The sequence below is a fragment of the Brevibacillus invocatus genome, assembly GCF_003710915.1.
GTDB lineage: Bacteria > Bacillota > Bacilli > Brevibacillales > Brevibacillaceae > Brevibacillus > Brevibacillus invocatus.
Genome location: NZ_RHHR01000002.1, coordinates 1 through 57,671, shown reverse-complemented (window position 1 = coordinate 57,671; position 57,671 = coordinate 1). Strand labels below are relative to the sequence as shown.

Sequence of the window (57,671 nt, the reverse complement as noted above, 5' to 3'; positions counted from 1 at the left end):
GATCCGTGCACAGTGCGTCAAAAAAGTCAGCGACACTGACGATCTGACATTCTAAAGGAATCTCCGGCTTCATCCGGTTCAGTGGATACCCGCTACCATCCAGGCGTTCGTGATGGAGCAGCGCACACAAAGCCATCAGCGGATCGGAGCCTTCCATCTTGCGTATGATCTGGTCACCGTAGACGGTATGCTGTTTCATCACTTCATATTCCTCGGCCTCCAGGTGGCTAGGCTTGGAAAGCAGCTCGTCAGGAATATGCAGCTTGCCGATGTCGTGCAAGAGTCCGGCATGCGACAACAAAGAGATCGTCTCTTCTGATAAGCCCATCAATTTGCCGATCAAGGCGGCGACGATGCCTACATGGACGGAGTGACGTGCCAGGTAATTCTCAGTTCCTCCCATATTGTAAACAAAGCGAAGAAAGCCCCAATTTGGAACGATATACTCAAATAGAGGGCTGAAGGCTTGACTAAACTGGCGAAGAGCAGGGATTTTGCCAATTGAGATGTGTTGAAACAATTGTTCCAGCCGCATGACAGCCAGCATGTATTGTCGCGTCCCCTCCTCTTCTGTCTGGTACAAAAGGGGAAAAGGTTTTTGTAGTTCCAAAATCTCGTTCAAATCGGCTACGAATACGGTTCGAACTTGATGAGAATGGAGCAGTCGAATGTCACTCTGATGTAGGGCGACACCTGCAGGTAATAGTAGGAGCCCATATTCATTGTATACATCTTTTGCCAGTGTTTTTCCAATGATAGAGCGGGAAGGTTTCACCTCTGTCATTGTGAGGGCCTCCTGTGCGATCGACAACCGCGGCGTATTTGAGTGTTTTCGTCCATTATATCATAGAGAATATCGTAAGTATTGGTAGGATTTTGTCGATTTTTGCATGTAAAGTAAAATGAAAGTAAAGATTATTTAAAGTTGCGAGGAGGATTTTTTACAATCGTGCCGAATACCTTTATATAGACGGAAGGAGGTTGGAACCATGAAATTCAACATTCGTGGAGAAAACATTCAGATCACCGCAGCACTTCGTGACTATGTGGAAAAGAAAGTCGGCCGTCTTACCAAATATTTTGAAGAACCGCTCCCAGCAGATGTACAAGTTACCATGCAGGTGCATCGAGGAGAAGGCACGATCGAGGTAACCATCCCACTGAACGGGGTGATTATCCGAGCAGAGGAAACGCATGAAGATATGTATGCTGCCATCGATTTGGTGGTAGAAAAGCTGGAACGTCAGATTCGCAAGCACAAAACAAAGCTGATGAGAAAGCTGAGAGTGGATAGCAACAGCCGGGCCATGCAGCGAGACGCCCAACCGGTGGCTGTCATGATGACTGATCAGGATGACGAGGACATCGATATCGATATTGTCCGAACCAAACGCTTCGACCTGAAGCCGATGGATACGCATGAGGCAGTCATGCAGATGGATATGCTGGGTCACAGCTTCTTCGTTTTCCAAAACAGCGATACCAATGACGTCAATGTCGTGTATCGTCGCAACGATGGGCGTTACGGGTTGATTGAGCCTAAATAACGCAACCTTTCAAGCGCATACTCGTATAAACTAGGGAGTTGCTATTGGCAACTCCCTTTACTTGTGTATCTGAGCAATGTTTTGATAAAATAGCTTTTTAGAGAGCATTAAAATGGTAGAAAAAAAATCGATATCCCGTTCTGTCGCGAAAACGATAGCTTTTTTTGCGAGAATGAGGATATGTGGAACCCTCCTGCACAGGCTAAGCTCAAGAGCCTGTTGGGAGCATATGGAAGGGGTGTCCTCATGTTAGGACTCGTAAAAAAATTGTTTGGCGATAGCAATGAACGCGAAGTCAAAAAGATGTTTAAGCGCGTAGAAGCCATTAACGCGCTGGAGCCGAGTATTTCTGCGCTTTCAGATGATGGCCTGCGTGCCAAGACAGAGGAGTTTAAAGCTCGTCTGGAAAAGGGCGAAAAGCTGGACAGCATTCTCAACGAAGCGTTCGCTGTAGTCCGTGAAGCATCCAAGCGCGTTTTGGGCATGCGCCACTTCGATGTACAGCTGATTGGTGGTATGGTTCTGCAGGAAGGGCGTATTGCGGAGATGAAAACCGGTGAAGGTAAAACGCTGGTTGCTACGCTCGCTACCTACCTGAACGCGCTCCAGGGCAAAGGTGTCCACATCGTGACAGTGAACGAATACTTGGCAGAGCGCGACTCCAGTATCATGGGAAAACTGTACAACTTTCTGGGCTTGTCGGTGGGGTTGAACAAAACCGGGCTGAACGCAGAAGAAAAGCGCGAGGCATACGCTTGTGATATAACCTATGGTACCAATAACGAGTTCGGCTTTGACTACCTGCGCGACAACATGGTGCTTTATAAGGAACAGATGGTGCAGCGTCCTCTTTTCTTTGCGATCATTGACGAGGTCGACAGTATCTTGATCGACGAAGCGCGTACACCACTGATCATTTCCGGATCTGCGAATCGCTCCACGGAGCTGTATTACATCTGTTCTCACTTTGTGAAGCGTTTGGAGCAGGAAAAAGACTTCACGATCGATGAAAAGCTGAAGATCGTCTCCCTGACGGATGAAGGGGTAGCCAAGATCGAAAAAGCGTTTAACATCGAGAACTTGTACGATACTGCGCATATGACGCTGAATCACCACATCACGGCTGCGTTGAAAGCTCAAGTGCTGTTCAAGCGCGACGTAGATTACGTGGTGCAAGACGGCGAAGTGGTGATTGTTGACGAGTTTACCGGTCGTTTGATGGTCGGTCGTCGTTACAGCGAAGGCTTGCACCAGGCGATCGAAGCCAAGGAAGGGCTGCGTGTGCAAAGCGAGAGCATGACGCTGGCGACGATTACCCTACAAAACTACTTCCGTATGTATCAAAAACTGGCGGGTATGACAGGTACAGCCAAGACAGAGGAAGAAGAATTCAAGAAAATCTACGGGCTGGATGTCGTCGCGATCCCAACCAACAAGCCCGTGTTGCGCAAAGACGCTTCTGACCTGGTATTCAAGACAGAAGCAGCTAAATATCGGGCTGTTGTGAATGATATCGTGGAACGCCATAAAAAAGGTCAGCCGATCCTGGTGGGTACGATCTCTATCGAAAATTCCGAGAAGCTCTCCCAAATGCTGAAGCAAAAAGGCGTTCCGCATAATGTACTGAATGCGAAGCAGCATGCGCGTGAAGCTGAGATTATCGCTCGCGCTGGTCAGTATGGTGCGGTAACGATTGCCACCAACATGGCCGGTCGCGGTACGGATATTCAGCTAGGTGAAGGTGTTGCCGATATCGGCGGCCTTCATATCATTGGTACAGAGCGTCACGAGAGTCGCCGTATTGATAACCAGCTGCGCGGTCGTGCAGGACGTCAAGGTGACCCAGGTTCTTCTCAATTCTTCCTCTCCATGCAGGATGAACTCATGCGCCGCTTTGGTGCTGACAATATCATGGGCATGATGGATCGTATGGGAATGGAAGAAGACATGCCGATCGAAAGCCGTCTGGTGACCCGTGCAGTAGAGTCTGCGCAAAAACGTGTCGAGGGCTCCAACTTCGATGCCCGTAAAGTGGTTCTGCAGTACGATGACGTCATGAACCAGCAGCGTTCCGTCATTTACAAGCAGCGCCGCGATATTCTGGAGCAGGAAAATCTGCGCGAGATAGCGCTTCAGATGTTGTTCAGAGTATTGGAGCGCAATGTGCAAGCATTCTGTCCGAAAGAAGAGGTTCCGGAGGATTGGGATCTGCAGGCATTGGCAGATGCAGCCAACAATACGTTCCTGCACGATGAAGTGATTACCGCGAAAATGCTGAAAGGCAAGGAAGCGGAAGAGATTACAGAGCTTCTGAAAAACGAAGTGCTGAAACAATACGATCAGCGCGAAGCGGAAATTGGCGACATGATGCGCGAGTTCGAGAAGGTTATTATCCTGCGTGCAGTGGACAGCAAATGGATGGACCACATCGATGCGATGGATCAGCTGCGTCAAGGGATTCACCTGCGCGCTTACGGACAAAACGATCCGCTGCGTGAATATCAGTTTGAAGGCTACGAGATGTTCCAATCGATGGTGGCTGCTGTCGATGAGGAAGTGGCGATGTACATCATGAAGGCAGAAGTAAGCCAAAACCTCGAGCGTCAAGATGTCATCGCTGGCCAGGGAATCGAAACCTCCAAACAGGAAGCCTCGGGACCTGACAGTCGTCCTACCAGCTCTACTTCTGGTGATGCTGATCCGAAGAACCGCGCCCAGCGACGTCAAATGGATCAGGAGCGTCGCCGTCAGAACAAGAAAAACCAATAATTTGACTCGATTCATGTACGAAAACCTTTCCTTAACGGCCTAGTCCAATAAGGGAAGGTTTTTTTCTTGTTGTTTCCTATCCAATAGACAGCGTTCGTCCCAATCCATTCTTTCTCACTGCAACAGGTGCGTCGATTTGTCTAACACTGCAAAATGTCATCGAACGATTCTGCTGGTAATTGCTTGAGAAAAACATAGAATCGTAAGTACAACACTTTTTCACATTACACGTGGACGGGGGACGAGAACATGAATACGACAGTCAACGTGCTAGGCATACAGGCGAAAGAAATTCTGGAGAACATTGGAGCTACCTTAAGAGCAGTGATGCGCGGTGGAAAAGAAAACAATCAAATACAAATCATTCATACAGATTACCCGGTGGACAGGGAAGAGAAGGTGCACCTGTTTACCGTGCAGGACCCCGTCTTTTATGAGGACAGGCTGACGAAGGAAATTCCTCAAGCCAATTGGTCCGGGCAAAAGCAAGTGATTTATTTCAAGGGATGGTTCGATCCCGGCACCAAGCAAGTCGGCTTCCAAGCAAAGGAGCGCAGCGCAGTGATGCTGACTAACAGGCTGAACACGCGAATGAAGTCTGCGAATGCACAGCAATCGGTGATCGCCTTTCCACAAAAAGAGAGTGGGCAAGCCCAAAAACAGCGAGGCGTACGTTCGTCGCTCTCTCCGCCGCGGGGTCTATTGTAGAAAAGGCCTGGGATCGAACCTTTCTTCTCTGGATTTGACGCGCTGTTGTGTTTGCGCATCGGTGAATTTACGATACAATAAACACAAGCTTAGAGAAGAGAAGGTGATTCGCAACATGGCATTGATTGACATTGCGGACATCAAACAAGAGATGTCTAGTATGGCTAAACGTTTAGCAGATATCAGGGGGTCTCTTTGACCTCCCTGTAAAGGAAGAGCGGATTGGTGAGCTGGAGGAGCGGATGCTGGCTCCTGACTTCTGGGATGACAACGACGCTGCACAAAAAACGATCAGCGAGCTGAATGTCATTAAAAGCCTCGTCGAGACGATGGGCAAACTGGATTCCCAATACGAAGACCTTCAGCTGATGCTGGAATTGGTCATCGAGGAAGGGGACAATTCTCTCATTCAGGACTTGTATGACAGCACGCAGGAACTGCGTAAGTCATTTGAAAGCTTTGAGCTGGAGCTGCTTCTGAGCGACGAGTATGACAAGAGCAACGCGATTTTGGAGCTGCATCCGGGAGCGGGTGGTACAGAATCGCAGGATTGGGCCTCCATGCTTTTGCGTATGTATACGCGTTGGGGAGATGCCAAAGGCTTCAAGGTAGAAACATTGGACTACCTGCCAGGAGATGAAGCGGGCGTCAAAAGCGTTACCCTATTGATCAAGGGATACAATGCTTACGGGTACCTCAAATCAGAAAAAGGGGTTCATCGTCTCGTTCGCATATCGCCTTTCGATGCTTCAGGCCGTCGCCATACGTCCTTTGTCTCCTGCAATGTGCTGCCAGAGATCGAGGACGACAATGAGGTGCAAATTCGATCGGAAGACCTCAAGGTGGATACCTACCGCTCCAGTGGTGCAGGTGGTCAGCACATCAACACGACTGACTCCGCTGTCCGGATTACTCACCTTCCGACAGGTATTGTGGTGACCTGTCAAACTGAACGTTCTCAGATCAAGAACCGTGAACGTGCCATGAAGATGTTGATGGCCCGTCTATTTGAACGCAAGCGTGAAGAGCAGGAAAAGACACTCGCTTCTATTCAAGGGGAGCAAAAGGATATCGCCTGGGGCAGCCAGATTCGCTCCTATGTCTTCCATCCATACAGTCTCGTCAAGGATCATCGGACGAACGTTGAAGTGGGCAACGTGCAGGCAGTCATGGATGGGGAGATCGATACGTTTATCGATGCCTATCTGCGCTCCCAGATTACTCGCTAATTGCGAGCTCAGCTGCTTCACCAATGGCCGGCAGTGAAATGAGCACTGTCGTTCCAGCCCCAATTGTGCTGGTGATCTCGATTGTTCCGTTGTGATCACGGATGATTTTGGAGCTGACCATAAGGCCCAGTCCCGTACCTGCTTCCTTGGTACTGAAGAACAACTCGCCCAATCGGGGGATGAGTTCCATGGGGATGCCTTCACCTTGATCACGAATAAAGATGTTTACAGCGGATTGGCTTTGCGTCACTTCGATCGTAAGTAGTCCTCCTGACGGCATGGATTCCATGCCGTTTTTTATAATGTTGATCAACACCTGTTTGATCTGAAATTCGTCTCCAATAATGACAGGGGATCGATCTGGAAAATGGGCAGCCAGCCGTATGTTGTTGACGCATCAGATTTTAGTAATTGAATGAATCCTTTGATTGCGGTCAGCGGATTGCGGATTTCATGCGCGATACCGGCTGCCAGCTCCCCTAAAACGGAGAGCTTGTCCGAATAGCGAAGCAGCTCCTCTGACCGGCGTCTTTCTGAAATGTTGCGGGCCACAATCACGGCACGTTCCATTTCACCATCTGCACCGATGACTGGTGTGCCTCTTACTTCAAACAGCAGGACACTGCCATCCGTATGCTGGTATCGATATTCGTGATTAAATGAACGTCTTGTCTCAACCATAAACGCAAAGTCGTCGATTGCCTTTTGCCGATCCTCGACATAAATCAGGGAATGGAAGCCAGGAAGGTTTTGCACTTCATCTGACGTCAGACCCAATACTGTTTCATGCGAGGGCGAAGCGTATGTAATGCCGCCATATCGGTCGAGGATGCGAATTAAATCATCCGCATTTTCTGTGATAAGTCTAAAATTTTCCTGTGATTGCCGCAGAGCGACTTCCATCTTCTTTTGCATACGGATATCCTTCACGATCACACAGGTTCTTTCGTTCTTGGAATCTCCCGTAACCGGTAGATTCGCCAGGCTGATCTCAATCAGGCGCCCCAGCTTGCTGCGAAGGGAATACTGATCTCCTAAAGGCAAAAAAAGATCGCGAAACGTCATGGTGCGCAATTCAGCTGAGCTGAACCCTGATAAAGACTCGCCCGCAGCATTGACCTCAGTAAAATGACCGTGACTGTCCATGATGAAAACCGCATCCGGATTTTGGTGGAAAAGAGCCGAATACACATGTGCCATTTTGCCCATCCCATAGACCGCCTCCCTGTCACTTTTCCTACAATCCTTCGTGAATAAAAGAAGAAAATCCTACTCATTTATTTCCATTTGTTGAAAAAATAAATATTTATTGGTTAATCTGTGTAAAGCGCAACCAGGACGTACATGGTGTCATCTTCCATGCAAATGGTATAATGCAGACAAACAGGTAGTAAAAAGGAGAGGAAAACATGTTGTATGTAGCTTTTTTGCCTATTATCGACCAGGAAAAAAATACAGAGCTGAGACCGTCTCATCTGGAGTATATCAACGACCTGTACAAGCAAGGAAAAGTCGTCATGGCAGGTCCCTTTACCGATAAAAAAGGCGGTCTGGTAATGTACAAGGCAGATACGCCTGAAGAAGCTCGCCAATTGGCAGAAGCGGACCCTGTTGTGGTGGGAGGAGCGCGTACACTGGAGCTGCGTGAATGGAATCCACTTGAATTGCCATTAAAATAGTTCTAGAGGAATGAATTGTTCACGTCAGGGTATACTTAGCGGAGAATATCGAGAAAAGGAGGAAACAGCCCATGAAACGTCTTTTACTTAGTGTGGTTGCGGCTGTACTCGTGTTCGCCCTTAGCGCTTGTGGCGGAGGTCAACAGACTCAACCCAATACCAATCAGCCTGCAACAGAAACACCTTCTACCGAAGCTCCGTCCACTGCTCCATCTGGAAGCTATGATGCGGCGACTGCAGAAGCGCTGTATAAAAACACCTGCGCAGGTTGCCATGGTCAAACACTCGAAGGAGCGGTCGGCCCGAACCTGCAAAAGGTTGGCGGCACGTTGAGTAAGGACCAGATTTTGGAAGTGTTGAAGAATGGTAAAGGCTCCATGCCGCCAGGTCTGGCTAAAGGTGACGATGCTGAAACACTGGCTGCGTGGTTGGCAGACAAGAAATAAGCTTTATCAAGTAACGAAGAAGCGCCCGAGATGGATCGGACGCTTTTTCCTTTTCTATGTGCATTCTGCTCCTCGTTTCTATGCATGATTACTTTTGGCTTTTACAAGCAATTCGCACAAAGGGTTGTTTTCGGTTCGAATTTTTATTATTATTCATGTATAAAAATACAGAGCAGGGAGAGAGGAACCATCATGATTCGGGTCGGAATTGTTGGGGCGACTGGTTACGGGGGAGCGGAACTTGTTAGGCTGCTTGCAGGACATCCTCAGGTACGTATTGCGAATTTGTATTCCAGCTCATCAGAAGGGGAGCCTCTGGACAAAATTTTTCCGCATGTATACAATCTGGGCTTGCCTGCGCTGTCGAGCATCGATGCCCATCATTTGAGCAAAGAAAATGATGTAGTGTTTTTCGCGACGCCAGCAGGTGTAAGTGCCCAGTTGTCTCCTCAAGTGGTGGAGATGGGGGGGCGGGTCATTGATCTGTCTGGGGATTTTCGGTTAGAGAGTCCAGCGGTATACCAGAACTGGTACAAAAGGGAGCCGGCTGCTGAAGATTGGATCAAGCAGGCCGCATACGGACTGACGGAATGGAACAAGGAGCTGGTGGAAGGAGCCAAACTGATTGCCAACCCAGGATGCTATCCAACCGCTACGCTGCTCGGACTGCTCCCATTGGCGAAAAGTGGCTGGGTAGATCCCCAGAGCTGGATCGTGGATGCCAAGTCCGGTGTCTCGGGAGCCGGGCGTGGGGTTTCACTGGGTGTGCATTTCAGTGAACTCAATGAAAGTATCCATGCCTACAAGGTAGGACAGCATCAGCATACGCCTGAAATTGAACAAGAATTGAAGCGCCAGAGCGGTGTGGAGACGATCGTACAATTTACTCCTCATCTGATCCCGATGACTAGAGGGATTCTGGCGACAGCGTACGGCAAATTGAGCGCACAGGTGAGTGCGGAACAAATTCAGGAATTGCTTCTCTCTACGTATGCCGGCCAGCCGTTTGTACGGGTTCGTCCAGCAGGTAGTCACCCTCGTACAAAAGAGGTGTATGGTTCCAACTATTGTGATATCGCTGTACATGTAGATGAACGTACGGGGCGTGTCATCGTGTTGTCCGTGATCGATAACGTGGTCAAGGGCGCGGCAGGGCAAGCCATTCACAACATGAACGTGATGTTTGATCTGCCAGAAACGGCGGGGTTGCCGCTTGTACCCGTATTCCCGTAGAGGAGGAGAACAATAGATGGAGGGCATTGTCGTAATCAAATGTGGCGGGAGCACAATGGATCAACTGCCAGACAGCTTTTTTCAGGCAATTGCCAAGCTGCAGGAGGAAGGAAAGAAGCTGGTGATCGTACATGGCGGCGGTCCTGCGATCAACGCCATGCTGGATCGGGTCCAAATTGTGCCGCAATTCGTGGATGGGCTGCGCGTCACGTGTGAGGATACATTGGGTGTCGTCGAAATGGTCTTGTGCGGCAGCATTAACAAGTCACTCGTGCGCAGATTGACGCAGGCAGGGGCAAAGGCGTGGGGTGTGAGCGGGATTGATGGGCAGACCCTCGTAGCACAAAAGACGAGCAAGCCGCTTGGATGGGTAGGAGAAATTCAAAAGACGAATATCGGGATTCCCCAAGCCATTCTTTCTCAGGGCTATGTACCAGTCATCGCTCCGCTGTCTGTCAGTGCGGATGGAACGGAACACTTCAACGTCAATGCAGATGTTGCCGCAGGTGCCATCGCCGCAGCTCTGGCAGCAGAGAAGCTGGTAATGGTAACCGATGTACCGGGTATTCTCCGCCCGCAGACAGATGGCAGCAAGGCTGTGGTGAAGGAGACCAGCGCCGATGACATCGCCCAGATGATTGCCGATGAAGTGATTACTGGAGGGATGATTCCGAAGGTTCAATCCGCTCTGGATGCACTCGGGCAAGGAGTCGATCAGGTCGTCATATGCAAAGGGACAGCTGAAGACCTACTGGCTGTATGCGCCAATCAAGCTGTAGGTACTACTGTTCGTATGAAAGTGAAACAAGATTAACAAGGGAGGGAAGAATGAGCATGAGCACCGTAACGGCTTCTACACATCTCATGAATAACTATGCAAGATGGCCGATCAGTCTGGTCAAAGGCCAAGGCAACCAGGTATGGGACGACAAGGGGAATCAATATCTCGATTTTACCTCTGGCATCGCAGTCACTTCCTTGGGGCATGTTCCGCCAAAGGTAACTGCAAAACTGCACGAGCAACTGGATACGCTCTGGCATTGCTCCAATCTGATGCACATCCCGCAGCAAGAAGTACTCGCGGAAAAATTAAGCCGCTTGTCCGGTCTGGACCGAGCTTTTTTCTGCAATAGTGGGGCTGAGGCAAATGAAGCACTGATCAAAATTGCCCGCAGATACGCGCAAAAAGTAAAGGGAACTGACAAGTATGAGGTCATTACGTTTGAGCAGTCCTTTCATGGACGGACTCTAGCGACGTTGACCGCAACCGGACAGGCGAAAGTAAAAGACGGTTTTTTACCTTTGCCAGAGGGCTTTGTCACGGTTCCATACAACGACTTGGCTGCCGTTCAAGGAGCTATTACCGACAAGACGTGCGCGATCATGCTTGAGCTAGTACAGGGAGAAGGCGGCGTACACCCGGCAGACGTGGAGTGGGTTCAATCCTTGCGGGAGCTGTGTGACCAGCATGGCTTGCTGCTTTTGGTCGATGAGATACAGACGGGCATAGGTCGTACGGGCACCTGGTTTGCTTTCCAGCAGTACGGTGTGAAGCCGGATGCGATCTCCTTGGCAAAAGGTTTGGGAAGTGGATTTCCGATCGGAGCGATGGTGGCTACTGCTGAAGTAGCGGAAGCTTTCTCACCGGGGACTCATGGAACGACCTTTGGCGGAAATCCATTGGCGACGACGGCTGGTATCGCTACCTTGGAGACGATGGAAGAAGAACAAATCCTGGAGAAAGTAGCAGCCATCCACAACACGCTTATGGAAGCTCTGAAAAAACTGCAGGCTGCACATCCGGAAAAGATCAGTGGAATCCGGGGAAAAGGTCTTCTGCTGGGTGTTGAATTGACCATTCCTGCAAACGATGTCATCCATGCGGCCCGCGAGAAGGGCGTCATTCTGTTGAGCGCAGGACCACAAGTATTGCGTTTGCTGCCTTCCTTCGTAACGACACAGGCTGAAGTTGAGCAGGTGATCACGGTCCTGGATGAAATCCTCGCGTAAAACATAGTGAATAGATGGAATGATTTGTCATGGGCAACGAGTGAAAGGATTCAAAAAACTCGTTGCATTTTTATTAAATGAAATGTATATTAATACACATGGTTGCATATATTCAGGTTAGCGAGTGCCCTTTGGAGAGGAGTGGCTTTCATAGATGAATAGAGAGAACACTGGACATGGAACAGGATACCTCACGCTGGAGAGTGGCGAGGTTTTTACAGGAACGTTATACGGAGCCTTGATTAGCGGATTTGGTGAAGTGGTTTTTCATACAGGAATGACAGGGTATCAGGAAGTGATGAGCGACCCTTCCTTTGCAGGGCAGATCGTCACCTTTACCTATCCTCTGATCGGCAATTACGGCATTAACGATCAGGATTTCGAGGCAGCTAAGCCTGCTCTCACAGGAATGATCATCAGTGAGCTGTGCAATGAGCCCAGCCACTATCAGTCCAGAAAAACACTGGCGGAGATTGCGGATCAATACGGATTTCCGATTCTCGCCGGAATCGATACGAGGACGATTACCAAGCGCGTACGGCAAAATGGACCGGTATTCGGCGTGATTTCCGACCGTATTTTGTCCGCGGAGGAAGTCGTTTCCCTGCGATCCAAGCATGCGAAGAAATCGCTGGTCGCTGATGTTTCCACACAGCAGATCCTACGCTACACAGGTAACGGCGAGCATGTGGTACTCGTGGATTTGGGGATGAAAACCTCGATTCTCCACGCCTTGCTCAAAATGGAGTGCAAAGTAACCGTCGTGCCTTTTGACACGCCGATCTCCCAGATCAAAGAACTGCAGCCAGATGGTCTGCTCTTTTCCAACGGCCCTGGTGACCCTGAGCATCTCCTCGCGTATTGCAGCGAATGGCGCAAACTCGTGGAACAGATTCCGACGCTTGGCATTTGCCTGGGGCATCAAGTGCTGGCCCTGATGTTTGGCGGAAAGACAGAAAAGCTGGCGTACGGTCATCGCGGCGGCAATCACCCTGTCAAGGAGCTTATGACAGGCAAGGTTTACATGACATCGCAAAATCACGGGTACGTGGTGAAGGAGGAGTCGCTGGACAAACGACAGCTGACGGTCTCCTATCGTAACGTCAATGACGGCTCGGTCGAAGGACTCTGTCATCAGAGCATGCCCGTTTTCAGTGTACAGTTCCATCCGGAAGCACATCCCGGACCTAGCGATACTTCTCACATTTTCCACCAATTCTTGCAGTCGATGCGCGTAGTAGGAGCGAACAGATATGCCTAAATTGCCACACATTCATAAAGTATTGGTTATTGGTTCTGGTCCGATTGTCATTGGTCAGGCAGCAGAATTTGACTATGCAGGCGCACAGGCTTGCCTGTCCTTGAAAGAAGCAGGCGTGGAGGTCGTCCTGGTCAATAACAACCCGGCTACGATCATGACAGATGAACAGGTAGCTGACAAAGTATACCTGGAGCCGCTGACGCTGGAATCTGTCACGGCGATCATCGCCAAGGAAAGACCAGATGGCCTTTTGCCCACATTGGGTGGCCAGACTGGTCTGAATCTGGCTGTTGCCCTGTCTGAAGCAGGTGTTTTGCAAAAGTACAACGTCGAGCTGCTGGGAACTCCGCTGGCAGCCATTCAAAACGGGGAAGACCGTGAATTGTTCAAACAGCTGATGCAGCAAATCGGTGAGCCTGTACCGGAGAGCGACACCGTGGAGTCGGTAGAGGAAGCGATTGCCTTTGCCAATTCGATTGGATATCCCGTCATTGTGCGTCCCGCCTATACATTGGGGGGAGCAGGCGGAGGGATCGCTGCAGATGAACCGACCTTGCGCAAGGTAGCAGCAGGCGGGATCGCAGCAAGCCCGATCGGCCAGGTGTTGATCGAGCGAAGCGTCAAAGGCTGGAAAGAAATCGAGTATGAAGTGATGCGTGATGCCAACGACACCTGCATTATCGTGTGCAACATGGAAAATCTCGATCCTGTAGGGATTCATACGGGAGACAGTATCGTTGTCGCGCCTTCCCAGACTTTGACGGATCGGCAGTATCAAATGCTGCGCAGTGTTTCCACCAAAGTGATCCGCTCCTTGGGCGTTGTAGGTGGATGCAACATTCAATTTGCACTCGATCCTTTGTCTGATCAGTATGTACTGATTGAAGTAAATCCAAGGGTGAGCCGTTCCAGCGCGCTCGCTTCCAAAGCTACGGGCTATCCGATCGCCCGGATCGCAGCCAAGCTCGCTTTGGGCTACGGACTGGATGAGGTTCTCAATCCGATCACGGGCTATACGTACGCCAGCTTTGAGCCGGCTCTCGACTATATCGTAGTGAAAATTCCACGCTTCCCGTTTGACAAGTTCCCGCTGGCAGATCGCAAGCTGGGAACCCAGATGAAGGCGACGGGAGAAGTGATGTCGATCGCTCGCAATCTGGAAGCAGGACTGCTCAAAGCGGTTCGCTCGCTGGAGCAGGGCTGCACGCACATCTCCAGACCAGAGCTGGAATCCTGGACGCATGAGCAATTGAGTACGGCTTTGCAGGAAGCAACCGACATTCGTCTGTTTGTTTTGGCAGAAGCGATCCGCAAGGGCTTTACCGAAGAGGAGCTGCACAGCTTGACTGGCGTCGATCCATTCTTCCTGCGCAGCATTCGCAAGATTGTGGATCTAGAAGTGGAGCTGGGGTCCCATGCTGGCAGTGAATTGCCTGCAGACCTTTTGATGACAGCGAAGAAACGCGGCTTTGCCGACGAGACGATCGCTTCCCTGATCGGCTCTACAGCTGAACAAGTAAAAGCGGAGCGCAAGCAAGCAGGCATCGCGCCAACGTATAAAATTGTAGACACCTGCGCGGCTGAATTTGACGCGCAAACCCCTTACTATTACTCCGACTGGCAAGGTGTGGACGAAGTCGAGAACCTGGCTGGCCGCAAAGTGCTGGTGCTGGGCTCTGGTCCGATCCGTATCGGTCAGGGAATTGAATTCGACTATTGCTCCGTTCACGCAGCCAAGTCTTTGCAGGAGAGCGGGATTGCAGCTGTAGTCGTCAACAACAACCCGGAGACAGTCAGTACGGACTACGAAACGGCAGATCACCTATACTTCGAGCCTCTTCACGTGGAGGATGTTCTGCACATCGCAGAGCACGAGCAGGTAGAAGGCGTCATGGTTCAGTTCGGTGGACAAACCGCCATCAACCTGGCAGCCAAGCTGGAAAAAGCAGGGCTGAAGGTGCTGGGCACATCGCTGGACGCGATCGCTCGAGCAGAGGACCGTGAACTGTTCTACGACATGCTGCGCAAGCTAAACATTCCGCACATTCCAGGAAAGGGAGTCTCTTCTCAAGAGGATGCGGCGGCAATCGCTGAAGAGATCGGCTATCCGGTATTGATGCGTCCATCGTATGTGATCGGCGGACAGGGGATGGCTGTCGTCCATGACGTGTCAGAGCTGTCAGCGACGATCAACGATTGGTTGAACCATCCGGACAGCAGCACCTTCTTCCCGTTGCTGGTTGACAAGTACGTTCCGGGGCGAGAAGCAGAAGTAGATGCTGTATGTGATGGAGAGAACGTCCTTATTCCAGGTATTTTTCAGCATGTTGAAAAAGCCGGCATTCACTCCGGGGATAGCGTAGCCCTCTTCCCTGCGCCAGAGCTTTCTGATGAAGTGAAACAAAAAATTGCGAGCTATACTGATGCGATTGCCCGTGAAATGGGTGCAATCGGTTTGATCAATATCCAGTTTGTCATCGATGGAGACACGGTGTACGTGCTGGAAGTAAACCCCCGTGCTTCACGTACGGTTCCGATCACAAGCAAAGTGACCGGAATTCCGATGGTCCAGCTGGCTGTGCGCGCGCAATTGGGAGAGAAGCTGTCAGCGATGAATTTCGGAACAGGGCTCTTGCCTGATATCCCGTTTGCAGTCGTCAAGGCTCCTGTTTTCTCGACTGTCAAGCTGAATGGCGTCGACCCGGCACTAGGTCCAGAGATGAAGTCTACAGGTGAAGTGCTTGGCTTGGGACGAACGTTTGCCGAGGCGGCAGGAAAAGCATTTGCTTTCAAGGACAACATGTACGGAGATTGGCAAGCTGGAGGCTTGGTGCTGCTCTCGTTGACAGACGGTGACAAAAAGGCGGAGCTGGTCACAAGCATTGCCCAAATGAAAGAAGATGGAGCCAAGCTGGCGACGACGCCAGGAACAGCGGAGTGGCTGTCCGCGCAGGGTGTCGATGTTGACAGCGTAGTGGAACAGGACGACCAACTGATTTCCTTGTTGCAACAGGAGAAAGCGGCTTTTGCTCTGGTTACCGCGACGAAGGGAAATCGCCAGGGGCGCAACGGATTCGCTCTGCGCAGTCGCTTGGTACAGCAAGGCGTACCGTTGTTCTCGGCAGTGGAAACCTTTGAGCTATACGTGAAATCGATTCTGAAGAAAAGAGGTGGCTCTCATGCAGCCAGTGAAGATATTGGAACACTTACCAAACTTGCCGCTCAGCAAGCATAAAGGAAAAGACCTGCTGCGCATTGACGAGTTTAACGGAACTGAGCTGATGGAGCTGCTTCAACTGGCGGCTCATATCAAGCAGCTCCAAAAGCACGGACAGCCTTTCCAGCCTTTGCAAGGGAAAACGCTGGGGATGATTTTTGACAAGGCGTCTACGCGTACGCGTGTCTCCTTTGAAGTGGGCATGTATCAGCTCGGCGGCATGGGAATGTTCCTCAGCGGAAAAGAGCTGCAGCTGGGACGGGGAGAGCCGATCAGTGATACGGCTAAGGTGCTCTCCCGCTATGTAGACGCTGTGATGATTCGCACCTTCTCCCACTCCTACGTGGAGGAGCTTGCCCAGCATGCGTCCATCCCGATTATCAACGGTCTGACGGACTTGTACCACCCTTGCCAGGCACTTGCCGACATGCTGACGATCTGGGAGCACAAAGGGAAGCTGAAAGGCATCAAGCTGGCCTACGTCGGCGATGGCAACAACGTAGCCAATTCGCTCGTGCTGGCTGCCGTTCTGCTTGGTTTGGATGTGCGGGTAGCTACACCTGCCGGCTATGAAATGGAGAGCTCCATCGTGCAAAAAGCGCAGCAATATGCGCTGGAAAGCGGCGGCAAGCTGTTGCTGACGCATGATGTGACAGAGGCAGTAGCGGGGGCAGATGCGGTGTATACCGATGTATGGACCAGCATGGGCTTTGAGGAAGAGAATGAGGTACGGATGAAGGCTTTTGCCCAGTATCAGGTGAATGAACAACTGGTGGCTCATGCCGATTCAGACTATCTCTTCCTGCACTGCTTGCCAGCTCATCGCGGCGAGGAAGTGACAGCAGGCGTCATAGATGGCCCTCGTTCTTTCATTTTCGATCAGGCAGAGAACCGTCTTCATGCCCAAAAGGCCATTCTAGCAGCTCTTGTGTGATGATCGATCTAGTGCTATAGAATCAATTTGATGATAATCACATAGAATATAAAACTATCATTGCCGAATTTTGTCACTAACGTGTAAAATATAGGTAAGAAAGCGCAAAGAAATACGGACTGTATTTGGTCGCTTGGTCCGTATGGAGCGAGTAGCGAATCCGCCCTTTCACTTTCCATGTGAGAAAGGAAAGAGGGGTAGAAGCTTTATATGGTCGCTTGGCTTCTATCTCGCACAAGTAGCGAAACCAGCTTTCTCCACAATGTAAGAAGGAGGGGGAACGAAAATGAAAAAATGGTTCGCAGCAATTATGATGGTGGTTGCTATTGTGGCAGCTACATCAGCAAACTGGCACATTGGTTAATAACTGCAATGAAGAAACACCGCTTGCTTGAAGTGGTGTTTTTTCTTAAACTTGGGGGAAAGTTACATGCTCTTGGACATCATTTGTTTTTCATTTCTCGTCGCCTTAATACGGGGAGGAAGAATAAAGGAATTTCCTAAGTTTCACAAAATCTATTTGTTGGTTGTTACCGTTGTATTGCAAGCGTTTGCTGTTTTTTTTCCGTTGCAAGGCGGCATTTTCATCTCGATAGCTTATGTTTTTATTCTGGCGTTTCTATTGTTCAATCGGGAATTCGAAGATATTAGAATCTTCTTGGTTGGATGGCTGTTAAATGCAATTGCCATTTGGACGAACGGTGGTAAAATGCCTATTGATCCAGAACAGGCGAAAAAATTGCCATATGACTTGGAGCCTGTAATCAATGGAACCAATTTCAAGCATTCCATTTTAACTGAAAGTTCAAATTTCCCATTTTTGACAGATGTGATCTATATGCCCTCGATCATTCCGCGCATTATTAGTATCGGGGACATCTTTATAATGCTCGGGGCATTTTTACTAGTACAGCGACTTATGAATAAGCCAATATCTCTAATACAACTCCGAGAAGGTAAAAGCTATGCGACAAAAAAATGACTTGAGGTTTATTATAAAGGGCATCATTGTCCAAGTGGGATTTGTGCTAGCAGCAATCAGTATTTTTTATTCATCATTATCTGAGTGGGAACCCAGAGAGCATTGGGGGGTATTATTTATATATACTCTCCTCACCGTTTTTTCATGCTTTCTTCCAGTCCGACTTTCGAATGCCGTTTTAACTGTTAACAATGCAGTGATATTCTCAGGAATACTCCTCTATGGGGTATGGGTTGGTGTTTGGACAGCAGTGATCGAGGCTCTGATCATCGCTTTTCTTGTGCGTTTTAATCTTATAAAAGCTATTGTTAATCTCGGCCAGTTATTAATGACCATATGGACAGTAGCTTTTTTAAATGAGTGGTTTCAAAGTTTGCACGTCATTTCGCCACTCATTTCAGACTTGTTGTTAGCAGTCGTTTACTGGTTTGTGAACTTGATTTTATGTGGCCTGGGTATCTCTTATTTTTATAAAATGAGTTGGATGCGTGCCGTCAAAGAGATGACCAGAGGGTTTACCTCTACGTATCTTCTACTCATGATCCTGGCTGGTGTAGGCTCAAGACTTGTTGAATCATACGGACTCGTTGCGCTTGCCCCCATGATTATTGCATTTTTTACAATTAGTTATGTATTTCTTCATTACTATGAGAATGTTCAAAAACTCCAGCAAAAAGTAGAAGAAGTGAAAAGCTTCAACCATAAATTCCTGACAACCATGGCAGCTTCCATCGACGCCCGCGACCATTATACGAGTGGCCACTCTCAGCGAGTAGCTCACTGGGGCAGAGAAATTGCCAAACAGATCGGCATGTCTCCCGAGAAGGTAGAAGAGGTTTACTTTGGCGGCATTCTGCATGACATCGGGAAGATCGGGATCGAAGACGAAATTTTGAACAAAAAGGGAAAGCTAACACCGGAGGAATACGATAAAATCAAACAGCACACGGTGATCGGATACGAGATCATTAAACAGGCTGGGATGTTCCATGAATTGCTGCCCGCAATCCGCTCCCATCATGAACGCATCGACGGCAAAGGCTACCCGGATGGTTTGGTCGGTAATGAAATTCCACTGATTGCGCGCATTCTGGCGATATCCGATGCTTTTGATGCGATGGTGGCTGATCGTCCTTACCGCAAAGGCTTGCCAGTAGAAGAAGCGTTGCAGGAAATACGCCGGGGAGCGGGAACACAATTCGATGAAGAGCTAGCCAGCTATTTCATACATGTCATCAACAAGCTTCCACGCGAGGAGCTGGAAACAATCATCAGACAAAACGATAGATCGCAAAAACCGCTACAGGATGTGTTCCGATAAGGAAACGTCCCTATGCGGTTTTTTTACTCATAAGGAAAATATTTCTGTTTTATGCAACTATCCTTCACCTTTCATACGTCTATTAGGTGAGCCTGTGTAAAGTTTGGGCAAAATGTCATTTCAAATGAGGTGTATAGAATGAGCATGTTTGAAACAGAGATATTGTCTATGACGGACATCACAGCACTGAATAAGATGAAAGAAGAGATCAAGGATACCGTAACCTCAGCGGCATTGAATTGGCAAAGTCGCATGGAAATCTATCAAAAGGTGCAAATGATCGTAAGCAGGATTGAATATTTGGAAAAACATTCGATGACTTCTTGATTGCGAGCAGCTTCTTGCCAGAAGAGTGAAAAAAAGAGATACTGGACATGTGCTTCCATATTTTTCAAGAGGTGAAAAGTCCATGATTCCTACCTATCAGGATGGAGAAATGATTCTAAAGTTGTACGATCAGTTTGAATCAGAGCGTCTGCGGACAGCGAAAAGATGGTTTACCAAAGAGTTGGGACTGCATGAAGCAATCGACCCATCGGCCTTCTGGGAGCAGTTCCCGCGTGGCAGTGAAGGATTTTCGCACTTTGTCACGTTGTACGGATTTTTCGAGATGGTCGGTGTGCTGTATAAAAACGGACTTATACATCCGGATCTATTATTTGACATGTGGTTCATAAATGGTTTTTACGATAAGATGTACCCGATTATTTCAGATTGGCGCTCGCAGGGAGATATCCACGTCGCTGAGAACTTCGAATTGCTGGCGGTCGCTGAGCTGGAGTGGATTGGCAAAAAGAAGGGTGAAGCATACATTCCTAAAGTATCTTATGCAATCAAATAAGAGGGGTAAGAAAAATGGCCGGATGAGATGAATATCTTATCCGGTTTTGTCTGCATGGAACCTCTACGTAATTTTACCTGTGAAAATGGAGAAGGAGTTCAATAAAAGTGGTTGTATTTTTATAAATAAGTTTGTATAATTACTCACATAAGAAAATCTTTCGTGTACAGGGAGAGAAGAGCGATGTCTAAAGAAAAAATTGTTTTGGCCTATTCAGGCGGTTTAGATACATCAGTAGCAATCAAATGGCTGCAAGAAACCTACAACTATGATGTTATTGCGGTTGCCCTTGATGTAGGAGAAGGAAAAGACCTTGATTTTGTACAGAAAAAGGCGCTGCAAGTTGGCGCACTGAAATCGATTGTAGTGGATGCGAAGGAAGCATTCGCGCAGGAATTCGTTCTGCCAGCCTTGCAGGCAAACGCGATGTATGAAGGCAAGTATCCACTGGTATCGGCACTGTCCCGTTACCTGATTTCCCGCGTTCTGGTTGAAATCGCTGAAAAAGAAGGCGCAGTAGCCGTTGCTCACGGTTGCACCGGAAAAGGAAATGACCAGGTTCGCTTTGACGTTTCCTTCACAGCGTTGAACCCGAACATCAAAATCGTGGCGCCGGTTCGTGAATGGGGCTGGACGCGTGACGAAGAGATCGAATATGCGAAAAAGAACAATATCCCGATCCCGATCGATCTGGACAATCCATACAGCATTGACCAAAACCTGTGGGGCAGAAGCTGCGAGTGCGGCGTTCTGGAAGATCCTTGGGCAGCTCCACCAGAGGGTGCATACGATCTGACCAAATCCATTGCAGATGCACCGGATCAAGCAGAAGAAATCGAAATCACGTTCGTAAAAGGCGTGCCAACTGCGCTGAATGGCGAAGAACTGGCACTGTCTGAACTGATCCTGAAGCTGAACAAGATCGCAGGTAACCACGGTGTTGGACGTATTGACCACGTAGAAAACCGTTTGGTCGGTATCAAATCGCGTGAGGTATACGAAACACCAGCAGCGACTACCTTGATTCTGGCGCACCGTGAGCTGGAATTCCTGACTCAGCCTCGCGAGGTAGCGCAATTCAAACCGATTATCGAACAAAAAATGTCGCAGGTGATCTACGAGGGACTCTGGTACTCTCCGATCCGCAATGCGGTTCAAGCATTCATCGAGGAAACACAAAAACACGTGACCGGCGTGGTGCGCGTGAAGCTGCACAAAGGCCATGCGATCGTGGTAGGACGCAAATCGGCGTCTTCGCTCTACAGCCACGAGCTGGCTACCTACAATGCGGGTGACCAGTTTGACCACAAAGCAGCATTGGGCTTCATCAAGCTGTGGGGTCTGCCAACCCAGGTATACGCACAAGTCAATGAAGGCGTTCTGCATGAGAACGTAAATACAGCCATCAAGATCTTGGACGAAAAGGATGCGATCAAGCAATGAAACTGTGGGGAGGACGCTTCACGAAGCCGACGAATCAGCTCGTAGAAGAGTATACAGCTTCCATCTCTTTTGACCAGCAGATGTGGCGACAGGATATCGTCGGGAGCCTGGCACATGTAGCCATGCTGGGCAAGTGCGGCATCCTGCCAATGGAGGAAGTTAGACAGATTATTGCGGGCTTGAAAAAGGTGAAGGAAAAAATCGAGCGGGGGCAGGCACAATTTCTTGTCGCACACGAAGATGTCCATATGAATATTGAGAAAATGCTGATCGAAGAAATCGGTTCGGTGGGGGGCAAGCTCCACACGGGCCGCAGCCGTAACGATCAGGTAGCGACGGATATGCACCTGTACCTCAGAGAAAAGCTCATGGAAATCATCCAGCTGGCGATGTATTTGCAGGAAGCGCTGATCGAAAAGGCAAATCAGCATCTCGATACGGTGATGCCAGGCTACACGCATCTTCAACGTGCACAGCCAGTATTGTTCGGCTATCATCTGATGGCGTACGTGTCCATGCTGCAACGCGACATCGAGCGCATGACCGAGACCTGGAAACGGGTCAACGTTTTGCCGCTTGGCGCTGGTGCGTTGGCTGGGACTACATTCCCGATCGATCGCACCTTTGTTGCAGAGCTGCTGCAGTTTGATGGCGTTTATCAAAACAGCATGGATGCGGTAAGCGACAGAGATTTTATCGTTGAATTTTTAGCCGATTCCTCTCTGATCATGACGCACCTCTCGCGTTTGTGTGAGGAACTGGTGATATGGAGCAGCCAGGAGTTTTCCTTCATTGAGCTCGATGATGAGTTCTGCACAGGCTCCAGCATCATGCCGCAGAAGAAAAATCCGGATGTGGCAGAGCTGGTGCGCGGGAAAACAGGACGGGTGTACGGCAATCTCGTGGGCTTGCTGACCGTGTTGAAAGGCCTGCCGCTTGCGTACAACAAGGATATGCAAGAAGACAAGGAAGGCATGTTCGACACAGTCGCGACACTTCATGGGGCGTTGGCGCTGTTGACTCCGATGATCAAGACCATGCAGGTTAGAGAAGAGCGCATGCGCCAAGCCGTTACGCAAGACTTCTCCAACGCGACGGATCTGGCGGACTATCTGGTGCGTAAAAACATGCCGTTCCGGGAAGCGCATGAAGTGGTAGGGAAAACGGTTCTGTACTGCATCGAGAACAAGAAATACTTGCTGGACATGTCCTTGGCAGAATTCCAGAGCTTCTCTGGTGTGATTGGCGAGGATGTGTACGAGGCACTGGCTATAGAGACAGTAGTGAATGCGCGCAACGTGCTGGGTGGCACAGCTCGCAATCAGGTGGAAGAACAAATTAAGGTATACCGCAAGCTGCTCGTCGACACGCATGCTTGGGTAGATAAAAATAGTCAAAAGGTCATGATTGAATCCTTGATCGATGTTGGCTCGCCAGCGTAAGGATACCAGTACCGGATGGGCATGAGGCCTGTCCGGTATTTTTAGTTAGAGAATAAAAACGCCTGTCTCCACATGGGAGAGAGGCGTTTTCGCAGGTTTATTACAAGGACATGCGTAAAATCTCCGCTACATCCTCGCTGCCCAATGGTTTGAAGCGTCCAATCGGACCGAATGGAGTCGCTTTTTGCGCCATAACCTCGAGTTGGTCATCGCCAATCTTGTAGTCGGCCAGACGAGTAGGGGCGCCGATTCGGGCAAAGAAAGCTGCTGTCGCTTCAATACCTGCCAAAGCCACTTCATCATCCGTCTTGCCTGCAGGATCAACATTCCACACTTCGACGGCAAAACGGACAAAGCGAGCAACATTTTCGCGGTATACATAACGCATCCATTGCGGGAAGATGATCGCCAGCCCGCCACCGTGCGGAATGTCGTAAACAGCACTTACGGCATGCTCGATGGAATGAGTCGCCCAATCCGTATCAACGCCGACAGGCAGTGTACCGTTCAAAGCCATGGTTCCGCAATACAGGATATTGGCGCGGGCATCGTAATCCTCCGGGTTCTCCAGAACGCGCTCCGCATTCTCGATGACCGTTTTCATAATGGATTCAGCAAACCGTGTTTGCAATGGAATTTCAGTGGTGTGACTGAAATACTGCTCAAACACGTGAGACATAATATCGCAAATACCGTAGATGGTTTGATCACGCGGTACGGTGAAGGTATTTTCAGGATCCAGGATCGAAAACGTCGGAAATGTACACGTCCCCCCGAATTTCTCCTGCGTTTCCCAGTTGGTAATGACGCTGCCCCGATTCATTTCTGAGCCGGTTGCTGCCAGCGTGAGTACAGTACCTAGTGGCAATGCACTCTCTGCGACTGCTTTACGAGTATAAAAGTCCCATACATCTCCTTCATACGGCACTCCGACAGCCACAGCTTTGGCGGCATCGATCACGCTGCCTCCTCCGACAGCAAGGATCCACTCTACCCCTTCCTGACGGCACAGTTCAATTCCCTTCTTCACGGTGTTGAGCCGTGGATTGGGTTCTACCCCAGACAGCTCGATCACCCGACACTCTGCAGCCTGCAGCTGGGAGACAACTTTGTCGTACAGTCCGGAGCGCTTGATGCTTCCTCCTCCATATACGAGCAGGACCGTGGAGCCCAGTTGTTTTGCCTTCGCTTCGAGAACGGACAGTTGCCCCCGCCCAAAGATCAGTTCTGTAGGGTTGCGGTAAACAAAGTTGTTCATCTGAACGTACCTCCTTCTAAAGGTTAACTTCTTTACTATTGTAACGGGTGTGTGGTTCGCAGACCAGCGTACGGTGTGTTCACAGCATACTTATCGCAGCTGTTATACCTTTTCTAGCAATGAATGAGAGCGTCTTCGACTTCGAGAAGTGAGGACGTACTATACAAAAAACATGTCGGAATGTCGGTGAAGCGTAGCCTTTTCGACAAGAAATGAGAGATTTAGAGGATACCATCCGTGAAACACGGTGTTATAATAGGTAGGATGAAGTTTCTCGCTGTTTTCCAACAAACGGCAACAGCAGATGAGAAATGGATGTGTTCTTTTGTCGATTTTGCAGACAAAGGCTAAGAACGATCAGACAACGTAGGATGTGATGGACTTGATCGAGATGTTCGATGTATGGAAAACGTATCCGAATGGCACAAATGCGCTCAAGGGCGTCAATATTCGGATTGAAAAGGGCGAATTTGTGTATGTAGTGGGGCCCAGCGGTGCGGGTAAATCCACGTTTATCAAATTGATGTATCGTGAAGAAAAGCCGACCAAGGGACAGATTTTCCTCGGAGGCTTCAATGTCAGCCGGATCAAGGAGCGTCAGATTCCTTTGGTACGGCGCAGCATCGGTGTCGTCTTCCAGGATTTCAAGCTGCTGCCGACGCTGACGGTGTTCGAAAATGTCGCATTTGCGATGGAAGTCATCGAAGCCAATCCCAAGCAGATCAAACCACGCGTGATGGATGTGCTGGGCCTAGTCAAGCTGAAGCATAAGGCGAAAATGCTTCCGAGCGAGCTTTCCGGTGGGGAGCAGCAGCGTGTGGCGCTGGCAAGGGCGTTGGTCAACAGCCCTGGCATCATCATTGCCGATGAGCCTACGGGAAACCTCGACCCGGATACCTCCTGGGAAATCATGAAGCTGTTTGATGAGATCAACCAGCGAGGCACAACTGTCGTCATGGCGACGCATAACCGGGAGATTGTCAACACCATGAGAAAGCGGGTTGTCGCGATTGAAGCGGGTACGATCGCCCGTGACGAGCAGAGAGGGGAATACGGTTATGAAGATTAGAACGCTGGGACGCCATGTCCGTGAAGGGGTAAAAAACCTCGGCCGGAACGGCTGGATGTCGTTCGCTTCTATTAGTGCCGTAGCCATTACTCTATTAATTCTTGGCGTATTTCTCATCCTGGCGATGAACGTCAACTACTTTGCACAATCGGTAGAAAAACAGGTAGAGATTCGCGTCTTCATGGACGTCCTGGCTACCGAGGCAAACGTACAGCAGGTAGAAGAAAATATCAAAGCGATCCCCAAGGTGAGTACTGTCCAGTTTATCCCCAAGGATGAAGGATTAAAGCAGTTTAAGGAAAGCTTGGGAGACAAGGCATATCTTTTCGAAGGCTTGGAGAAGGATAACCCGCTTCCGGACGCTTTCGTGGTCAAGACTGCTCAGCCACAGGATACGGCTGCCGTGGCCGCTCAGATCAAGAAGCTGGAGTATGTGAAAAACCTGACCTATGGCGAAGGTACGGTGGAAAAGCTCTTCGCAGTTACCGGGGCTGTGCGTAATGTAGGGATTGCCTTCATTATTGGACTTGGCTTCACAGCGATGTTCCTGATTGCCAATACGATCAAGCTGACGATTGTCGCCCGACGTCGGGAGATCGAGATTATGAAGCTGGTAGGGGCAACGAACTGGTTTATTCGCTGGCCATTCTTCGTAGAGGGTCTGCTCATGGGCATTGCCGGAGCGTTGATTCCGACCATCATGCTGTCAGTAGGATACTATTACCTGCTGGATGCGATTCATTCCAGCTTTGAAGCTTCACAACTGTTCAAACTGTTACCACTCTTCCCACTGGTCAACCAGGTTGCACTTGCGCTCGTAGCGATTGGTGCCTTTATCGGCATTTGGGGAAGTTTGGTGTCTGTCCGCCGCTTCTTGCGGGTGTAAAATGAGTTTGTGGGAGGAGAATCATGAAAAAGAAGATCCTACTATCCCTCTTGATAGCAGGTTTGCTGGTCGGATCTGCAAACATCCCAGTTGAAGTCAGCCATGCCGCGAGCAAACAGTCCCTGGATAAAATCAATCGGGAGCTTGCAGAGATTCGCAAAAAGAAAGAAGACCAGAGAAAGCAAATGAAGCAAACGGAGCAAAGTATTGCTCAGGTTCAGAAACAAATCAAGAATTTGAACACAGAGCTCATGCAAATTGACCTGCGACGCAATGAAGCGCAGTCAAAATTGGACAAGCTCGAAAAGCAAATGGAAGAGACGACGCTGAAAGCAGCCCAAGCACAGGACGAGCTGGATGAAGCGAAGGATCGCGTGGCAAAACGCGAAACCTTGCTGAAGACTCGTGTCAAATCCATGTACGAGCGAGGTACAGTATCGTATCTGGACGTGCTCTTGGGTTCCTCTGACTTTGGCGATTTCCTCACGCGGATGGAGGGCCTTCAGTTGATTTTGGCGCAGGATACGCGTATTCTTGAAGACAACCTGCGCGACAAAGCGACGATTGAAACGAAAAAGAAAGAGATTGACCATCAATTGACCGTATATGCGGGGATGTACGACGAAGCCGAAACATTGAAGGCTGAGCTGGACAGCCAATACAAAAAGAGCCAGGTCATCGTGGCTGAGTTGAACAAGCAGGAGCAGAAAATGGAAGCAGACCTGGCGGAGGCCGGTCAAATGCTGATGCAAATTACGAAGCAGGAATCTGCCAAGTACGCGGAGCAAGTGCGGGCGATGAGCGCAAGTAGCAGCGGGTACAAAGGCGGCAGATTGGCCCTGCCGATCACGGATGGAGCGTTCCGCTTTTCTTCCGGCTTCGGAGTTCGAAAGGACCCGTTTACTGGGAAATCAGCTGGGCATAATGGTTTAGACATGGCAGCGCCAAAAGGAACCACCATTATGGCGGCAGCCTCTGGTATCGTGACTTACGCCGGGTACTACAACGGTTTTGGGAATACGGTCATGATCAAGCACAGCGATGAAATTACAACCTTGTACGCCCACATTCGCGAGGGCGGAATCAAAGTATCGGTCGGACAAAGAGTGAATGTAGGGCAAAAAATTGCCGAGGTAGGCTCAACGGGTCGTTCGACTGGGAATCACCTGCACTTTACCGTCTACAAAAATGACGTAGCTGTTAATCCACTGCCTTACTTAAAGTAGTTCCGGTCCGATCCACACAAATATTGCTACCTGAAAACGCATAGACTAACAGGAATCTTTTCGCCGGTAGCAAAAAGGATGGTGACGTGAAAGTGAGATGGAAAGGACGTACCGTACTAGGGCTTGTACTCGTTTCGATGGTAGCTAGTAGCATCTTTACAATGACGCTGCTCCGGCCTTCAGTCAGCGCAACCTCGAATGCGGCACTCACGGCTTCAACGAATAAGCTTTCTGCCCCAGGTACCCAAGGATATCCGGAAGAGTTCCAGAAGCTTTACGAAGCTTTTTCTGCAATTAAGAAAGAGTATATCGAAAATGTCACCACGGAACAGTTGGTTGAAGGCGCGATTGGTGGCATGGTCGGTTCGCTGCAGGACCCGTACAGTGATTACATGGATCCAAAGACGGCAGCCGATTTTACCTCCACTTTGCACTCGACGTTCCAAGGAATTGGAACCGAGGTAACCATGCAGAATGGTCGCGTCACAATCGTATCTCCGTTTAAGGGATCTCCTGCTGAAAAAGCGGGTTTGAAACCGAATGACCAGATCATCAGTGTCAACGGCGAGTCGCTGGAAGGCCTGGACTTGCACCAGGCTGTGACCAAAATCCGCGGCCCGAAAGGAACAAAAGCAGTTCTGCAAATCGTTCGTCAAGGTGTAGCTGAACCGCTTACGATCGTCTGTGTGCGGGACGATATTCCAATCGAAACGGTCAACAGCCAGATCATGGAGAAAAACGGCGTCAAGGTAGGCGTGATCGCTCTGACACAATTCTCGACAGAGACCGCCAAGCATTTCAAAGATCAGCTGGCAGAGCTGGAGAAAAAGGGAATTGGCGGACTTGTCATCGACGTTCGCGGCAACCCGGGCGGCTATCTGTTGGCAGTGAAGGAAATCGGGGAAATGCTCGTGCCGAATAACGGCATGATTGTGCAGATCGAGTATGGCAATGGCGGAAAACAGCGTGAAGAGTACCGCTCGAAAACGGAAGCGGCCAAACCGTATCCGATCACAGTGCTGATCAACGGTGGAAGCGCCAGTGCTTCGGAAATCCTCGCAGGAGCGATGCGTGACAGCGGCAACTACAAGCTGGTAGGCGAGAAGAGCTTCGGAAAAGGAACCGTGCAAAGCACGATGGAAATGGAAGACAAGAGCCAGTTGAAGCTGACTATCGCGAAATGGCTGACTCCGAATGGCGACTGGGTCCATGAAAAAGGCATCGTGCCTGATTTCGAGGTGAAGCAGCCCGCTTATTTCAACGCTACTCAGCTGCCTGCGGACAAAGACCTTGCCCGTGATATGACGGGCAATGATGTGAAGAACCTGCAATTGATCCTGACTGGATTAAATCTGTCGCCAGGTAGAGATGACGGCTATTTTGATCAAAAGACAGAGCAGATGATCAAGCAGTTCCAGACATCGAAAAAATTGACTGTGTCAGGAAAAGTAGATGCTGCTACACGTGCTGCATTGGAGGATTCTCTGCGTGAGACCATGCGCAAGCCAGAGAATGATCTGCAATTGCAAAAAGCACTCGATGTAGTATCAACAAAATAAACCGTACGTGTAAGGAAGGGAATTTCCTTGCTCTCGTAGAAGTGGTAACCACGGCAAATTACATGTCGTGGTTTTTCTTTTACCATCGAGGTGAGGCATTTGACGATTCAAGGAGACGTGCTCTCAATTTTATATGCAATACCCATGCTTTTTCTAAATCCAGTTTTCTACTTGTTTTTGCTCGTCATTTACTTGCATTACCGGCGACAGATGCATTTCGAAAGACAGCTGTTTGCCGCTCGTATCCAGACCCCTGTTTTGCAGACAATTCGTTCTGCAGGGATGGGGCTGGCAGGCGGTGTGCTGATTTCCTTGCTGGCAGCTGGTCTGGGTGTCGTCATCCAGGCGCAGGACTTGTACCTGTTATGGGGATTGGCATTGATACTGGCACTGATTCGCTTGCGCTTTCTGTGCTTTGCCTACGCTGCTGGACTATTGGCGCTTTTGCATGGCATAGCAAGCGTGTTTCCAGGTCCTGTTGCCATTCCTGTGGCCGGTGACCTGTGGGCGATGTTTGGACAGGCCAAACCGATCCCGCTTTTGGCGCTCGTGGCGATCATGCATCTCATCGAGGCCATGCTTGTACGCTGGAATGGGGGAAAAGATGCTTCGCCGCTTTTTGTAGAGGGAAAACGCGGCCGCATCGTCGGATCCTACCTGCTCCATTCCTTCTGGCTGACTCCACTGTTCTTGTTTGTGCAGATGGAGCCGGGCGCGATCAATGGAGCGCTTTATCCGGGATGGCCGTTTTTCTGGCCGGAAGCGGCTTCCTTCGGGCTCATGCTTTTGCCGTCTGTAACCGGCTTTTCCGACATGACACAGACCACTACACCATTCAAAAAAGCGCAGCAAATTTCGAAGCATCTCGCTTTGTATGCTGTGATCCTGTTAGCGTTGTCAGCGCTTTCGGTTTGGCTGACTCCATTGATCGTACTCGCTGCTTGTTTTGCGATTTTCGGTCACGAGGCCTTGTTTTTCTGGAGCCAGTATCACGAGACACAACGATCACCGTTTTTTATTCAATCTTCGCGAGGCATCAAGGTGATGGCCGTCATCCCGGGGACACGAGCAGAAGAAATCGGAATACTGCCTGGTGAGATTATTGTAAAAGTAAACGGAATTCATGTCCGAAACAAAGAAGATCTCTATCCTGCCCTTCAAGCTAATTCCGCTTTTTGCAAAATGGAAGTGCTCACGTATGAAGGGGAGGTCAAGTTTGTACAATGCGCCGTGTATGCTGGGAATCATCATCAGCTGGGAATCATCGTCGTGCCTGACGCAAAAACGAATGTCTACGTTGATTTGAGACGTTCCAGTGTGATCCAGCTGATCAAGCAGAAGCTGGAAAAACTAAATATTGGAGCTTGAGCAAGCAGGGGAGAGTTTACGCACAGTCTAGGCGAAAAACTCTCCCCTTTTTTTGAAGCAAGTATAAGATTCATGTTTGCTTACTCTTTTTAAGTAAAATTTATTTTATAGAACTCCTTTTTTGGGAAACAAAACCATTTTTGATGCGTCTCTTAGATTAGGATACAACGAGGGAGAGGATTTTTTTGAAGAAGAATAGCCGCAAACCTTTATTACTGGTTTTGGCAGGAGCAGTGGCTGCAGGTAGCCTTTGGGTGACACCCATCGTCGACGTTCATGCAGCTGCTGTGAAAAAAGTGCAGGCTGCTGCTGTCACACCGGTGCCTGTAACGATTACAAAAGGAATCCAACAGGTGGTTCGATTGGTTCCGGAATTGTCGAAGCGCCATGTTGTCTATATTGGGGAAGTGGATGGTCCGGGTGTATCCGGGGTGGCTATTGCGTTTGCGGAGTCAGCCAAGGATCCGAATCCAAACGGTGATCGCGCTGTATTCGACCCAACAACGGGCGATTTGCTGATCCTGGAACTCAAGCCACAAAAATCTGAAAAGCCAGCAACATTGACAGATGCACAAGCGAGCACGAAGGCAGTGGCCTTTGTAACAGGCTTGCAAAATATTGGGAATACGTATCAGTCCAGAGAAGTCGTGACCAAGGATGGACTGACTACTGTACGGTTGGTCCGGAAGATTAACCATGTGTCCCTGGATGATGCCTATGATTCATTCGTCACCTTTGATTCGACGGGGAGACTGATCGGGTTCCGCAATTTTAACGGGAAATCGCATGAAAAACTGATTGCAGCTTCGTTCCCTCCGGCTACGCGCGCCATCTCCTCCCAGCAAGCGCTCCAGCGCTACAACGAGAGCAAGCCATTGGAGCTGATCTACCTGCTCCCTGAAAATGCACCAAATGATAAGCGAGTAGAAGCGCGTCTGGTCTATCTCGTGAAGGACGGGATCATTAGCCAAAGCCATACGGGAAGTGCGCTGGATGCGATGAATGGCAAGCGATTGCTTGACTTGCAGCCATCTGTTCAAACGGTAAACCTGAATGGAACCGGGGAAAGATGGTCAGCAATGTCAGACTCTCAGGCCGCCGATCTGGTGAGATGGCTGTTCAAAGCTGAGCCTGGAAAGCTGCCATTGGTGTCATTTGAGGAAAAGCGGGAAGACGGAAGTGCGCTGCGCTATTTTATCTGGGGATATTTCCGGCAAGACGCTGCCAATGCGGATAAGCAATATGAGCTGGGCATGTTCCCTGATACCGTGAAACCAGAAGAGAAAAAGCATCTCATGCTGGTGACGAATGCCAAGACGGGCGAGGTACTCCGCTTCGTCAGCAAGGATGAAGTTCAAAAGAATGGGAAGCTGGACAAAAAACGTGACTGGAGCACAGCCGAAGAGGCATTGAGACGACTTCTTCCTACTGGCCCCAATCCAATCCTATTGAGTGATGTAGGCAACGAACAGACCACACTCATCACAGCAGATATGGTCGTCAACGGTACGCCTGTCTATCGGGAAGGTCAGCGCTTGGAAGAAGGGATGTACACGATTTCCATTCAAGGCATGACCGGTGCAATCGAGGAGTTCACCGTGAATCGCCCGAGTGATATGGTATTCCAGCAAGCCTCCAAATCCATTCCTCAGCAGGCTGCCGTCAATCAGTTGCTGAAGTCGTATCCATTGGAGCTGACTTACGTCCATATGATCCATCCAGAAACTGGAGCTGTCACCTGGAAGCTGGCTTACGACTTGTCGTTCCGCCAGACAAAAGCCCATTGCTTCTGCGGTGGAGAACAGAAGATGGATGCAACGATTCAGGTAGATGCTTTGACAGGCAAGGTTACTGTCAAGGAATAGCGATTCGAGCGTTTTTACAGAAAAAGAAATCCGCACTCACCAACGATCGGTGGAGTGCGGATTTTGCTTTTAGGCTTGAGCTTCGTAGCCGGTAATTTGCTGAAGTGACACTTTTTTGCCGTCTTCCAGCACGAATTCGATCAGTCCATTCTTCATGCTGACAGCCTGGATGATACCCGACATCTCTTCGGAAGAGGTGGTACCGTCTGTGTTAGTAGTCGATTGGTTGTAGGTGACGGAGAATCCGATCATTTGGGCGTATTGCAGCGAGCTGCTCATGGCTTGGTTATCCGGGTTTACGGACATGCCCGTGATTTCATCCAGTTTGACGGTGGCGCCGTTATCCAATTGGAATTGAGCCACGCCGTTTTTCATCGAGAAGCCAGTGATCACGCCGTCCTTTATGACCTCAACAGGCTCGCTTCCTTCCACTTGCGTAGTGGTTTTGTAGGATACGGTGCTGCCGATCATTTCCATGAACTTCACACTGCTGTCGATTGCATTTCCGGCCATGCCCTGGGATTCCAGTCCTTTAATGTCGGTGAGAGGAATCGGAGTGGTTTCTCCGGCAAGACGGAAGTAGATCTTGTTATTATCCATGTAGACGGCTTCGATGTTGCCTTCCTTGGTCTCGGTGGAAGTTTCACCGGTTACAGGATCTGCGGTCGTCAGGGTGTAGGTGGCGGTGCGTCCAACCAGCTGCTCGTATTTCTCCAACGTGAGCATGCTGTTGTTGGATTGCTCCATCAGCGTTGCCATCTTGGTGATTTTTTCGACCATGGTCATCATGCTGGTCTGTTGGATGAACTGCGAGTTGTCCATCGGAGACATCGGATCCTGATGCTTCAACTGCTCCAGTAAAAGCTTCATGAAGGCATTGTTGTCAAGCTCTGTGGAGAACTCCTTTTTGCCTTGATAGCTCATATGGGGTTGTATATAAGGGTTGTTTTTTACGGTATTGTCAGACATAACGATCCTCCCTGAAATTGGCGGGTCTTGTGAGGACATAAATATGATTTCATTATTACTATCGGAAAATCAGGATGAAGTGTGAAGACAAACATTTGTTCGAATTTCCGGCTTAACATCCCCGGAATTGTGTTATAATGGAAATGAGAAAAGATAGGCAACGAGGAGATGAACGAGGGAATGGATCGTTTTGAATTGGTATCGGAGTATCAGCCATCCGGTGACCAGCCTACTGCCATTGCCGAGCTGGTCGAGGGCGTACGGGCAGGCAAGCGACACCAGACTTTGCTGGGGGCGACGGGTACGGGAAAAACATTCACAGCGGCCCAGGTGATTGCCCAGGTGAACAAACCGACACTGGTCATGGCGCACAACAAAACACTGGCAGCCCAGCTATGTGCGGAGTTCAAGGAATTTTTCCCCAACAACGCTGTGGAATATTTCGTCAGCTACTACGACTACTATCAACCAGAAGCGTACATTCCCCAATCGGATACTTATATTGAAAAAGATTCCAGTGTGAACGAGGAGATCGATAAGCTGCGTCACTCAGCTACCAGCTCTCTGTTTGAGCGTCGCGATGTGATTATTGTTGCCTCTGTTTCCTGCATTTACGGTTTGGGTTCTCCTGAAGAGTACAGAGAGCTGCTGCTCTCGCTACGGGTCGGAATGGAAAAGGGACGCGACGAAATCCTGCATCGTTTGGTAGACATTCAGTACACGCGCAACGATATCAACTTTGTTCGAGGAACCTTTCGCGTGCGTGGAGATGTTGTGGAGATTTTTCCTGCGTCACATGGAGAGCAGGCGATTCGTGTTGAATTTTTTGGTGATGAGATTGAGCGAATCACTTCGATCGATGTCCTAACCGGGGAAATTCTGGGACAGCGTGATCATGTTGCTATTTTCCCGGCTTCTCACTATGTCACGCGCAGTGAAAAACTGAAGTTGGCTGTGGCAAACATCGAGGCTGAACTGGAGGAGCGACTGGCAGAGTTTCGTGAAGCAGGCAAGCTGCTGGAGGCACAGCGGTTGGAACAGCGTACGCGCTACGACATCGAGATGATGATGGAGATGGGCTTTTGCTCCGGTATTGAAAACTATTCGCGCCATCTTACCGGACTCCCTCCAGGCCATGCGCCTTACACGTTGATGGACTACTTCCCAGAGGATTACCTGGTGTTGATCGACGAGTCGCACATCAGTTTGCCGCAGGTGCGTGGGATGTACAATGGCGACCGTGCGCGCAAGGATGTCTTGGTGGAGCACGGCTTCCGCCTTCCGTCTGCCAGGGACAACCGACCGTTGAAGTTCGCTGAATTTGAAGAAAAGATACCGCAGGCGATCTATATCTCCGCAACACCTGGCCCCTATGAGCTGGAGCATACCCCGAAAGTGGTAGAGCAGGTGATCCGTCCGACAGGACTGGTCGACCCGACGATATCGGTTCGTCCGATCAAAGGACAGATTGACGATTTGATCGGTGAAATTCAGGCGACGATTGCCAAAGACGAACGGGTACTGGTCACGACGTTGACGAAGAAAATGTCGGAGGATCTGACTGATTACTTGAAGGAAATCGGTATCAAGGTGCGCTATTTGCACTCGGATATCAAGACCATCGAGCGGATGCAGATTTTGCGTTCGTTGCGCTTGGGTGAGTTCGATGTGCTGGTGGGGATCAACCTGCTGCGTGAGGGTCTTGATCTGCCAGAGGTTTCACTGGTTGCGATTCTCGATGCGGATAAAGAGGGCTTCCTGCGCAACGAGCGTTCGCTGATCCAGACGATTGGACGTGCGGCACGCAACTCGGAAGGACGCGTCATCATGTATGCAGACAAGATGACGGATTCCATGACAGCCGCGATCCGCGAGACGGAGCGCCGTCGCGAGATTCAAATGGCGTACAATGAAAAGAATGGCATCACGCCGCAGACGGTGAAGAAAGCTGTACGAGACGTGATTGAAGCTACAAAGGTAGCGGAAGAAAAAGCCGACTATCTGCCACATGCAGAATTCAAGAAGATGCCGAAGAAGGATCGCCTGGCGGTCATCGAACGGATGGAAGAAGAAATGAAGGAGGCAGCACGCAGTCTGATGTTTGAACGCGCTGCCGAATTGCGTGACTTGATTCTTGAGCTAAAGGCTGAACTCTAAGGAGAGGTTACTTTCATGCCATTGGAACATATTGTGGTGAAGGGCGCTCGTGCCCACAACCTGAAAAATATTGATGTTGTGATTCCTAGAGATAAATTCGTCGTTTTGACCGGCTTATCAGGTTCGGGTAAGTCATCCCTGGCATTTGACACTATTTACGCAGAGGGACAACGCCGTTACGTAGAGTCCCTCTCTGCGTATGCTCGTCAGTTCCTCGGACAGATGGACAAGCCGGACGTAGATTCAATCGAGGGACTTTCTCCTGCTATTTCTATCGACCAAAAAACCACGAGCCGCAACCCTCGTTCTACTGTGGGTACGGTCACTGAAATTTACGATTACCTGCGTCTCTTTTACGCTCGTGTGGGGAGAGCCATCTGCCCTGAGCATGGGACGGAGATTCAGTCACAAACGGTCGAGCAAATGGTGGATCGGGTGATGGAGTATCCGGAGCGGACGCGGATTCAAATCCTGGCTCCGATGGTTCAGGGACGTAAGGGCGAACACGTCAAGCTGCTGGAGGATATCCGGAAGCAGGGCTTCGTTCGCGTCAGAGTGAACGGGGATACACGCGATCTGTCAGAAGAAATCAAGCTAGAGAAGAACAAGAAGCACAATATCGAGGTAGTGGTCGACCGGATCGTTGTCAAACCGGATGCCGCATCCCGATTGGCCGACTCGTTGGAGACTGCTCTTCGACTGGCAGACGGCAAGGTGATCGTGGATGTGATGGAGCAGGAAGAGCTGCTTTTTAGCGAACACCATGCTTGCGCCATTTGTGGTTTTTCTATCGGTGAGCTCGAACCGCGCATCTTTTCCTTTAACAGCCCGTTCGGTGCATGCCCGGAATGTGATGGTCTTGGGGTCAAGCTGGAAGTAGACCCAGACATGGTAGTACCGGATGTGACCTTGCCTCTGGCAGAGGGGGCTGTAGCTGCCTGGGAGCCAAAATCGTCTACATACTATCCGCAATTGCTTGAATCTGCCTGCCGTCACTTCGGCATTCGCATGGATTTGCCGTTTGAGGAGCTGCCAGAAGAGCAGGCTAAGATCGTGATGTATGGAAGTCAGGGCGAGAAGATTCAGTTCCGTTACGAGAATGAGTTCGGACAGGTGCGCGAGGCTGCGGTTGCATTTGAAGGGGTCATTCCCAATCTTCAGCGCCGTCACTTGGAGACCAGCTCTGAATATATCCGTGAACAGATTGAAGGATTCATGAGTCAAAAGCCTTGCCCGGTATGCAAGGGACAGCGTTTACGCCCCGAAAGCCTGGCTGTAAAGATTGGGAATCGGAGCATTTCTGAATTGACGGATCTGTCGATCGCGGACGCGCATTCGTTTATGGAAGGGCTTGATCTGACTGAAAAGGAAACGAAAATTGCCAATCTCATCATTAAGGAGATCAAGGGCCGCCTTCATTTCCTGGTGGACGTAGGTCTGGATTATTTGACTTTGAGTCGTGCAGCCGGGACCTTGTCCGGGGGAGAAGCACAGCGTATTCGATTGGCTACGCAGATCGGTTCCAGTCTGATGGGCGTGCTCTACATCCTCGACGAGCCGAGCATCGGTCTGCATCAACGCGACAATGCGCGTCTGATCAAAACACTGGAGCATATGACCAAGCTGGGAAATACCTTGATCGTGGTGGAGCATGATGAGGATACCATGATGGCATGCGACTACATCATCGATATTGGCCCGGGTGCGGGCATACACGGCGGTCAGGTTGTAGCGACCGGAACGCCGGAGGAGCTGATGCAACAGGAAGCTTCTCTCACTGGTGCCTATTTGAGTGGTCGGAAATTTATTCCTGTTCCTATGGAACGTCGAGAGACAAGTGATAAATGGGTGAAGATTGAAGGAGCCAAGGAAAACAACCTGAAAAACGTAACCGCCAAAATTCCGCTCGGTTTGTTCGTGGCTGTCACAGGTGTCTCCGGCTCCGGGAAAAGTACACTGATCAATGAAATTTTGCAAAAGACGCTGGCACGTGATCTAAATGGTGCGAAGGTAAAGCCGGGTGAGCATCGCCGCATCACTGGCCTGGAGCATCTGGACAAAGTCATCAATATCGACCAGTCGCCTATCGGACGGACACCGCGTTCCAACCCTGCTACCTATACAGGGGTTTTTGATGACATTCGCGATTTGTTCGCCTCGACCAACGAGGCCAAGGTGCGCGGCTACAAAAAGGGACGTTTCAGCTTCAACGTCAAGGGAGGACGCTGCGAGGCATGCAGTGGTGACGGCATCATCAAGATCGAGATGCACTTCCTGCCGGATGTATATGTCCCTTGCGAGGTCTGTCATGGCAAACGCTACAACCGCGAAACACTCGATGTGAAATACAAAGGTAAAAGCATTGCAGATGTACTGGAGATGACGATTGAGGATGCGGTTGAGTATTTCCGCAATCTGCCGCGCATTGAAAGAAAGCTGCAGACGATCATCGACGTAGGACTGGGCTACATGAAGCTCGGCCAACCGGCGACAACCTTGTCCGGCGGGGAAGCACAACGGGTCAAACTGGCCTCTGAGCTGTATCGTCGGAGCACAGGCCGAACGCTCTATATTCTGGATGAGCCAACGACTGGGCTGCATACCGATGACATCGACCGATTGCTCAAGGTTTTGCAGCGGCTGGTGGAAAATGGTGATACGGTGCTGGTCATCGAGCATAATCTAGATGTGATCAAAACCGTCGACTACATCATTGACCTCGGTCCTGAGGGGGGGACTCGAGGTGGGCAAATCGTAGGAACGGGTACTCCAGAGCAAGTCGCAGAGCTGGATGGTTCATACACGGGAACCTACCTGAAGCCGATTTTGGATCGTGATCGCGCTCGTACTAAAGCCAAGCTGGAACAATTGGTATCCAAATAGAGCAGGGAGAGTGGAGCGATGGACTATGTGACAGAAACCACGGCATCCCTGCCAGAACGCCTGGTACGGAACACACAGCGTTTGTTTGACGGGCAGGATCCTGCGCATGACTGGCAGCATAATCTCCGGGTAATGGCGATGTGTGAGCGGATTGGGCGCGAGGAAGGTGCAGATATGGCACTTCTTCGCCTCGCTGCCCTCCTGCACGATATCGGACGGGCCGAAGAGCGTCGAACGGGAGAGTGCCACGCCGAGATCAGTGCCCGTATAGCTGGAGAATGGCTGCGTGAAGAGGGAATGGATTCAGAGCAGATTATGCTTGTGCAAAAAGCGATTCTTGCTCATCGCTTTCGCAAAGAGTCGCCGCCTACTTCTCTGGAAGAAAAAATCTTGTTTGATGCTGACAAGCTGGATTCCATAGGGGCTATTGGGGTAGCCCGAGCTTTCGCGTATTCCGGTGTCATCGGTCAGCCGATCCATGCTGAACTGCCTGATCAACACACGCCGTTTCACGAATACGAGTGGAAGCTGGTCCGTATCAAAGACAGATTGTATACGGCGACTGCTCGCCAGATTGCAGAAGAACGGCATCAGTTTATGAAGAAGTTTTTTGAACAGTGGAATTTGGAGATTCGAGGCATTCGCTAAAGTGCTGGGCTGTTGGGTCAGCGAAGAGAGGGGGAAGCGGATGGTACGTTGGATTGTCATGCTTTTCTTGAATGGTGCTGCCTTGTTATACATCAGTTCGTGGTTTGAATCCATTCGTGTCGCCAATTTTGGAGTAGCTGTATGGGCTGCCTTGGTACTGGGATTGGTAAATACGATGATTCGTCCGGTCATCATGTTGCTCACACTGCCGTTGCGGATCATGACGCTTGGATTATTCTGGTTTGTGGTCAATGCAGCAACATTTGCCTTGACGGCTTTCTTTATTGATGGCTTTGATCTAGGACCTTGGCCAGATAATATCGGTACGGTGATTGTAGCTGCAGCGTTGATGAGTTTTTTTGGTTGGCTGATCGATTTGATTTTCGGTAAGAAAAAGCAGTAAAAAAAGCCCGTGCATCGCTCTTGCGGAGAATGCGCGGGCTTTGATTCATTTTTTTGTTTCTTGCGCCAGCTGTTGATCACGTTGTTGAGGTGGAATGGGTTCGTAAATGAGACCAAACTTGAGAATACCAGCCAGATTCATAGAAGAAATACGACCAAAGAAACGATTAGACAGAGCTTGTAACTTTTTCATTTTTCAACCACCCTCTCAAGAAAATTTTCCAAGCGGGAAACTAGTAGAAAAGAACCCGGTAACAGAAGAGCGGATTGTGTCAATACGGCAATGATGTTGGCAAGTATTAGAATATAAGCATATTCTACCAAAATGAGAGACAAGACACAACTACCTCCAATTAAAAATAGTGCGATGATTCTAGTTTTCTTTTGAACTTCTGGATGATCAGGAGCATAGGTGTGCTTGGCGGGTGCGTATCGGTAGTTGATCGTGAATGCAAGGCCTAGTGTTACTAGGATAAGCAGATAGATGTAGGGAGAAGGGATCGCCGGCAGATGCTTCAGCGTAAATCCGCCGGTGTTCATCAATAAGAGGGTGGCAAACGAACATCTCCAAGGATTTCGTAAATGTACGCCTCCTGTAATGATGCGATACAGAAAAAACAGGAATGAAACGAGGGCGACTTCCAGGACGATGTGAAGCAGGGCCGATACGACGAGAAGAGCGATCCCATTGATGATATTGAGCAGGAAGATTTCAATTCCGTGAGCCAGCTGACCAATGGAGTAGGGTGAGTCCTCTGTCTTGATCTGCTTCGCCAAGTGCAGTGATATCTTTTCTGACCATGTCATGTCAAATCCCTCCTTTCGCAATCTGTCGGTTATTGAAAGAAACATGGAAGCGAGTGATGCCATTTTCAGAGAAGACGTCTACATTGCCCCCATAGCGCTCGGTTACGGACTTGACGATCGTGAGACCAAGGCCGCCTTCTCCATTTTTCTTGGTGGTATAACCGATAGAAAAGACTTCATTCAGCTTATCCTTTGGAATCCCAGGACCGCTATTTTCAATCGTGAGAAAGAGTTCGCGCTCTGATTGTCCCCAGTCCAGGCGTATGTAGCGATTCTCCTCAAGCTCGTAGGATGTGGCTCGTATCGCATTATCCATAAGATTTCCCAATACCTTGATCAAATCGTAGGTTTTAATATGGGTAAACTGGTTGCTTGTCGTGATGTTCATGGTCAAGTGGATGCGCTCTGCCAGACAAAGCGCCATTTTGGATTGGAGCAGGGAAGAAACAGCCGGATTCTTGATGCCTTCCAGTATATGAGCGCTCGAATCTACAGTCTTTTCAGTGACTACAATCTCATGTAGTAGTTGTTCTACATATTCCTTGGCCAGATCGTACAACCCTTTTTTTAGAAAACCATTAATGGCGGTGTAATGATTCATGGAATCATGCTTGAACGAGCGGATGGCCGTCAGCATGTCATGAATGCTGTTCAGGTATGGCGTGCCAGTCTCTTCTTCGACTCTATGAATGGTCAACGTGAGGTAGATTCGGAATAAGAACACAATGAGAATAAATAAGGCCAAGATGAGAAGTTGAAAGATCAACTGGAACTGTGGCGTGTAAACCTGTCCCAGCACCGAATTGTTGTTCCTTAGAAAAAAGGAGGTATTCATAAAAAGGATCAATAGGAACTCAATACTTCCTACCAGTATCAATAAAAACAGATAACGGTTGTAGCGATTCCGTGGAAACACTCGACGGATATCGAATTTCATGACTCGCAGGATCACAGCAAAAATCAACAAAATGCTCAAATAAAGAATCCGTATGAATGTCATTAGCGCGTCCGTGGAGAGGATATCCATCCAGTAAAGATGCTGACTATTGTAAATCACTAGCAAGATGAACTCTGCCATGATTAAGGAACCCATGGCGGCAGTAGACATAAATACTGATTTGAGAAGACCCGGCTTGTACAGGAGATAGAAAATCAAGGTGGTACTCAGAAACATGGTTAGTACTTTGGGTTGATAGGAAATTTCATAATAGCCTAAAAACTCACCAAAGCCACCCGATAAAATGGAGAAAAGCAAAGCTTGCTTCTTTTTTTCGAATACGGAACGATTGAACATGGCCAATCCAATGGTTAGCAGCAAGAAGGCTTCAGGTACGTCCACAAAAACGAAACGTAGTAAAAAATCCAAGGTGATGCCTCCTTTCAGTTCAAATTTTTACCGAGACTGATGTATATACAACAGTTCTATCTTATGAAATAAGAAGAAAAATGTAAATGATACAACAATGTGTTGCAGGAAGAAAGAAAGGAGAACGGTTGTCTCGCCTACACTCCTTTCGATACAATAAGGATGGACATTGGGGAGATTAACCCATGTAAGGGGGACGCCATATGCGAAAGACAAATGTTGGTCATCTTGCCCATCATTTTAACATGAATATTTTGAGCGGCGAAGAAGGTTTGGGACGCGAAATTACAGTGACGGATATGAGTAGACCTGGGTTGCAATTGGCAGGCTATTATTCCTATTATGCGGAAGAACGGATACAACTCTTTGGTCTGACCGAAGTAACCTTTTATCAGACGCTGTCCAGAGAAGAGCGACTGGAAAGAATGAACTTTCTCATGCAGGGACAGACGCCGTGTTTTTGTGTAACACGCAATCTTCCAGTGCCGGAGGAAATGATTGAAGTTTCAAATAAACATCAAGTACCGGTTCTCCAATCCCCGCTGGCAACGACTACGCTAGTAGGCAAAGTCACGAACTTTCTCGAGAATCGATTGGCTCCGACGACGACGATTCACGGGGTATTGACCGATATCTACGGCGTAGGTGTCTTGATCATGGGCTCTAGCGGAATCGGAAAAAGTGAAGCAGCCTTGGAGCTGGTCAAAAGAGGACATCGTCTGGTAGCGGACGATGCGGTAGAAATTCGCCAGACCCAAGGCGGACAGCTAAGCGGCAGCGCTCCCGAACTCATTCAGCATTTGCTGGAAATTCGCGGTGTGGGCATCATTAACGTGATGACGATGTTTGGAGCAGGCGCTGTCCGCAATGTGAAAAACATTGAAATGGTTGTGCAGCTGGAGCTGTGGGAACCGCAAAAGATGTACGAGCGTCTGGGATTGGATGAGGAAACAGTCAAGATCATGGATATGGAAATTCCGATCATTACAGTGCCTGTACGTCCCGGCCGAAACCTCGCTGTCATTATTGAGGTTGCGGCGATGAACTTCCGTCTGAAACGGATGGGCTACAACGCGGCTGTTCACTTCTCGCGCAAACAATCCGATGCCATTCTGGAGGATGCGGAAGCCGATCTTTAATATGGGAAGAAGGGGACAGGCAAAAAATGAGAAACACCACACGTTATCCCGTTCACGGAGCCAATCCGTTATGGCAAATGTACAAGACAGTGAGCTTTTGGAAGGTCATGAAAAACTTCATTGTCATCCAGCTGGCGAGGTACACCCCTTTTTTATCCTTGAAAAATTGGCTGTACCGTACCTTTCTGCGGATGGAGGTAGGGGAACAGAGTGCCGTAGCCCTTATGGTGATGATGGATGTCATGTTTCCCGAGATGATCAAGATTGGACGGAACTGCGTGATCGGCTACAATACAACGATTCTTGCTCATGAATACCTTGTCGAGGAATACCGTCTGGGGGAAGTAAGGATTGGTGACGGTGTGCTGATCGGGGCGAACACGACGATCCTCCCGGGTGTGACGATTGGGGATGGGGCGATTGTAGCTGCAGGCTCCGTCGTATATAAGGATGTAGCGCCGGGGACTTTTGTCGGTGGGAATCCGATGCAGGTCATACGCGAAGGAAACGTTTAATCGAAAGACAAAATGAATAGTCAGGGTGCCAGCAAAGGAAAAAGCGGCACCTTTTTGTTTTCTGACTATTCGCATCGCGGTTGACCAGTTCAAGATTCCGTGATACTCTTCTTCATATCACTTTAACTTGCTACCATATTAGCAGAGTAAAGCATAAGGCGCAGGAGGGAATGACGATGGCAAAGCCGTTGGGATTTGAAAAGCCGTTGGGCATGCGGGATATACTACCAGATTCACTGGCCAAGCAGCGGCATTTGGAGCGTGCGCTTCGACATTGCATTGATCGTTGGGGGTATGAAGAGATCTCTACACCCTCCTTGGAATATTACGACACGGTAGGAGCGGCCAGTGCGACTTTGACGGACCGGATGTTCCGCCTTTTGGATAAACAGGGGCATACGGTTGTGTTGCGTCCGGACATGACAACGCCTATCGCCCGTGTGGTTTCTTCTTTATATAAGGATGTTCCGCTGCCGATTCGGCTGTTTTACCAAGCAAACGTATTTCGTGCCCAGGAAAAAGAAGCGGGACGCAACGCAGAATTTTTTCAAACGGGTATCGAGCTGATCGGGGACGCTTCAGAGGATGCGGATGCCGAAGCGATTGCTCTGGCAGTGTTTTGCCTGAGAGCAGCAGGAGTGGAGACGTTCCGAATCGCGATCGGTCATGTTGACTTTGTCGACGGCTTGCTGGAGGAAGAGATCGCGGATGAAGAGCTTCGCAGCCAATTCCGCAACTTCCTGTACGAGCGCGACTTTGTAGGATATCGTCAGTTGTTGGCTACACTGGACATGAGTGACGATGCCAGAAACAGATTGGAGGCCTTGCTCAGACTTCGCGGGGATAAGGGGAAAATCGCAGAGGCACGGGAGCTGACCGTGAACGGCAAGGCTAGACGGGCGGTGGAGACGATTGCTTCGCTGTGGGATGCTCTGGAGGCGTATGGCGTGACAGAGGATCTTTTGCTCGACTTTAATCTGATCAGCAATCTGAATTACTACACAGGCGTTGTCTTTGAGGGGTATGCTGCAGACCTCGGATCACCATTGTTAGGCGGGGGGCGCTACGATCATTTGCTGGCGCAGTTTGGACGACCAGCACCTGCTACTGGTTTTGCGATCAAAATGGATCGTTTGCTCCAAGTAACACCGGCGATGAAAGGACAACCGACAACCCGGGTTCTGCTTTGCTACACCGTCGAACGTCGGAGAGAGGCGTTGGCAGAAGCGCAATTGCTTCGTGAAGATGGACTGATCGTGGTGACTCGATTGATCGGGAATGAAGATGAATTAAGCGACAGTGAAAAAGCGGGTTACGCCAAAGTAATCTGTTTGACGAAACAGGAGGAGTAGGAGATGGTTTTTTCTGATCGCTCACAAAAACTGACGATCGCCATGCCGAAAGGGCGAATCTTCGAGGAAGCCGTTCACTTTCTGCAACAGGCTGGCTTGCAGGTGACCGCAGAGCTGCAGGATTCACGCAAGCTGGTCATTCCTGTCGAAAATGCGCAATTGGAATTTATCCTGGCGAAACCGACGGATGTGCCCACCTATGTGGAATATGGCGTAGCCGATGTTGGCGTCGTGGGCAAGGATGTGCTCCTGGAAGAAGAACGTGATGTGTATGAGCTTCTGGATCTGCAAATTGGCTACTGCCGGATGATGGTAGCAGGCATGCCCGACTGGAAGCAAACAGATGCGCCACGAGTCGCCACTAAATACCCGAAGATCGCTTCCCGCTATTTTCGCGAGCAGGGCCAGCAGGTAGAGGTCATCAAGCTGAATGGCTCAGTGGAGTTGGCACCGATGATCGGACTGGCGGATCGCATTGTAGATATTGTTTCGACTGGACGTACGCTCAAGGAAAACGGACTGGTCGAGCTGGAGCATATTTGTGAGATTACAACCCGACTGATCGCCAACCGAGCGAGTTATCGGATGAAGAGCGAAGCGGTAGACGATATTGCCCAAAAGTTTCTGGAAGTCATTCCGAGTTCAAAATAGAGAGTCTGTGGAGAGGTGAGAGACAAGATGAGAGTAATTCCAGCCAATCAGTATCAGGCCAAACGATCCGTTGATTCGGGAACAAAAGAACAGCAGGATGCAGTCAAAGCCATTCTTGCGGATGTCAAAGAGCGGGGAGACGCAGCGCTTCGCGAGTATACGGAACGATTTGACCGGGTAGCCTTACAGGATTTCCGTGTCAGTGAAGCGGAGTTCGCGGAGGCGAGCGCGCTTGTTTCACCTGAAGTCAAGCAGGCCTTGGTAGAAGCAGCAGCCAACATTCGGGATTTTCACGAGCGGCAGGTTCGCCAGTCCTGGTTTTCTACCAAAGAGAGCGGAACTATCCTGGGTCAGATCATACGTCCATTAAAAAGAGCAGGCTTGTACGTGCCAGGTGGAACAGCTGCCTACCCTTCGAGCGTCCTGATGAACGCGATCCCGGCAAAAATTGCGGGTGTGCCTGAGGTGGTCATCACGACACCGCCTGGAGCCGATGGAAAAGTAAATCCGGCGATTCTCGTCGCGGCCCAGATCGCGGGAGTGACGGATATTTACAAGGTGGGCGGAGCGCAGGCTATCGCAGCCCTTACTTACGGTACCGAACAGATCAAGGCGGTAGACAAGATTGTCGGTCCTGGCAATATTTTTGTCGCTTTGGCAAAAAGGGAAGTGTTTGGACTGGTCAGCATTGATATGGTGGCAGGCCCAAGCGAGATCGCTGTTCTGGCAGACGATACAGCCAATCCCCGTTATGTGGCAGCGGATCTGTTGTCGCAAGCAGAGCATGATCCGATGTCGGCAGCGGTGCTGGTCACGACCTCAACTGCTTTGGCGGATGCCGTAGCCCTGGAAGTCGAGCGTCAATTGGTGGATTTGCCGAGAAAGTCCATCGCGGAGGCTTCGATTCAAAACCACGGCGCCATTATACTGGTGGAGAATTTGGATGAAGGCTTTGCAGTGATCAACGCGATCGCGCCCGAGCACTTGGAGATTATGATCGCGGACCCATTTGAGCATCTCGGCAAAGTGGAGAACGCTGGCGCTATTTTCTTGGGACCATACAGCTCCGAGCCAGTAGGCGATTATTTTGCGGGTTCCAACCACGTGATTCCGACCAATGGCACGGCGCGTTTTTCCTCGCCGCTGTCGGTGGATGACTTCATTAAAAAATCGAGCGTCGTTTCTTACAGCAAGCAAGACCTGCTTGCAAACGGACATAAGATCGTGGCACTTGCCGAGCAAGAGGGGCTGGCTGCACATGGTCGAGCGATTTCGGAAAGACTTCGAGACTTTAAGCGGGAAGAGTAGGAGTGTGAGTGCAGATGAGTGAGCAGCAGAAGCGAGTGGCCCAAATCGAACGGAATACGAAAGAGACGCAAATCAACCTGGCTTTTGGCATCGATGGCACGGGAGAGAGCAAGCAGGATTCGGGCGTGCCTTTCTTCGATCATATGTTGGACGCTTTTACCCGTCATGGACTTTTTGACCTCCAGGTGAAGGCAAAAGGGGATATCGAGATCGACTACCACCACACGGTAGAAGACATCGGCATATGCTTGGGCAATGCAGTGCGTGAAGCGCTCGGTGATAAAAAAGGAATCAAGCGATACGGCAATGCCTTCGTGCCAATGGATGACGCTCTGGCACAAGTCGTGATCGATATCAGCAACCGTCCACATCTGGAGTACCGTGCGAACTACCAGACGACGATGGTCGGACAATTCCCTACTGAGCTGGTACATGAATTTTTGTGGAAGTTTGCATTGGAGGCGCGTATCAATCTGCACGTCATCCTGCATTATGGCCACAATACACACCACATGATTGAAGCGATCTTCAAGGCATTGGGGCGCGCACTGGACGAAGCGACGATGATAGATCCCCGCGTCAAAGGGGTTCCGTCTACCAAAGGAGTTTTGTAGCATGATCGGCATCATCGACTACGGCATGGGGAATTTGTACAGTCTGAGCAAGGCGCTGGAGCGGTTGGGTTATTCCTACGAATTCGTTTCGGTGCCAGAGCGATTACAAGAATATACGGGACTTATCCTACCAGGTGTCGGGGCGTTTGGTGATGCCATCGCCAACATCAGGGAGTTAGGTTTGGAGCAGGGGATTCAGGATTACGTAGCTTCTGGCCGTCCGATCTTGGGTATTTGCCTGGGGATGCAGCTCTTGTTTGACAAAAGTGAAGAGCACGGGGAGCATCAGGGGCTTTCCTTGCTGGGAGGCGAAGTCGTTCGCTTCCAAGGCGATTACAAGGTTCCGCACATGGGCTGGAATCAGCTGAAGATCAGCACGAACAGCAATCTTCCGCTGCTGGAAGGCGTGGCGGACGGGGACTATGTTTACTTTGTCCACTCCTATCATGTACGCGTAAAGGATCGGGCAGCCTTGCTTGCGACGACAGAATACAATCAGGATGTCACGGCGATCGTAGGGCAAGGCAACGTGTACGGAATGCAGTTCCACCCAGAAAAAAGCGGAGATACAGGCATGCGTCTGTTGCGTAACTTCGCGGTACAGTGTGAGGGGGTATTGGCGTGAGTTTTATCATTTATCCAGCTATCGATATTCGTGGGGGCAAATGTGTCCGACTGTTCCAGGGGGACTACGCGCAGGAAACCGTGTACGCGGATTCGCCAGTGGAGATGGCGAAGCGTTGGGTAGAGCAAGGAGCAGCTTGGGTTCATCTGGTCGATCTGGATGGTGCCAAAGAAGGCAAGCCTGCCAATGCTGAACTGATCAAGGAGATCGCCAAATCTGTTTCCGTTCCGGTGCAGGTCGGCGGGGGCATTCGCACAGAGGAGCAGATTGCCGACTATTTGGATGCCGGTGTGGCACGTGTGATTGTGGGGACAGCAGCCATCGAGGATGAGCCTTTTACCAAGCGGATCTTGCAGGCATACGGAGACAAGATCGCCATTGGCCTGGATTGCCGCAACGGTCTGGTCGCGACGCGCGGATGGCTGACCACGACAGATGTTCAGGCGACAGAATTGGCAAAAAGGCTGGTTTCGTACGGTGCCGAGACGTTCATTTACACGGATATCGCTAGAGATGGAACGATGACAGGACCCAATGTTGAAGAAATCGCGGGATTGGCCGTCGCAACAGGCAAGTCCGTCATTGCTTCCGGCGGTGTCAGCAAGCTGGATGACCTGTTGGCTCTGTTCGCTCATACAGCTGATGGTGTATCCGGCGCGATTGTCGGCAAAGCCCTGTACACAGATGCTTTTACTTTGGATGAAGCGCTTCGTCAGATGGGGGAGCGTGAGTAGGATGTTGGCCAAACGAATTATTCCGTGTCTGGATGTCAAAGATGGCCGTGTCGTGAAAGGTGTGCAATTTGTCGGTCTGCGTGATGCGGGGGACCCGGTGGAGCTGGCCAAGAAATACAGCGAAGAAAGTGCTGACGAACTGGTCTTTCTGGATATTTCGGCTTCCCACGAGGGGCGCAAAACGATGGTGGACGTGATTGAACGCACGGCGGCGAATATTACGATACCGTTCACGGTTGGCGGCGGAATCAACAGTGTAGAGGATATGAAGCGCATTTTGCGTGCAGGAGCGGACAAGATTTCACTCAATACTGCAGCCGTCCTGCGACCGGAGCTGGTTCGTGAAGGGGCGACCGTATTTGGCTCGCAATGTATCGTTGTTGCGATCGATGCAAGGCAGACTGGAGATGGCCGCTGGGAAGTGTACACACATGGCGGACGCAATGCGACTGGCAGAGATGTAATTGAATGGGCGCAGGAAGCCGAAGCATTGGGCGCAGGAGAGCTTCTTTTGACCAGTATGGACGACGACGGAGAGAAAAAAGGCTTTGGCATTGAGCTGACGAGGAGCGTCTCGGAAGCGGTTGGCATCCCCGTCATTGCCTCTGGCGGTGCGGGGACGCGCGAGCATTTTTACGACGTCCTGACGGTAGGCAAAGCAGATGCAGCGCTGGCTGCTTCCATTTTTCACTACGATGAGACATCCATTCATGCAGTAAAAGAGTATCTGCAAACCAAAGGAGTTGTGGTAAGGCCATGACAACAGGACAAGCATGGGAGCAAGTGAAGTTTGATGAAAATGGCCTGATTCCCGCCATCGTGCAGGATGCAGTGAGTAAAACGGTTTTGACGTTGGCCTATATGAACAAGGAGTCGCTGCAAAAATCACTGGAAACCAAAGAGACCTGGTTTTGGAGCCGTTCCCGCCAAGAGCTGTGGCACAAGGGGGCGACCTCCGGCAATACGCAGCGAATCGTCTCCATTCAAATGGATTGTGACAAAGATGCATTAGTGGTGCAGGTCGTGCCCAATGGTTCTGCTTGTCATACAGGAGCGTACAGCTGTTTTGCCGGTGAGCTGCTGCCAGTAGAGGAAGCGGAAGCCAAAGCGAAACAAGGTTCTGATCGGTATGCGATTCTGGGAGAACTGGAGCAGCTTATCGCAGCGAGAGAAGCGGAGCGCCCGGAAGGTTCCTATACGACGTATTTATTTGAAAAAGGGGTAGACAAGATTCTGAAAAAGGTAGGCGAGGAGTCGGCTGAAGTGATTATTGCAGCCAAAAACCGCGATCCCCAAGAGCTTCGCTATGAAGCGTCAGATCTGATCTTCCACCTGCTGGTCCTCCTGCGGGAACAAAAACTGCCACTAGACGAGGTTCTCTCTGAGCTGGAACGCCGCCGTTAAGCAGATTCGCCACTCTCTTTTGCGGAGAGTGGCTTTTTCGTTTTTCCATTCTCACCTGCTCGTGTTTGCCTCGATTGAGGATTTCTTTTACTATTTAAAAAACAGATAATTAAGATTGTTCCCTTTTTAGTTTTTATTTCCCGGCGTACACGGGATAGGAGGAGTATGGTGAGTACTCAGCGTCTGTGGCCCATATTGCTGGTTCTTCTCTTAAGCTGCTTGTATCCAGCTCGAGCGGGAGCGGAGGAAAAGGTCCTTCGGGTAGCTTTTGACCGTGCCTTGCCCCCTTTTTCAGCGGTGGAAGAGAACGGGCGTATCGAAGGGTTCAATATTGAACTGATCCAGGGGATTGCCAGATACAATGATTGGAAGCTGGAGTATGTGCCGCTTGATTGGGAAGATGTCGTGACTGCGCTTCAATCAGGAGAAGTAGATGTGGTTCTGGGAATGAAGTATACGAGTCGTTACGATGAGATTTTCGACTTCAGCGAAGCCTTTTTTACGATGTCAGAGGTGTTGCTGGTTCCGCGTGCGGATGAGTCGATCTACACCTTGAACCAGCTGTCCGAGAAAGTGGTGGCAGTTCAACGCTCGCATAGCAGTTTGGATTTGTTGGAAAGCGTGCGGCGAGTCAAGATGAACATTTCCTTCAGCCAAAAGGAAGCCCTGGAAAATTTGCTTCGAGGACGCGCTGATGCTTTCATCGGCAATCGCTGGACGGCCGAGTATGTGCTTCGGCAGGAGAACCGCCTGGATGACTTCGAGATGCGATCCGGTCTGATCAATCCGACTGACTATGCATTCGCTGTTCGGGATGGGCACACAGAACTGCTGGTGAAGCTAAACGAGGGTCTTAACCAAATGTATCGAGATGGAACCTACTCCTGGCTGTACAGTGAATACTTCGAGCCTTACTCGCCCCACTTGACAGATGGGTGGCGCAAGCTGGTGATTGGCTTGCTGATTGTACTGGCGCTGGGTGTTGTCTCATTGGCGACGTTCTTTGCTTGGAATAAAAGATTGCAGGCGGAGGTACGGAGACAAACGGCGGTTTTGGCTGATATGATGGCCTTTCAGCGAAAAGTTCTGGACCATACGGAGAGCGCGATTCTATCCCTTGATGTTTTCGGACATATTACGTTAGTCAATCAGGTTGCCCACCGGATGCTGGGGGCCGGGGAAGACGCATTGGGGCGTCATATCGTCTGCCTTGTGCCCGAGCTGCCGATCGAGTCCGCCTTCTCTGAGCCGTTCCGCCTGTTTGAAGGGGAATTCCAATGGGGAGAAGAGTCGGGGCGCGTGTTCCACTACTATATGGCCCCATTTGCAAATGCAGCCGAGGAGCATGTGGGATGGATCATTACCTTGCAGGATCGGACAGACCAAATTCGCATGCAAACACGGTTAATTGCGCAGGAGAAGATGCGTGCGCTGGGGCAGCTGATCGCAGGAATCGCCCACGAAATGCGCAATCCGTTGACAGCGATCAAGGCTTTTATTGAAATACTTCCAAAAAAAATGGACGACCCGCGCTTTCGATCCGAGCTGCTGCGCTACGTACCGGAAGAGATGGAACGACTAAACCGCATTGTCGAGGATCTGCTGGATTATTCACGCACCAGACCAAAGCAGATGCAATCCATCCGCGTGAAGGAGCTCGTTCAATCCGTTCTTGTACTTTTTACCCGCAGGATTGAAAGTGAACGAATCGGTGTAACCGTGCAGGTATCCGAAAAATTGCAGGTACTGGTGGACCGGGGAAGAATGAAGCAGGTTCTGATCAATCTGGTCATGAACGCAATTGAAGCGATGGCAGCAAGCTCGGACAAGCAGCTTGTGATACGTGCGGAGGAAAGGGCAGGCGAGATCTGGATCACTGTGAGAGATACCGGAGAAGGCATGCAGGAGGAGCAACTGCAGCGCCTGTTTGAGCCTTTCCATACGAGCAAGACACAGGGAATCGGTCTCGGGCTCTATATTAGCCAAAAGATCATGTGGGAGCACGGGGCGATGATGGAAGTGAGCAGTACACCTGGTCATGGAACCTCGTTTACGCTGCGAATGCCGCAGATGAATGAAGTCTGGTATGAGCAACAGTGGTCGGTTGGTGTACGTGAAGAAGAATCAGTTGGCAGGAAGGAGGAGAACCATGCCAAATTTGCTAATCGTGGATGATGAACCTTCTATCTGCGTGTCTCTTTCGTTTGCATTGGAGGACGAATATACCGTATGGACAGCCACGGAGGAAAAAGAAGCCTTGGACATCATCAGGACAGAATCTATTGATTGCGTCCTGCTAGATCTGAGTCTAGGGCATACCAGTGGGCTGGACTTATTGGTTCAATGTAAAAAGATGAAGCCGGATTTGACTGTCATTATGATGACGGCTTACGGCACGATCGAATCGTCGGTGCAAGCGATCAAGGCCGGAGCCTATCATTATTTGGCCAAGCCCTTGCACATGGATGAAGTCAAGCTGCTATTGAACAAGGCGCTTGAGTATCAAAATCTGCACAAGCAGGTACAGGTGCTTAGTGAAGCAGTGCGCCAGCAGCATGCCTTCGCCGGTATTGTCGGGAAGAGCCCAGCGATGAGCAAGGTTTTTCAATTGATCGAGAAGGTGAAGGATATTCCGTCCAGCATTCTGATTACAGGCGAGAGCGGGACAGGGAAGGAGCTGGTGGCGCGGGCCATTCATTATGAAGGGAATCGCAAAAGCGCTCCTTTTTCCGTCATTAACTGTGCTGCCATACCAGAAGCCCTACTGGAGAGCGAGCTGTTCGGTCATGAGAAGGGTTCGTTTACAGGAGCATATCAGAGCAAGCAGGGCTTGTTTGAGCGCTCCTCCGGCGGCACAGTATTTTTGGATGAGATCGGGGAAATGCCGCTTCCCCTCCAGGCAAAGCTGTTACGCGTCATTCAGGAAAAAGTAGTGACGCCACTTGGAAGCTACGAAGCCAAGGAAGTCGACATCCGAATCATTGCGGCCACCAATCGGCAGCTGGAGGAGGAGGTGGCGTGCGGAAGATTTCGCGAAGACCTTTTCTATAGACTCAATGTCATTCCGATCCGAACCCCAGCATTGCGAGAACGGTGTGAAGATATTCCTTACCTGCTGGACCATTTTCTGCACGGTTCGGCAGTCCAGATGGGAAGAGGCAAGAAGATTTTTTCAGCTGAATCGAAAAAGTGGCTGTACGGATACTCCTATCCGGGGAATGTCAGGGAGCTGGCCAACATTGTGGAATACGCGGTTGCCCTTTCTCAGGGAGAAGTGATCACGCTGGATGAGCTTCCCCCTGCGCTTATGGAACGAACCGCTGGTTTGCGCCAGTCGCGAATAGACAGGGATGGGGTGCTGATACCAGCCGGGATCACGCTTGAGGAAGCGGAGAGACGGATTATTTTGCATGCCTTGGAGTTGCATGGGGGACACCGCAAAAAAACAGCAGATCAACTGGGAATCAGTGAACGGGGCTTGAGACAGAAATTAAAGCAATACCTGGAGATGGGATGAAAACACACATCCGGCAAAAAATTCCGTATAAAGGGGATTTTTTTGCCGTTTTTTTGTAATGTCGGAAAATGACTACGCTACTGAAAGGCCTGATTTAATCTACGAAATGTCCCGTTTTCCTACTTGGCATGATGCTTGCTATTACAATCTGACATGAAAGCGATTTCATATAAAAAGGGGGAAACAAGGTGTTTCGGAAAAAGATGCTAGCTATCTTGTCATCTGCGCTGCTGGTTTTGACCGTTACTGCTTGTGGAGGGCAGTCTGCACCAGCGCCGGGAGCTTCGAATCAAGGAGGAGGATCTGCTGCGCCAAGTGGAGGTGCCGAACAGAAATTCCTGACTATCGCAACAGGCGGCAGCTCCGGGCCATACTACACGATTGGCGGAGCGATGGCAAAAGTCTACAAGGATAAGCTGGGCTACAATGCTTCTGTCCAATCTACAGGAGCGTCTGTGGAAAACATCAACCTGATTAAAAGCAAAAAAGCGGATCTGGCTTTCGTGATGTCCGATGTGACCACGTTTGCCTACGAGGGGCAAGAGAATTTCAAGGACAGCGGTGCGGTTAAAGAATTGCGTGCGATGGCCGGACTGTATTTGAATTATGTGCAAATCGTCACCTTGAAAGACCGCAATATTAAATCGGTTTATGACTTGAAGGGCAAACGCGTCGGGGTCGGAGCACCCAATTCCGGGGTCGAAGTCAATGCACGCATGGTTTTGGCTGGCCACGGCATTACTTATGACGACATCAAGGCAGATTATCTTTCATATGCAGAAGCCATTGAGCAGTTGAAAAACAATACGATTGACGCTGCCTTTGTCACCTCGGGGCTACCGAACTCTACGGTGATTGACCTGGTGACCACCAAAGATGTAGAAATTGTTCCGGTCAAGAAGGAAGACGTAGATAAAATGGCCGCAAAATATCCGTTCTTCGTCTCTGCTGAAATACCAGCAGGTGTTTATAAAAACGAAGAAGTCGTACAGACGGCAGCCATTCGCAATATCCTTTTGATTCGTGAGGACCTGTCCGAAGAGCAGGCGTACAATCTGACCAAAGCCTTTTTCGATGAGATGGCTGCTCTGCAAGCTGCACACAATGCTGCCAAGGAAATTGACGTGAAGGAAGCAGGCAAAAATCTGGTTGTTCCTTTGCATCCGGGAGCAGAAAAATACTACAAGGAAGTAGGGGCTCTCGACTAGGAACGGGAGTCTTGTGGGGAGGGAGATCAACAACATGAGAAGACGACTAACGAAATGGTTCATTCCCCTAGTACTGGGGCTCATCTTGATCGGGCCCCATCCTTATTTGGAGCTGAGCGATTTTCATCGGCAGGAGCAAATTGGCGTCGTCCCGATTCGCATACAGGATTATTTTCAGATTGAGTGGATACATTCCGTCGAACAAACCCCGTGGCGGGAGACTTACAGGGTTGTTGGATTTTCAGGGATGGAATTGGCAGAGACTTCTTTTCGGTCCTTTGGAGCAGGAGTCCCGGCCAATTTTCAAGATCAACAAGGAGTCCAAGTATCGGTTCGGGATGGATGGATTACGGTCTCGGGTTTGCAGGAAAAGCGTGACCAGGTTTTATATTTGATCACGCGGGATGACTATCTGCTGCAGGTCGGAGAGCAAACCTGGAGATTGTCTGATCTATTGCCATTGGGAACGTCGTTAGAGCTCTCTGTCGGGTGGTATCCGTGGTGGTATCGCTTTGCTTCCGGGTTGGACGAGAAAGGAGTGGCGAAATATTGAGTGCACCGATCAGATTGCCAAATGATCAAGAGATTCGTGTGAATGAAAGCAAGGCCCAAGAGGTTTTGCAGGAATATGACCTGGAAGCAGGTTATCGCAGATTTTCGAAGAAGTGGATGAGTGTTCTGATTACGGTGATTGCAGTGAGCTTCGCACTGTATCACATGTACGCTGTATACGCCGTTCCATTCGTGACATTGAAGCACCGTTCCTTGCATGTTGCTATCGTACTTTGTCTCATATTTTTACTCTATCCGGGCTGGAAAAAGGCGTCTCGAAAAACCTTGTCTTTGCTTGACGGAGTGCTGGCGCTTGCAGCACTTGGGACAGCAGGCTACATCTTTATCTACTATTTGGACATCGTCAATCGCGGGGGGATTCCCTCGACGCTGGATGTGATCTTTGCGGTCATTACCTGTGTACTTGTACTGGAAGCATCGCGGCGCGTTACAGGCTGGGAACTGACAGCGATGGCTGGAATCTTTGTCGCCTATGCCTATCTGGGGCCGTATTTACCAGGGGATTTTGGGCATCGAGGCTATACGTTTAGCGATATTGCCAACTATATGTATGTGACGACAGAGGGGATATTTGGCGATGCCATTGCCGTTTCTGCTTCTTTTATCATTTTGTTCATCATTTTTGGAGCCTTTTTGACCAAGACGGGGATGGGTACCTTGTTCAATGATCTCTCGCTTTCATTGGCCGGGGGAACCAAAGGTGGTCCAGCTAAAGTAGGCGTCATCGCGACAGCCGTTCACGGATCGATCAACGGCTCTGCTGTTGCGAGCGTCGTGACCACGGGATCGTTCACGATTCCAATGATGAAGCGGGTTGGGTACAAGCCGGAATTTGCTGCAGCTGTTGAGGCTACAGCCGCGGTGGGGGGACAAATCCTGCCACCGATTATGGGAGCTGCTGCGTTTATCATGGCGGAAACATTGGGAGTACCGTACGTCACGATTGTGATTGCCGCCGTTATTCCAGCTCTCATGTATTACTTTGGATTGCTCGTTCAGGTGCATCTGCGCGCAGATCGGGACAACCTGCAGGGGTTGACCAAGAGTGAGCTGCCGAAAGTAAAAGATGTGATTCGCGAGCGGGGACATCTACTGATCCCGTTGGTGCTTCTGGTTGTGCTGTTGATGATGGGATATACGCCGACACTGGTAGCGGTTGCGACCATCGCGGGTACTATTTTGATCGCAGCATTACGCAAATCGAGCCGGATGAACTTCCGTGATATCGTTCATGCGTTGGAAAGTGGGGTGCGCGATGCGCTTGGTGTCGCGGCAGCGTGTGCGGCAGTTGGGATAACAGTCGGGGTCTTCAGTTTGACGGGACTGGGTCTGAAGTTGGCCAACATCATTTTGATGATGGGGTCGGGAAGCTTGTTCATGACGCTTTTATTTACGATGCTGGCTTCGATTATTCTAGGCTTGGGTCTTCCTTCCATCCCTTGCTACATTATCACGGCCACGATGGCAGCTCCTGCACTGTCCACCTATGGGATTGATCCGCTGGCCTCTCATCTGTTTGTCTTCTATTTCGGAGCGATCGCGAATTTGACGCCGCCCATTGCCTTAGCGGCCTTTGCAGGGGCAGGTATCGCGGGGTCGGAGCCGCAGCGTACGGGCTGGGTATCCTGCAAACTGGCATTGGCAGGCTTTATCGTACCCTTTATCTTTATCTATAAGCCAGGGCTGTTGATTCATGATGCAAGTATCGTAGATATATCGATTGCTACGGTGACCACCTTGCTGGCTGTAATGGCACTTGCTGCTGCTACAGAAGGGTTCCTGTTCGCCAGGATCAACTGGGCGATGCGGACTGTTTTAATCTTGGGTGGTGTCCTGTTGATCTTCCCTGAAGTCTTGTTGTTTGGACTTGGTCTCGCATTGCTTATGTCCGTGACCGTATTCCAATACATGAAAAAGCGAAATGCATTGGCTATTCCAATGTAGAGTAGAGTTTGAATGGAAGAGGGGCTTCAGTGCCTCTCTTTTTCTGTTGATGGAAAATCATTCTTTTAAAAATAACTCTTGATTTGTTTTTTTGAATATGATAGATTTATTTTTGTCGCCAACGAGCGACGGGAAAACGAGAAAAAAGATCACGAAAAAAGATCTTGACTCCGAGATAGTGAACGTGATAGGATATAAAGCGTTCGACAAAAAATGCTCTTTGAAAACTGAACAGCGAAAGCGTTGATGAGTCTATCATGAAATGATTTGCCAGCTTTGAACCAGATACAAACTTTATTGGAGAGTTTGATCCTGGCTCAGGACGAACGCTGGCGGCGTGCCTAATACATGCAAGTCGAGCGAGGGTCTTCGGACCCTAGCGGCGGACGGGTGAGTAACACGTAGGCAACCTGCCCATAAGACTGGGATAACATAGGGAAACTTATGCTAATACCGGATAGAGTCTTCTCCCGCATGAGAGAAGACGGAAAGGTGGCGCAAGCTACCACTTGTGGATGGGCCTGCGGCGCATTAGCTAGTTGGTGGGGTAACGGGCTACCAA

At 50.0% G+C, this 57,671-nt stretch carries 51 protein-coding genes, 1 rRNA gene and 1 riboswitch (1 of these 53 running past the window's edge); of the genes, 44 read left to right on the top strand and 8 right to left on the bottom strand.

Features of this window, described 5'->3' with window-relative positions; translation table 11 throughout:
- Positions 1 to 784, bottom strand: the 5' portion of a protein-coding gene (locus EDM52_RS00650) for an HD-GYP domain-containing protein (RefSeq protein WP_122907111.1). Its footprint begins 275 nt before the window's first position; the window shows 784 of its 1,059 coding nt (coding positions 1-784); its start codon is at positions 782 to 784; the stop codon falls past the left edge of the window.
- A gap of 205 nt (positions 785 to 989) precedes the next feature.
- Between EDM52_RS00650 and hpf the strand changes: the two genes are divergently transcribed.
- The 4 genes from hpf (at position 990) to prfB (ending at position 6,253) form a co-directional block, all read left to right on the top strand.
- Positions 990 to 1,547, top strand: a complete 558-nt coding sequence (gene hpf / locus EDM52_RS00645) for a ribosome hibernation-promoting factor, HPF/YfiA family (RefSeq protein ID WP_122907110.1) — start codon at positions 990 to 992, stop codon at positions 1,545 to 1,547.
- Positions 1,548 to 1,793: 246 nt separating this feature from the next.
- A complete protein-coding gene (gene secA, locus EDM52_RS00640) occupies positions 1,794 to 4,316 on the top strand; it encodes a preprotein translocase subunit SecA (RefSeq protein WP_122907109.1) in 2,523 nt (840 codons plus the stop codon).
- 249 nt (positions 4,317 to 4,565) lie between these two features.
- Entirely contained in the window at positions 4,566 to 5,024 is a 459-nt protein-coding gene (locus EDM52_RS00635) for a hypothetical protein (RefSeq protein ID WP_122907108.1), read from the top strand.
- Between the two features lie 115 nt (positions 5,025 to 5,139).
- Positions 5,140 to 6,253, top strand: a protein-coding gene (gene prfB / locus EDM52_RS00630; RefSeq protein WP_122907107.1) for a peptide chain release factor 2 whose coding sequence is annotated in 2 segments (ribosomal slippage) — positions 5,140 to 5,220 and positions 5,222 to 6,253 — 1,113 coding nt in all. Because the reading frame shifts where the segments join, the coding sequence is not laid out codon by codon here.
- On the opposite strand, the gene EDM52_RS25050 is transcribed toward prfB, so the two are convergent.
- Positions 6,243 to 6,569 carry an ATP-binding protein gene (locus tag EDM52_RS25050; protein ID WP_245996403.1) on the bottom strand — a complete coding sequence of 109 codons (327 nt, stop codon included), beginning with the start codon at positions 6,567 to 6,569 and terminating at the stop codon, positions 6,243 to 6,245. The two genes, prfB and EDM52_RS25050, sit on opposite strands and share 11 nt — an antisense overlap.
- Complete coding sequence (locus tag EDM52_RS00625; protein WP_245996402.1) at positions 6,563 to 7,462, bottom strand: PAS domain S-box protein; 900 nt, start codon at positions 7,460 to 7,462, stop codon at positions 6,563 to 6,565. Before EDM52_RS00625 ends, EDM52_RS25050 begins: the two co-directional genes overlap by 7 nt.
- Before the next feature lie 200 nt (positions 7,463 to 7,662).
- On the opposite strand from EDM52_RS00625, the gene EDM52_RS00620 reads away from it, so the two are divergent.
- From EDM52_RS00620 to argH, 14 genes are all read left to right on the top strand, one after another.
- Positions 7,663 to 7,932: a YciI family protein gene (locus tag EDM52_RS00620; protein ID WP_122907106.1), complete on the top strand. Its 270-nt coding sequence runs from the start codon at positions 7,663 to 7,665 to the stop codon at positions 7,930 to 7,932.
- A gap of 71 nt (positions 7,933 to 8,003) precedes the next feature.
- Positions 8,004 to 8,378, top strand: coding sequence for a cytochrome c551 (gene cccB / locus EDM52_RS00615; RefSeq protein WP_122907105.1), 375 nt, complete (start codon positions 8,004 to 8,006; stop codon positions 8,376 to 8,378).
- Between the two features lie 192 nt (positions 8,379 to 8,570).
- A complete protein-coding gene (gene argC, locus EDM52_RS00610) occupies positions 8,571 to 9,611 on the top strand; it encodes an N-acetyl-gamma-glutamyl-phosphate reductase (RefSeq protein WP_122907104.1) in 1,041 nt (346 codons plus the stop codon).
- 16 nt (positions 9,612 to 9,627) lie between these two features.
- Positions 9,628 to 10,425 carry an acetylglutamate kinase gene (gene argB, locus EDM52_RS00605; RefSeq protein WP_122907103.1) on the top strand — a complete coding sequence of 266 codons (798 nt, stop codon included), beginning with the start codon at positions 9,628 to 9,630 and terminating at the stop codon, positions 10,423 to 10,425.
- 20 nt (positions 10,426 to 10,445) lie between these two features.
- Positions 10,446 to 11,621, top strand: coding sequence for an aspartate aminotransferase family protein (locus EDM52_RS00600; RefSeq protein ID WP_122907145.1), 1,176 nt, complete (start codon positions 10,446 to 10,448; stop codon positions 11,619 to 11,621).
- Between the two features lie 154 nt (positions 11,622 to 11,775).
- Positions 11,776 to 12,882: a carbamoyl phosphate synthase small subunit gene (locus EDM52_RS00595; protein WP_122907102.1), complete on the top strand. Its 1,107-nt coding sequence runs from the start codon at positions 11,776 to 11,778 to the stop codon at positions 12,880 to 12,882.
- On the top strand, positions 12,875 to 16,117 hold the full coding sequence (carB, locus tag EDM52_RS00590) for a carbamoyl-phosphate synthase (glutamine-hydrolyzing) large subunit (protein ID WP_122907101.1): 3,243 nt from the start codon (positions 12,875 to 12,877) through the stop codon (positions 16,115 to 16,117). The genes EDM52_RS00595 and carB overlap by 8 nt, the downstream gene beginning before the upstream one ends.
- A complete protein-coding gene (gene argF / locus EDM52_RS00585) occupies positions 16,062 to 17,033 on the top strand; it encodes an ornithine carbamoyltransferase (protein WP_122907100.1) in 972 nt (323 codons plus the stop codon). Before carB ends, argF begins: the two co-directional genes overlap by 56 nt.
- 91 nt (positions 17,034 to 17,124) lie before the next feature.
- A riboswitch (cyclic di-GMP riboswitch) is annotated at positions 17,125 to 17,208 on the top strand.
- 255 nt (positions 17,209 to 17,463) lie between these two features.
- Positions 17,464 to 18,015, top strand: coding sequence for a DUF5317 family protein (locus tag EDM52_RS00580; RefSeq protein WP_122907099.1), 552 nt, complete (start codon positions 17,464 to 17,466; stop codon positions 18,013 to 18,015).
- A gap of 475 nt (positions 18,016 to 18,490) precedes the next feature.
- Positions 18,491 to 19,336 carry an HD-GYP domain-containing protein gene (locus EDM52_RS25580; RefSeq protein WP_420866950.1) on the top strand — a complete coding sequence of 282 codons (846 nt, stop codon included), beginning with the start codon at positions 18,491 to 18,493 and terminating at the stop codon, positions 19,334 to 19,336.
- Between the two features lie 138 nt (positions 19,337 to 19,474).
- Positions 19,475 to 19,663 (top strand): hypothetical protein, encoded by a 189-nt coding sequence (locus EDM52_RS00570; RefSeq protein WP_057134217.1) that lies wholly within the window; start codon positions 19,475 to 19,477, stop codon positions 19,661 to 19,663.
- Positions 19,664 to 19,745: 82 nt separating this feature from the next.
- Complete coding sequence (locus tag EDM52_RS00565; RefSeq protein WP_122907097.1) at positions 19,746 to 20,177, top strand: DUF4760 domain-containing protein; 432 nt, start codon at positions 19,746 to 19,748, stop codon at positions 20,175 to 20,177.
- Between the two features lie 183 nt (positions 20,178 to 20,360).
- Positions 20,361 to 21,620, top strand: coding sequence for an argininosuccinate synthase (locus tag EDM52_RS00560; protein ID WP_122907096.1), 1,260 nt, complete (start codon positions 20,361 to 20,363; stop codon positions 21,618 to 21,620).
- Positions 21,617 to 23,062 carry an argininosuccinate lyase gene (gene argH, locus EDM52_RS00555; RefSeq protein ID WP_122907095.1) on the top strand — a complete coding sequence of 482 codons (1,446 nt, stop codon included), beginning with the start codon at positions 21,617 to 21,619 and terminating at the stop codon, positions 23,060 to 23,062. Before EDM52_RS00560 ends, argH begins: the two co-directional genes overlap by 4 nt.
- A 100-nt stretch (positions 23,063 to 23,162) precedes the next feature.
- Here argH and EDM52_RS00550 read toward each other — a convergent pair whose 3' ends face one another.
- The gene (locus tag EDM52_RS00550; RefSeq protein WP_122907094.1) at positions 23,163 to 24,320 is read right to left on the bottom strand and encodes an iron-containing alcohol dehydrogenase; all 1,158 of its coding nucleotides are present in this window, start codon (positions 24,318 to 24,320) and stop codon (positions 23,163 to 23,165) included.
- Between the two features lie 382 nt (positions 24,321 to 24,702).
- Here EDM52_RS00550 and ftsE point away from each other — a divergent pair, with 382 nt between their 5' ends.
- The 6 genes from ftsE (at position 24,703) to EDM52_RS00520 (ending at position 32,293) form a co-directional block, all read left to right on the top strand.
- Entirely contained in the window at positions 24,703 to 25,389 is a 687-nt protein-coding gene (gene ftsE, locus EDM52_RS00545) for a cell division ATP-binding protein FtsE (protein WP_122907093.1), read from the top strand.
- The gene (ftsX, locus tag EDM52_RS00540; protein WP_122907092.1) at positions 25,379 to 26,275 is read left to right on the top strand and encodes a permease-like cell division protein FtsX; all 897 of its coding nucleotides are present in this window, start codon (positions 25,379 to 25,381) and stop codon (positions 26,273 to 26,275) included. The genes ftsE and ftsX overlap by 11 nt, the downstream gene beginning before the upstream one ends.
- 23 nt (positions 26,276 to 26,298) lie before the next feature.
- Entirely contained in the window at positions 26,299 to 27,501 is a 1,203-nt protein-coding gene (locus EDM52_RS00535; protein ID WP_122907091.1) for a murein hydrolase activator EnvC family protein, read from the top strand.
- A 92-nt stretch (positions 27,502 to 27,593) separates the two neighbouring features.
- Complete coding sequence (locus EDM52_RS00530; RefSeq protein ID WP_122907144.1) at positions 27,594 to 29,060, top strand: S41 family peptidase; 1,467 nt, start codon at positions 27,594 to 27,596, stop codon at positions 29,058 to 29,060.
- Positions 29,061 to 29,159: 99 nt separating this feature from the next.
- Positions 29,160 to 30,428, top strand: coding sequence for a PDZ domain-containing protein (locus tag EDM52_RS00525; protein ID WP_122907090.1), 1,269 nt, complete (start codon positions 29,160 to 29,162; stop codon positions 30,426 to 30,428).
- Positions 30,429 to 30,613: 185 nt separating this feature from the next.
- Positions 30,614 to 32,293, top strand: a complete 1,680-nt coding sequence (locus EDM52_RS00520; protein ID WP_245996399.1) for a hypothetical protein — start codon at positions 30,614 to 30,616, stop codon at positions 32,291 to 32,293.
- A 69-nt stretch (positions 32,294 to 32,362) separates the two neighbouring features.
- Here the strand turns inward: EDM52_RS00520 and EDM52_RS00515 are convergent, their stop codons facing one another.
- A complete protein-coding gene (locus EDM52_RS00515; protein ID WP_122907088.1) occupies positions 32,363 to 33,262 on the bottom strand; it encodes a flagellar hook assembly protein FlgD in 900 nt (299 codons plus the stop codon).
- A 180-nt stretch (positions 33,263 to 33,442) separates the two neighbouring features.
- Here EDM52_RS00515 and uvrB point away from each other — a divergent pair, with 180 nt between their 5' ends.
- Genes uvrB through EDM52_RS00495 form a run of 4 tightly spaced genes read left to right on the top strand, consistent with a single transcriptional unit; the run spans position 33,443 to position 39,353 of the window.
- Positions 33,443 to 35,419: an excinuclease ABC subunit UvrB gene (gene uvrB, locus EDM52_RS00510; RefSeq protein ID WP_122907087.1), complete on the top strand. Its 1,977-nt coding sequence runs from the start codon at positions 33,443 to 33,445 to the stop codon at positions 35,417 to 35,419.
- Positions 35,420 to 35,434: 15 nt separating this feature from the next.
- Positions 35,435 to 38,302: an excinuclease ABC subunit UvrA gene (gene uvrA, locus EDM52_RS00505; protein WP_122907086.1), complete on the top strand. Its 2,868-nt coding sequence runs from the start codon at positions 35,435 to 35,437 to the stop codon at positions 38,300 to 38,302.
- An 18-nt stretch (positions 38,303 to 38,320) separates the two neighbouring features.
- Entirely contained in the window at positions 38,321 to 38,950 is a 630-nt protein-coding gene (locus tag EDM52_RS00500; protein ID WP_122907085.1) for an HD domain-containing protein, read from the top strand.
- Between the two features lie 40 nt (positions 38,951 to 38,990).
- Positions 38,991 to 39,353, top strand: a complete 363-nt coding sequence (locus tag EDM52_RS00495; RefSeq protein ID WP_122907084.1) for a phage holin family protein — start codon at positions 38,991 to 38,993, stop codon at positions 39,351 to 39,353.
- Positions 39,354 to 39,398: 45 nt separating this feature from the next.
- Here EDM52_RS00495 and EDM52_RS24425 read toward each other — a convergent pair whose 3' ends face one another.
- From EDM52_RS24425 to EDM52_RS00485, 3 genes are read right to left on the bottom strand one after another with little or no spacing between them, the layout of a single operon-like run.
- On the bottom strand, positions 39,399 to 39,545 hold the full coding sequence (locus tag EDM52_RS24425; RefSeq protein ID WP_183184733.1) for a hypothetical protein: 147 nt from the start codon (positions 39,543 to 39,545) through the stop codon (positions 39,399 to 39,401).
- Entirely contained in the window at positions 39,542 to 40,159 is a 618-nt protein-coding gene (locus EDM52_RS00490) for an accessory gene regulator ArgB-like protein (RefSeq protein ID WP_122907083.1), read from the bottom strand. Before EDM52_RS00490 ends, EDM52_RS24425 begins: the two co-directional genes overlap by 4 nt.
- Before the next feature lies 1 nt (position 40,160).
- Complete coding sequence (locus EDM52_RS00485) at positions 40,161 to 41,525, bottom strand: sensor histidine kinase (RefSeq protein ID WP_122907082.1); 1,365 nt, start codon at positions 41,523 to 41,525, stop codon at positions 40,161 to 40,163.
- 203 nt (positions 41,526 to 41,728) lie between these two features.
- On the opposite strand from EDM52_RS00485, the gene hprK reads away from it, so the two are divergent.
- The 16 genes from hprK to EDM52_RS00405 form a co-directional block, all read left to right on the top strand.
- Positions 41,729 to 42,664: an HPr(Ser) kinase/phosphatase gene (hprK, locus tag EDM52_RS00480; RefSeq protein ID WP_122907081.1), complete on the top strand. Its 936-nt coding sequence runs from the start codon at positions 41,729 to 41,731 to the stop codon at positions 42,662 to 42,664.
- A 26-nt stretch (positions 42,665 to 42,690) separates the two neighbouring features.
- The gene (locus tag EDM52_RS00475; RefSeq protein WP_122907080.1) at positions 42,691 to 43,179 is read left to right on the top strand and encodes an acyltransferase; all 489 of its coding nucleotides are present in this window, start codon (positions 42,691 to 42,693) and stop codon (positions 43,177 to 43,179) included.
- 176 nt (positions 43,180 to 43,355) lie between these two features.
- A complete protein-coding gene (locus EDM52_RS00470; protein WP_122907079.1) occupies positions 43,356 to 44,531 on the top strand; it encodes an ATP phosphoribosyltransferase regulatory subunit in 1,176 nt (391 codons plus the stop codon).
- Between the two features lie 3 nt (positions 44,532 to 44,534).
- Positions 44,535 to 45,182 (top strand): ATP phosphoribosyltransferase, encoded by a 648-nt coding sequence (gene hisG, locus EDM52_RS00465; protein ID WP_122907078.1) that lies wholly within the window; start codon positions 44,535 to 44,537, stop codon positions 45,180 to 45,182.
- A gap of 27 nt (positions 45,183 to 45,209) precedes the next feature.
- The gene (hisD, locus tag EDM52_RS00460) at positions 45,210 to 46,490 is read left to right on the top strand and encodes a histidinol dehydrogenase (protein WP_122907077.1); all 1,281 of its coding nucleotides are present in this window, start codon (positions 45,210 to 45,212) and stop codon (positions 46,488 to 46,490) included.
- Positions 46,491 to 46,504: 14 nt separating this feature from the next.
- Entirely contained in the window at positions 46,505 to 47,104 is a 600-nt protein-coding gene (gene hisB, locus EDM52_RS00455; RefSeq protein WP_122907076.1) for an imidazoleglycerol-phosphate dehydratase HisB, read from the top strand.
- A 1-nt stretch (position 47,105) separates the two neighbouring features.
- Complete coding sequence (hisH, locus tag EDM52_RS00450) at positions 47,106 to 47,729, top strand: imidazole glycerol phosphate synthase subunit HisH (protein WP_122907075.1); 624 nt, start codon at positions 47,106 to 47,108, stop codon at positions 47,727 to 47,729.
- On the top strand, positions 47,726 to 48,463 hold the full coding sequence (gene hisA / locus EDM52_RS00445; protein ID WP_122907074.1) for a 1-(5-phosphoribosyl)-5-[(5-phosphoribosylamino)methylideneamino]imidazole-4-carboxamide isomerase: 738 nt from the start codon (positions 47,726 to 47,728) through the stop codon (positions 48,461 to 48,463). Before hisH ends, hisA begins: the two co-directional genes overlap by 4 nt.
- 1 nt (position 48,464) lies before the next feature.
- On the top strand, positions 48,465 to 49,223 hold the full coding sequence (hisF, locus tag EDM52_RS00440) for an imidazole glycerol phosphate synthase subunit HisF (RefSeq protein WP_122907073.1): 759 nt from the start codon (positions 48,465 to 48,467) through the stop codon (positions 49,221 to 49,223).
- Positions 49,220 to 49,867: a bifunctional phosphoribosyl-AMP cyclohydrolase/phosphoribosyl-ATP diphosphatase HisIE gene (gene hisIE, locus EDM52_RS00435; RefSeq protein WP_122907072.1), complete on the top strand. Its 648-nt coding sequence runs from the start codon at positions 49,220 to 49,222 to the stop codon at positions 49,865 to 49,867. Before hisF ends, hisIE begins: the two co-directional genes overlap by 4 nt.
- 165 nt (positions 49,868 to 50,032) lie before the next feature.
- On the top strand, positions 50,033 to 52,042 hold the full coding sequence (locus tag EDM52_RS00430; protein ID WP_122907071.1) for a transporter substrate-binding domain-containing protein: 2,010 nt from the start codon (positions 50,033 to 50,035) through the stop codon (positions 52,040 to 52,042).
- The gene (locus EDM52_RS00425; RefSeq protein ID WP_122907070.1) at positions 52,017 to 53,384 is read left to right on the top strand and encodes a sigma-54-dependent transcriptional regulator; all 1,368 of its coding nucleotides are present in this window, start codon (positions 52,017 to 52,019) and stop codon (positions 53,382 to 53,384) included. The genes EDM52_RS00430 and EDM52_RS00425 overlap by 26 nt, the downstream gene beginning before the upstream one ends.
- A 188-nt stretch (positions 53,385 to 53,572) precedes the next feature.
- The gene (locus EDM52_RS00420; RefSeq protein WP_245996396.1) at positions 53,573 to 54,592 is read left to right on the top strand and encodes a TAXI family TRAP transporter solute-binding subunit; all 1,020 of its coding nucleotides are present in this window, start codon (positions 53,573 to 53,575) and stop codon (positions 54,590 to 54,592) included.
- A gap of 34 nt (positions 54,593 to 54,626) precedes the next feature.
- Positions 54,627 to 55,145, top strand: coding sequence for a DUF1850 domain-containing protein (locus EDM52_RS00415; RefSeq protein WP_122907069.1), 519 nt, complete (start codon positions 54,627 to 54,629; stop codon positions 55,143 to 55,145).
- On the top strand, positions 55,142 to 57,109 hold the full coding sequence (locus EDM52_RS00410) for a TRAP transporter permease (protein ID WP_122907068.1): 1,968 nt from the start codon (positions 55,142 to 55,144) through the stop codon (positions 57,107 to 57,109). Before EDM52_RS00415 ends, EDM52_RS00410 begins: the two co-directional genes overlap by 4 nt.
- 294 nt (positions 57,110 to 57,403) lie before the next feature.
- A 16S ribosomal RNA gene (locus tag EDM52_RS00405) occupies positions 57,404 to 57,671 on the top strand; the annotation flags it as partial.

What these genes read in the sequence shown, in the direction of transcription:
- EDM52_RS00515 (WP_122907088.1), bottom strand. Translation starts at nt 33,262, where the DNA reads ATGTCTGACAATACCGTAAAAAACAACCCTTATATACAACCCCATATG.
- hisIE (WP_122907072.1), top strand. Translation starts at nt 49,220, where the DNA reads ATGACAACAGGACAAGCATGGGAGCAAGTGAAGTTTGATGAAAATGGC.
- EDM52_RS24425 (WP_183184733.1), bottom strand. Translation starts at nt 39,545, where the DNA reads ATGAAAAAGTTACAAGCTCTGTCTAATCGTTTCTTTGGTCGTATTTCT.
- secA (WP_122907109.1), top strand. Translation starts at nt 1,794, where the DNA reads ATGTTAGGACTCGTAAAAAAATTGTTTGGCGATAGCAATGAACGCGAA.
- EDM52_RS00430 (WP_122907071.1), top strand. Translation starts at nt 50,033, where the DNA reads ATGGTGAGTACTCAGCGTCTGTGGCCCATATTGCTGGTTCTTCTCTTA.
- EDM52_RS00500 (WP_122907085.1), top strand. Translation starts at nt 38,321, where the DNA reads ATGGACTATGTGACAGAAACCACGGCATCCCTGCCAGAACGCCTGGTA.
- hisG (WP_122907078.1), top strand. Translation starts at nt 44,535, where the DNA reads ATGGTTTTTTCTGATCGCTCACAAAAACTGACGATCGCCATGCCGAAA.
- EDM52_RS00635 (WP_122907108.1), top strand. Translation starts at nt 4,566, where the DNA reads ATGAATACGACAGTCAACGTGCTAGGCATACAGGCGAAAGAAATTCTG.
- argC (WP_122907104.1), top strand. Translation starts at nt 8,571, where the DNA reads ATGATTCGGGTCGGAATTGTTGGGGCGACTGGTTACGGGGGAGCGGAA.
- EDM52_RS00425 (WP_122907070.1), top strand. Translation starts at nt 52,017, where the DNA reads ATGCCAAATTTGCTAATCGTGGATGATGAACCTTCTATCTGCGTGTCT.
- EDM52_RS00495 (WP_122907084.1), top strand. Translation starts at nt 38,991, where the DNA reads ATGGTACGTTGGATTGTCATGCTTTTCTTGAATGGTGCTGCCTTGTTA.
- argB (WP_122907103.1), top strand. Translation starts at nt 9,628, where the DNA reads ATGGAGGGCATTGTCGTAATCAAATGTGGCGGGAGCACAATGGATCAA.
- hisB (WP_122907076.1), top strand. Translation starts at nt 46,505, where the DNA reads ATGAGTGAGCAGCAGAAGCGAGTGGCCCAAATCGAACGGAATACGAAA.
- hprK (WP_122907081.1), top strand. Translation starts at nt 41,729, where the DNA reads ATGCGAAAGACAAATGTTGGTCATCTTGCCCATCATTTTAACATGAAT.
- hisD (WP_122907077.1), top strand. Translation starts at nt 45,210, where the DNA reads ATGAGAGTAATTCCAGCCAATCAGTATCAGGCCAAACGATCCGTTGAT.
- EDM52_RS00565 (WP_122907097.1), top strand. Translation starts at nt 19,746, where the DNA reads ATGATTCCTACCTATCAGGATGGAGAAATGATTCTAAAGTTGTACGAT.
- EDM52_RS00570 (WP_057134217.1), top strand. Translation starts at nt 19,475, where the DNA reads ATGAGCATGTTTGAAACAGAGATATTGTCTATGACGGACATCACAGCA.
- EDM52_RS00490 (WP_122907083.1), bottom strand. Translation starts at nt 40,159, where the DNA reads ATGACATGGTCAGAAAAGATATCACTGCACTTGGCGAAGCAGATCAAG.
- EDM52_RS00415 (WP_122907069.1), top strand. Translation starts at nt 54,627, where the DNA reads ATGAGAAGACGACTAACGAAATGGTTCATTCCCCTAGTACTGGGGCTC.
- EDM52_RS00560 (WP_122907096.1), top strand. Translation starts at nt 20,361, where the DNA reads ATGTCTAAAGAAAAAATTGTTTTGGCCTATTCAGGCGGTTTAGATACA.
- EDM52_RS00475 (WP_122907080.1), top strand. Translation starts at nt 42,691, where the DNA reads ATGAGAAACACCACACGTTATCCCGTTCACGGAGCCAATCCGTTATGG.
- argF (WP_122907100.1), top strand. Translation starts at nt 16,062, where the DNA reads ATGCAGCCAGTGAAGATATTGGAACACTTACCAAACTTGCCGCTCAGC.
- cccB (WP_122907105.1), top strand. Translation starts at nt 8,004, where the DNA reads ATGAAACGTCTTTTACTTAGTGTGGTTGCGGCTGTACTCGTGTTCGCC.
- EDM52_RS25580 (WP_420866950.1), top strand. Translation starts at nt 18,491, where the DNA reads ATGAGTTGGATGCGTGCCGTCAAAGAGATGACCAGAGGGTTTACCTCT.
- EDM52_RS00595 (WP_122907102.1), top strand. Translation starts at nt 11,776, where the DNA reads ATGAATAGAGAGAACACTGGACATGGAACAGGATACCTCACGCTGGAG.
- uvrA (WP_122907086.1), top strand. Translation starts at nt 35,435, where the DNA reads ATGCCATTGGAACATATTGTGGTGAAGGGCGCTCGTGCCCACAACCTG.
- argH (WP_122907095.1), top strand. Translation starts at nt 21,617, where the DNA reads ATGAAACTGTGGGGAGGACGCTTCACGAAGCCGACGAATCAGCTCGTA.
- EDM52_RS00600 (WP_122907145.1), top strand. Translation starts at nt 10,446, where the DNA reads ATGAGCACCGTAACGGCTTCTACACATCTCATGAATAACTATGCAAGA.
- EDM52_RS00550 (WP_122907094.1), bottom strand. Translation starts at nt 24,320, where the DNA reads ATGAACAACTTTGTTTACCGCAACCCTACAGAACTGATCTTTGGGCGG.
- EDM52_RS00620 (WP_122907106.1), top strand. Translation starts at nt 7,663, where the DNA reads ATGTTGTATGTAGCTTTTTTGCCTATTATCGACCAGGAAAAAAATACA.
- hisF (WP_122907073.1), top strand. Translation starts at nt 48,465, where the DNA reads ATGTTGGCCAAACGAATTATTCCGTGTCTGGATGTCAAAGATGGCCGT.
- EDM52_RS00535 (WP_122907091.1), top strand. Translation starts at nt 26,299, where the DNA reads ATGAAAAAGAAGATCCTACTATCCCTCTTGATAGCAGGTTTGCTGGTC.
- hpf (WP_122907110.1), top strand. Translation starts at nt 990, where the DNA reads ATGAAATTCAACATTCGTGGAGAAAACATTCAGATCACCGCAGCACTT.
- EDM52_RS00470 (WP_122907079.1), top strand. Translation starts at nt 43,356, where the DNA reads ATGGCAAAGCCGTTGGGATTTGAAAAGCCGTTGGGCATGCGGGATATA.
- hisH (WP_122907075.1), top strand. Translation starts at nt 47,106, where the DNA reads ATGATCGGCATCATCGACTACGGCATGGGGAATTTGTACAGTCTGAGC.
- uvrB (WP_122907087.1), top strand. Translation starts at nt 33,443, where the DNA reads ATGGATCGTTTTGAATTGGTATCGGAGTATCAGCCATCCGGTGACCAG.
- carB (WP_122907101.1), top strand. Translation starts at nt 12,875, where the DNA reads ATGCCTAAATTGCCACACATTCATAAAGTATTGGTTATTGGTTCTGGT.
- EDM52_RS00625 (WP_245996402.1), bottom strand. Translation starts at nt 7,462, where the DNA reads ATGGGCAAAATGGCACATGTGTATTCGGCTCTTTTCCACCAAAATCCG.
- EDM52_RS00580 (WP_122907099.1), top strand. Translation starts at nt 17,464, where the DNA reads ATGCTCTTGGACATCATTTGTTTTTCATTTCTCGTCGCCTTAATACGG.
- ftsX (WP_122907092.1), top strand. Translation starts at nt 25,379, where the DNA reads ATGAAGATTAGAACGCTGGGACGCCATGTCCGTGAAGGGGTAAAAAAC.